The organism is Streptomyces sp. NPDC001852, from assembly GCF_042891825.1.
GTDB lineage: Bacteria > Actinomycetota > Actinomycetes > Streptomycetales > Streptomycetaceae > Streptomyces.
In genome coordinates, this window is sequence record NZ_JBIATN010000005.1 from 356309 (window position 1) to 412479 (window position 56171).

General features: G+C 72.8%; 49 protein-coding genes and 2 pseudogenes (2 of these 51 running past the window's edge). 29 read left to right on the top strand and 22 right to left on the bottom strand.

Features of this window, described 5'->3' with window-relative positions:
* Window positions 1-50, bottom strand: the 5' portion of a protein-coding gene (gene egtA, locus ACFYZB_RS11840) for an ergothioneine biosynthesis glutamate--cysteine ligase EgtA (protein ID WP_388757283.1). The gene continues 1285 nt to the left of window position 1, outside the view; 50 of the gene's 1335 nt are visible here — the first part of the coding sequence; it begins with the start codon at window positions 48-50; its stop codon lies off the left edge, out of view.
* Between the two features lie 277 nt (window positions 51-327).
* On the opposite strand from egtA, the gene ACFYZB_RS11845 reads away from it, so the two are divergent.
* The gene (locus ACFYZB_RS11845) at window positions 328-1188 is read left to right on the top strand and encodes a TIGR02452 family protein (protein WP_388757286.1); all 861 of its coding nucleotides are present in this window, start codon (window positions 328-330) and stop codon (window positions 1186-1188) included.
* Here ACFYZB_RS11845 and ACFYZB_RS11850 read toward each other — a convergent pair.
* Both ACFYZB_RS11850 and ACFYZB_RS11855 read right to left on the bottom strand, forming a co-directional pair.
* Window positions 1173-1619, bottom strand: coding sequence for a type II toxin-antitoxin system PemK/MazF family toxin (locus ACFYZB_RS11850; RefSeq protein WP_388757289.1), 447 nt, complete (start codon window positions 1617-1619; stop codon window positions 1173-1175). The genes ACFYZB_RS11845 and ACFYZB_RS11850 overlap by 16 nt on opposite strands.
* A gap of 287 nt (window positions 1620-1906) precedes the next feature.
* Window positions 1907-2320, bottom strand: coding sequence for a hypothetical protein (locus ACFYZB_RS11855; protein WP_388757292.1), 414 nt, complete (start codon window positions 2318-2320; stop codon window positions 1907-1909).
* A 126-nt stretch (window positions 2321-2446) separates the two neighbouring features.
* Between ACFYZB_RS11855 and ACFYZB_RS11860 the strand changes: the two genes are divergently transcribed.
* A complete protein-coding gene (locus ACFYZB_RS11860) occupies window positions 2447-3118 on the top strand; it encodes a helix-turn-helix transcriptional regulator (RefSeq protein WP_388757295.1) in 672 nt (223 codons plus the stop codon).
* A gap of 72 nt (window positions 3119-3190) precedes the next feature.
* A complete protein-coding gene (locus ACFYZB_RS11865) occupies window positions 3191-3619 on the top strand; it encodes a hypothetical protein (RefSeq protein ID WP_388757298.1) in 429 nt (142 codons plus the stop codon).
* A 340-nt stretch (window positions 3620-3959) separates the two neighbouring features.
* Here the strand turns inward: ACFYZB_RS11865 and ACFYZB_RS11870 are convergent, their stop codons facing one another.
* Together ACFYZB_RS11870 and ACFYZB_RS11875 are read right to left on the bottom strand one after the other, a co-directional pair.
* On the bottom strand, window positions 3960-5381 hold the full coding sequence (locus ACFYZB_RS11870) for an amidase (RefSeq protein WP_388757301.1): 1422 nt from the start codon (window positions 5379-5381) through the stop codon (window positions 3960-3962).
* Between the two features lie 50 nt (window positions 5382-5431).
* The gene (locus tag ACFYZB_RS11875; RefSeq protein WP_388757303.1) at window positions 5432-6496 is read right to left on the bottom strand and encodes a Glu/Leu/Phe/Val dehydrogenase dimerization domain-containing protein; all 1065 of its coding nucleotides are present in this window, start codon (window positions 6494-6496) and stop codon (window positions 5432-5434) included.
* A 112-nt stretch (window positions 6497-6608) separates the two neighbouring features.
* On the opposite strand from ACFYZB_RS11875, the gene ACFYZB_RS11880 reads away from it, so the two are divergent.
* Window positions 6609-7067 (top strand): Lrp/AsnC family transcriptional regulator, encoded by a 459-nt coding sequence (locus ACFYZB_RS11880; RefSeq protein ID WP_388757449.1) that lies wholly within the window; start codon window positions 6609-6611, stop codon window positions 7065-7067.
* A 195-nt stretch (window positions 7068-7262) separates the two neighbouring features.
* Here ACFYZB_RS11880 and ACFYZB_RS11885 read toward each other — a convergent pair.
* Window positions 7263-8273, bottom strand: a pseudogene (locus tag ACFYZB_RS11885) (MFS transporter); the annotation flags it as partial.
* 56 nt (window positions 8274-8329) lie between these two features.
* Between ACFYZB_RS11885 and ACFYZB_RS11890 the strand changes: the two are divergent.
* Window positions 8330-9325 carry a metalloregulator ArsR/SmtB family transcription factor gene (locus ACFYZB_RS11890; protein WP_388757306.1) on the top strand — a complete coding sequence of 332 codons (996 nt, stop codon included), beginning with the start codon at window positions 8330-8332 and terminating at the stop codon, window positions 9323-9325.
* A 270-nt stretch (window positions 9326-9595) separates the two neighbouring features.
* Here ACFYZB_RS11890 and ACFYZB_RS11895 read toward each other — a convergent pair whose 3' ends face one another.
* A complete protein-coding gene (locus tag ACFYZB_RS11895) occupies window positions 9596-10159 on the bottom strand; it encodes an NAD(P)H-dependent oxidoreductase (protein ID WP_351208519.1) in 564 nt (187 codons plus the stop codon).
* A 98-nt stretch (window positions 10160-10257) separates the two neighbouring features.
* Between ACFYZB_RS11895 and ACFYZB_RS11900 the strand changes: the two genes are divergently transcribed.
* From ACFYZB_RS11900 to ACFYZB_RS11910, 3 genes are all read left to right on the top strand, one after another.
* Window positions 10258-10938, top strand: coding sequence for a TetR/AcrR family transcriptional regulator (locus tag ACFYZB_RS11900; RefSeq protein WP_388757310.1), 681 nt, complete (start codon window positions 10258-10260; stop codon window positions 10936-10938).
* Window positions 10939-11401: 463 nt separating this feature from the next.
* Window positions 11402-12403, top strand: coding sequence for a LacI family DNA-binding transcriptional regulator (locus ACFYZB_RS11905; RefSeq protein WP_388757313.1), 1002 nt, complete (start codon window positions 11402-11404; stop codon window positions 12401-12403).
* Window positions 12404-12568: 165 nt separating this feature from the next.
* Window positions 12569-14005 carry a benzaldehyde dehydrogenase gene (locus ACFYZB_RS11910; protein ID WP_388757316.1) on the top strand — a complete coding sequence of 479 codons (1437 nt, stop codon included), beginning with the start codon at window positions 12569-12571 and terminating at the stop codon, window positions 14003-14005.
* Between the two features lie 3 nt (window positions 14006-14008).
* Here the strand turns inward: ACFYZB_RS11910 and trxA are convergent, their stop codons facing one another.
* Window positions 14009-14383, bottom strand: coding sequence for a thioredoxin (gene trxA, locus ACFYZB_RS11915; protein WP_388757319.1), 375 nt, complete (start codon window positions 14381-14383; stop codon window positions 14009-14011).
* Between the two features lie 141 nt (window positions 14384-14524).
* On the opposite strand from trxA, the gene ACFYZB_RS11920 reads away from it, so the two are divergent.
* Window positions 14525-15964: a dihydrolipoyl dehydrogenase family protein gene (locus ACFYZB_RS11920; protein ID WP_388757322.1), complete on the top strand. Its 1440-nt coding sequence runs from the start codon at window positions 14525-14527 to the stop codon at window positions 15962-15964.
* Window positions 15965-15969: 5 nt separating this feature from the next.
* Here the strand turns inward: ACFYZB_RS11920 and ACFYZB_RS11925 are convergent, their stop codons facing one another.
* Window positions 15970-16614, bottom strand: a complete 645-nt coding sequence (locus tag ACFYZB_RS11925) for a peptide deformylase (RefSeq protein ID WP_388757325.1) — start codon at window positions 16612-16614, stop codon at window positions 15970-15972.
* Between the two features lie 144 nt (window positions 16615-16758).
* Between ACFYZB_RS11925 and ACFYZB_RS11930 the strand changes: the two genes are divergently transcribed.
* Window positions 16759-17364, top strand: a complete 606-nt coding sequence (locus tag ACFYZB_RS11930) for a GNAT family N-acetyltransferase (protein WP_388757328.1) — start codon at window positions 16759-16761, stop codon at window positions 17362-17364.
* A 52-nt stretch (window positions 17365-17416) separates the two neighbouring features.
* Here ACFYZB_RS11930 and ACFYZB_RS11935 read toward each other — a convergent pair whose 3' ends face one another.
* Together ACFYZB_RS11935 and ACFYZB_RS11940 are read right to left on the bottom strand one after the other, a co-directional pair.
* Window positions 17417-17764 carry a tetratricopeptide repeat protein gene (locus tag ACFYZB_RS11935; protein WP_351208560.1) on the bottom strand — a complete coding sequence of 116 codons (348 nt, stop codon included), beginning with the start codon at window positions 17762-17764 and terminating at the stop codon, window positions 17417-17419.
* A gap of 62 nt (window positions 17765-17826) precedes the next feature.
* Window positions 17827-18657 (bottom strand): alpha/beta fold hydrolase, encoded by an 831-nt coding sequence (locus tag ACFYZB_RS11940; RefSeq protein ID WP_388757451.1) that lies wholly within the window; start codon window positions 18655-18657, stop codon window positions 17827-17829.
* A gap of 343 nt (window positions 18658-19000) precedes the next feature.
* Here ACFYZB_RS11940 and ACFYZB_RS11945 point away from each other — a divergent pair, with 343 nt between their 5' ends.
* The 3 genes from ACFYZB_RS11945 to ACFYZB_RS11955 all read left to right on the top strand — a co-directional run bounded on the left by ACFYZB_RS11945 (window position 19001) and on the right by ACFYZB_RS11955 (window position 22150).
* On the top strand, window positions 19001-20221 hold the full coding sequence (locus ACFYZB_RS11945; protein WP_388757331.1) for an MFS transporter: 1221 nt from the start codon (window positions 19001-19003) through the stop codon (window positions 20219-20221).
* Between the two features lie 479 nt (window positions 20222-20700).
* On the top strand, window positions 20701-21180 hold the full coding sequence (locus ACFYZB_RS11950) for an inorganic diphosphatase (RefSeq protein ID WP_388757334.1): 480 nt from the start codon (window positions 20701-20703) through the stop codon (window positions 21178-21180).
* A gap of 142 nt (window positions 21181-21322) precedes the next feature.
* Window positions 21323-22150 carry a ZIP family metal transporter gene (locus ACFYZB_RS11955; protein WP_388757337.1) on the top strand — a complete coding sequence of 276 codons (828 nt, stop codon included), beginning with the start codon at window positions 21323-21325 and terminating at the stop codon, window positions 22148-22150.
* A gap of 397 nt (window positions 22151-22547) precedes the next feature.
* Here ACFYZB_RS11955 and ACFYZB_RS11960 read toward each other — a convergent pair whose 3' ends face one another.
* Entirely contained in the window at window positions 22548-22958 is a 411-nt protein-coding gene (locus tag ACFYZB_RS11960; RefSeq protein ID WP_351208531.1) for a metalloregulator ArsR/SmtB family transcription factor, read from the bottom strand.
* 111 nt (window positions 22959-23069) lie between these two features.
* On the opposite strand from ACFYZB_RS11960, the gene ACFYZB_RS11965 reads away from it, so the two are divergent.
* Both ACFYZB_RS11965 and ACFYZB_RS11970 read left to right on the top strand, forming a co-directional pair.
* Window positions 23070-25049, top strand: coding sequence for a heavy metal translocating P-type ATPase (locus ACFYZB_RS11965; protein ID WP_388757341.1), 1980 nt, complete (start codon window positions 23070-23072; stop codon window positions 25047-25049).
* Window positions 25016-25483 carry a (2Fe-2S) ferredoxin domain-containing protein gene (locus ACFYZB_RS11970; protein WP_388757453.1) on the top strand — a complete coding sequence of 156 codons (468 nt, stop codon included), beginning with the start codon at window positions 25016-25018 and terminating at the stop codon, window positions 25481-25483. The genes ACFYZB_RS11965 and ACFYZB_RS11970 overlap by 34 nt, the downstream gene beginning before the upstream one ends.
* A gap of 26 nt (window positions 25484-25509) precedes the next feature.
* Here ACFYZB_RS11970 and ACFYZB_RS11975 read toward each other — a convergent pair whose 3' ends face one another.
* Window positions 25510-25866, bottom strand: coding sequence for a metalloregulator ArsR/SmtB family transcription factor (locus tag ACFYZB_RS11975; protein WP_351609681.1), 357 nt, complete (start codon window positions 25864-25866; stop codon window positions 25510-25512).
* Window positions 25867-25936: 70 nt separating this feature from the next.
* Here ACFYZB_RS11975 and ACFYZB_RS11980 point away from each other — a divergent pair, with 70 nt between their 5' ends.
* Window positions 25937-27055, top strand: coding sequence for a cation diffusion facilitator family transporter (locus tag ACFYZB_RS11980; protein WP_388757345.1), 1119 nt, complete (start codon window positions 25937-25939; stop codon window positions 27053-27055).
* A gap of 94 nt (window positions 27056-27149) precedes the next feature.
* Here ACFYZB_RS11980 and ACFYZB_RS11985 read toward each other — a convergent pair whose 3' ends face one another.
* Complete coding sequence (locus ACFYZB_RS11985) at window positions 27150-28604, bottom strand: MFS transporter (RefSeq protein WP_388757348.1); 1455 nt, start codon at window positions 28602-28604, stop codon at window positions 27150-27152.
* Between the two features lie 254 nt (window positions 28605-28858).
* Here ACFYZB_RS11985 and ACFYZB_RS11990 point away from each other — a divergent pair, with 254 nt between their 5' ends.
* From ACFYZB_RS11990 to ACFYZB_RS12015, 6 genes are all read left to right on the top strand, one after another.
* Window positions 28859-29827: a cyclase family protein gene (locus ACFYZB_RS11990; protein ID WP_388757351.1), complete on the top strand. Its 969-nt coding sequence runs from the start codon at window positions 28859-28861 to the stop codon at window positions 29825-29827.
* Window positions 29828-29957: 130 nt separating this feature from the next.
* Window positions 29958-32717 carry a SpoIIE family protein phosphatase gene (locus tag ACFYZB_RS11995; RefSeq protein ID WP_388757354.1) on the top strand — a complete coding sequence of 920 codons (2760 nt, stop codon included), beginning with the start codon at window positions 29958-29960 and terminating at the stop codon, window positions 32715-32717.
* A gap of 122 nt (window positions 32718-32839) precedes the next feature.
* Window positions 32840-34369 (top strand): sugar ABC transporter ATP-binding protein, encoded by a 1530-nt coding sequence (locus ACFYZB_RS12000; RefSeq protein ID WP_388757357.1) that lies wholly within the window; start codon window positions 32840-32842, stop codon window positions 34367-34369.
* A complete protein-coding gene (locus tag ACFYZB_RS12005) occupies window positions 34366-35445 on the top strand; it encodes an ABC transporter permease (protein ID WP_388757359.1) in 1080 nt (359 codons plus the stop codon). The genes ACFYZB_RS12000 and ACFYZB_RS12005 overlap by 4 nt, the downstream gene beginning before the upstream one ends.
* A 68-nt stretch (window positions 35446-35513) precedes the next feature.
* A complete protein-coding gene (locus ACFYZB_RS12010; RefSeq protein WP_388757362.1) occupies window positions 35514-36677 on the top strand; it encodes a substrate-binding domain-containing protein in 1164 nt (387 codons plus the stop codon).
* Window positions 36674-37471, top strand: coding sequence for a DUF429 domain-containing protein (locus ACFYZB_RS12015; RefSeq protein WP_388757365.1), 798 nt, complete (start codon window positions 36674-36676; stop codon window positions 37469-37471). Before ACFYZB_RS12010 ends, ACFYZB_RS12015 begins: the two co-directional genes overlap by 4 nt.
* 189 nt (window positions 37472-37660) lie before the next feature.
* Here ACFYZB_RS12015 and ACFYZB_RS12020 read toward each other — a convergent pair whose 3' ends face one another.
* A complete protein-coding gene (locus ACFYZB_RS12020; protein WP_388757367.1) occupies window positions 37661-37954 on the bottom strand; it encodes a hypothetical protein in 294 nt (97 codons plus the stop codon).
* 38 nt (window positions 37955-37992) lie between these two features.
* Window positions 37993-38454: a L,D-transpeptidase gene (locus ACFYZB_RS12025; protein WP_388757455.1), complete on the bottom strand. Its 462-nt coding sequence runs from the start codon at window positions 38452-38454 to the stop codon at window positions 37993-37995.
* On the opposite strand from ACFYZB_RS12025, the gene ACFYZB_RS12030 reads away from it, so the two are divergent.
* Window positions 38410-38541 (top strand): hypothetical protein, encoded by a 132-nt coding sequence (locus tag ACFYZB_RS12030; protein ID WP_388757467.1) that lies wholly within the window; start codon window positions 38410-38412, stop codon window positions 38539-38541. The genes ACFYZB_RS12025 and ACFYZB_RS12030 overlap by 45 nt on opposite strands.
* Window positions 38542-38687: 146 nt before the next feature.
* Here ACFYZB_RS12030 and ACFYZB_RS12035 read toward each other — a convergent pair.
* Window positions 38688-38837: pseudogene (locus ACFYZB_RS12035) on the bottom strand (pirin family protein); the annotation flags it as partial.
* Between the two features lie 376 nt (window positions 38838-39213).
* Here ACFYZB_RS12035 and sbnA point away from each other — a divergent pair.
* Genes sbnA through ACFYZB_RS12060 form a run of 5 tightly spaced genes read left to right on the top strand, consistent with a single transcriptional unit; the run spans window position 39214 to window position 47175 of the window.
* On the top strand, window positions 39214-40167 hold the full coding sequence (sbnA, locus tag ACFYZB_RS12040) for a 2,3-diaminopropionate biosynthesis protein SbnA (RefSeq protein ID WP_388757369.1): 954 nt from the start codon (window positions 39214-39216) through the stop codon (window positions 40165-40167).
* 38 nt (window positions 40168-40205) lie between these two features.
* Window positions 40206-41201 (top strand): 2,3-diaminopropionate biosynthesis protein SbnB, encoded by a 996-nt coding sequence (gene sbnB, locus ACFYZB_RS12045; RefSeq protein WP_388757458.1) that lies wholly within the window; start codon window positions 40206-40208, stop codon window positions 41199-41201.
* 3 nt (window positions 41202-41204) lie between these two features.
* The gene (locus ACFYZB_RS12050; protein ID WP_351208546.1) at window positions 41205-41414 is read left to right on the top strand and encodes an MbtH family protein; all 210 of its coding nucleotides are present in this window, start codon (window positions 41205-41207) and stop codon (window positions 41412-41414) included.
* The gene (locus tag ACFYZB_RS12055; protein ID WP_388757371.1) at window positions 41411-42148 is read left to right on the top strand and encodes a thioesterase II family protein; all 738 of its coding nucleotides are present in this window, start codon (window positions 41411-41413) and stop codon (window positions 42146-42148) included. The genes ACFYZB_RS12050 and ACFYZB_RS12055 overlap by 4 nt, the downstream gene beginning before the upstream one ends.
* A gap of 14 nt (window positions 42149-42162) precedes the next feature.
* Complete coding sequence (locus tag ACFYZB_RS12060) at window positions 42163-47175, top strand: amino acid adenylation domain-containing protein (RefSeq protein ID WP_388757374.1); 5013 nt, start codon at window positions 42163-42165, stop codon at window positions 47173-47175.
* 315 nt (window positions 47176-47490) lie between these two features.
* Here the strand turns inward: ACFYZB_RS12060 and ACFYZB_RS12065 are convergent, their stop codons facing one another.
* A complete protein-coding gene (locus ACFYZB_RS12065) occupies window positions 47491-48855 on the bottom strand; it encodes an MFS transporter (RefSeq protein ID WP_388757377.1) in 1365 nt (454 codons plus the stop codon).
* Between the two features lie 12 nt (window positions 48856-48867).
* Window positions 48868-50235, bottom strand: a complete 1368-nt coding sequence (locus tag ACFYZB_RS12070; RefSeq protein WP_388757379.1) for a hypothetical protein — start codon at window positions 50233-50235, stop codon at window positions 48868-48870.
* 307 nt (window positions 50236-50542) lie between these two features.
* Here ACFYZB_RS12070 and ACFYZB_RS12075 point away from each other — a divergent pair, with 307 nt between their 5' ends.
* Window positions 50543-51691 carry a GNAT family N-acetyltransferase gene (locus ACFYZB_RS12075; RefSeq protein ID WP_388757382.1) on the top strand — a complete coding sequence of 383 codons (1149 nt, stop codon included), beginning with the start codon at window positions 50543-50545 and terminating at the stop codon, window positions 51689-51691.
* Between the two features lie 281 nt (window positions 51692-51972).
* Here ACFYZB_RS12075 and ACFYZB_RS12080 read toward each other — a convergent pair whose 3' ends face one another.
* From ACFYZB_RS12080 to ACFYZB_RS12090, 3 genes are all read right to left on the bottom strand, one after another.
* Window positions 51973-52719 carry a 2OG-Fe dioxygenase family protein gene (locus tag ACFYZB_RS12080; protein ID WP_388757384.1) on the bottom strand — a complete coding sequence of 249 codons (747 nt, stop codon included), beginning with the start codon at window positions 52717-52719 and terminating at the stop codon, window positions 51973-51975.
* A 270-nt stretch (window positions 52720-52989) separates the two neighbouring features.
* The gene (locus tag ACFYZB_RS12085; protein ID WP_351208552.1) at window positions 52990-54258 is read right to left on the bottom strand and encodes an ATP-grasp domain-containing protein; all 1269 of its coding nucleotides are present in this window, start codon (window positions 54256-54258) and stop codon (window positions 52990-52992) included.
* A 204-nt stretch (window positions 54259-54462) separates the two neighbouring features.
* Window positions 54463-56171, bottom strand: the 3' portion of a protein-coding gene (locus ACFYZB_RS12090; protein WP_388757387.1) for a BTAD domain-containing putative transcriptional regulator. It continues 124 nt past the right edge of the window; 1709 of the gene's 1833 nt are visible here — the last part of the coding sequence; the start codon falls outside the window, past its right edge; the stop codon is at window positions 54463-54465.

Here is a 56171-nt window from a genome sequence, read left to right on the forward strand (position 1 = left end):
GCGGTGCGGTGGTCCGTACAGTCGCCACCGTCGCTCTGTGAATCGGACATGTCGGGATCCTCCTGAGATTCCACCATGCCGCCGGCCCGGTTCGGACGTGGGGCCGGGCAGGCGTGCGTTCCACCCAAGACCCTCGAGCCGATTCGCACAAGGGTGCCCCCCGGTACGTTCCGGTTCGGTCACCTCCGTTTCCGTATGCGTTTGCGGACCGTTCCGGGGACGGGAAATTCCGTTGCACGGCATCACCAGCATCACCCAGGATGCGTGCATGAGCACGACGGGGGAGACCGCGCAGGCCGCGGGCACGGCGCCCACGGGGGTGGCGCCATGAGTGCGCGCCTGCGCGGGATCGCCGCGGAGACGGAGCAGATCGTCGCGGCGGGCCGGTACCGCTTGCCGGACGGCCGCAAGGTGTCCCTCGCGGCGGAGATCGAGGCCGCGCGGGCCGCCACGCGGATGTTCGGTCCGCAGCCGGTTCCCCTGCGGGAACCGGTGCCGGTGCGGCAGACGTCCACCGTTTTCGAGGTCACCGGGGAGAGCAGTCTGGTGGCCGCCCGCCGGCTGGCCGGTGCTCCGGTCGCGGTCCTGAACTTCGCCTCCGCGCGCAACCCCGGCGGCGGCTATCTCAACGGCGCGCAGGCCCAGGAGGAGGCCCTGTGCCGCGCCTCCGCGCTGTACACCTGCCTGCTGGAGGTCCGGGAGTTCTACGACCACCACCACACCCACCGCGACCCGTTCTACACGGACCGGGTGATCCACTCCCCGGCCGTCCCGGTCTTCCGCGACGACCGGGGCCGGCTGCTGGCCGAGCCGTACCCCGCGGGCTTCCTGACCGCGGCCGCCCCCAACGCGGGCGTCGTACGGCGCACGGAGCCGGAGCGCGCCGCCGAGTTGCCGGGCGCGCTCGCGGCACGGGCCGAGCGCGTACTGGAGACGGCCGCCGCCTGCGGCTACGGCCGGCTGGTGCTCGGTGCCTGGGGATGCGGAGTGTTCCAGAACGACCCCGCGCAGGTCGCGGGCGCGTTCCAGGCACTGCTCGGCCCCGGCGGCCGGTTCGCCGGGACGTTTCAGCGCGTGGTGTTCGGGGTGCTGGACCGGACACCGGGAACGGCGGTGCGGGAGGCGTTCGCCCAGGCCTTCCCGGAATCCCCGGCCGGGGCGCCGTACGCCGGTCAGGTCCAGCCGTAGCGCTCCTGCAGGCGCTGCCGGACGAGGTTGAACCGCATCCGGTCGATCGCGCACGCCTCGCGGCGCATGCCCTCCTCGTGCAGCCGCAGGACGCGGTCCACGTCCACCCACGAGTCCCGGCCGGACCGGTCCCACGGCCCGCTGCCGATCGCCACCCACTCCCGGTCGCCGTCGTGCCGCTTGCTGGAGAGCTGTACGGCGAGCAGGGTGCCGGCCGCCTCCCGGGCGACGACCAGCACCGGGCGGTCCTTGCCCCGGCCGTCGTTCTCCTCGAACGGAACCCAGGTCCACACGATCTCGCCGGGGTCCGGGTCGCCGTCGTGGGCCGGGGAGTACTCGGTGCGCACCCGGCCGACCTCGCGCGGGTCGGCCTCGGTGGTCGCCTGGGGGCCGAAGCGGCCGGGGACGTTCTCATCGGTAAACGTGGTCACGGGGGCACCCTAGTGGCAAGCTCCCGCAGGTCAAGGGGCGGCTGTCGGCGGGGGGTTGTGCCGGTGGGGGGGCCGGGGGTGCGACGGGTGGCGCGCCTTCGGTTCCGACAGTGGCGTGCCGCCGGCTCCGACGGTCACGTCCCATTGGTCCCGGCAGTGGCGCGGCGCCGGCCCCGACCGCGGCACGCGGGGGCCGCCGTGTGTCGGCGGCCGGGCCGCAGCCGGCGGGGCGGGTGCTGTGCGGGTGGTCCGGGCCGTGGCGCGCGAGGTCGTCGAGGCGTGGCCGGTCAGGCCTCGGGGCGCGTGCCGATCTGCATTCCCGGGCGGCGCTGATGCACGGTCACATAGGTCAGGCCCGCCTCACCGGCGCTGATGCTGCGCGACGCCCCGTGCGGCAGCCAGGCCAGGGCGCCCTCGGTGAGCGGCTGCGGTTCCTCGGCGGGGCCCGCGCCGAGCACGCCGCCCCCGGCCACGACCAGGACCATCACATCCAGCCGCGTCTCGGTGTGCGCCGTGATCCGGTCGCCCGGCGCGAGCCGGACCACGTTGGCGTCGAGCTGCCGTCCGCTCTCGGCCAGTTTCCACAGCACTCCGCCCGGCAGGGGTGGAGACTCCACCAGGGCCCGGGTGTCGCACAGCACGCGTGCCTCGTCCGCGGTGCGGCCGGCCGGCCCGGTGCGGGTCGCTGAGCGCGACGTCATCTGGTGTTCCCCTCGCCTCTTCCGTTTCCCCGCGAACACGTATCCAGTGCTGCCCCGTGCTCACTCTACAATTAATACACGTAGAGTTCGTGAAAAATGAGCGCAGGTGGGAGAGGGGTTCCGGAGGTGACCACGCGAGAGAGGCCACGCCGCCGAGAAGTGCTGGACGTGCTGCGCGCGGCGCCCTCGCCGCTAGGCGTCGCGGAGACGGCCGAGCGGATGGGCGTCCACCCGAACACGGTGCGGTTCCATCTGGACACCCTGGTTGCCGAGGGCCTGGTCGAGTGCCGGGCCGAGCCGTCCTCGGGGCCGGGCCGGCCCCGCACCGTCTACACCGCGCGTCCCGGCATGGACCGCGGCGGCATGCGTGACTACCGACTTCTCGCCCGCGTCCTGCTGAGCCGGTGGGCGTCCGGCGACCCGGCGACGGCGCGCGAGGAGGCCGTGCAGACGGGCAGGGCGTGGGGTGGTCACCTGGTGCAGCCGCCGCCCCCGTTCGAGGAGCCGACGGCGGACCGCTCGGTGGCCGCACTCCTGGCTCTGCTGGGCGAGCTGGGCTTCGCACCGCAGGCGGAGGGGGCGGACGAGTCCGGCGCGCCACCCCGGCTGATCCGGCTGCGGCACTGCCCCTTCCTGGAACTCGCCGAGGAACACGGGAGGCTGGTGTGCCCACTCCATCTGGGCCTGATGCAGGGCGCGTTGGCCCGGCTGGACGCCCCGCTGACGGCCACCGGCCTGGAACCCTTCGCCGAACCCGACTCCTGCGTGGCCCACTTGGCCGCGACCAAGGCCGCCTAGCCGACGTACTCCCCCCAGTCCGGGCACTCCCGCACTGCACCGCCGGCCCCCGGCGGAGAAAGGCCCCCGCACATGAACGGCACGTCCGCCGCCACCGCGAGCGCTGTCACCTTCGTCTGGCTCGGCATGGTGCTGGCGATCTCCTTCCTGGAGGCGCCGCTGAAGTTCCGAGCACCGGGCGTGACCATCCCGGTCGGCCTGGGCATAGGCCGGCTGGTCTTCCGCGCGCTGAACGCCGTGGAGGCGGTGCTGGCCGTCGTCGTCATCGCCGCGATCGCCGTGGGCGGTGCCCCGGCCGGGATCACGGCGCTCACCGCGGTCCTCGCGGTGCTGCTCCTCGCCCAGCTGGCCGCCGTCCGGCCCTACCTCAACCGCCGGTCCGACCGGATCCTCGCCGGAGAGGAACTGCCCCGCTCCCGCAGCCACTTCTGGTACGTGGGACTGGAGATGCTGAAGGTCATCGCCCTGATCGCCCTGGGAGTCGGCCTGCTCACGGTGTGACGGCGCAAGGTCGTCGCCCCGCGGCGCGCAAGGGCGCTTCGGCAACACGGGGGGCGAGACGGAAGTGTGCGCCCGCCCGGCCGGATCCGGGAGGACGCCGCCCCTGAGGCCCGTACCCCGGCCGCACAGGCCCCGCGGACCCCGCCCGCCACCGTGAACGCCTCACCTCGGACCCGACCCCGACCCGCAGCTGCGGTCGGCGTCCGACCGGCGCCCGAACCTGCCCCGCACGTCCTCCTCGTAGACCCGCCCGCGCCCGGCCCCTTCCCGTCACCAGCCCCGGCGCTCGGCGATCGACGTGTCGTCGGTCAATTGCCACAAGGCACGGGCGAAAGCGCCGTCAAGCGGCCCGCGGGGCCGAGGCGGACTTCGGCGGCCACCGGTCCTGCCAGCGCAGCTCCGTCTCCAACTGGGCGGCGACGGACACCAGCAGCGGTTCGCTGTGCGCGGGTCCGAGCAGTTGCGCGCCCACCGGCAGGCCGTCACCGACGAGCCCGGCGGGCACGTTCACACCCGGCCAGCCCAGCACGTTCCACGGCCAGGCGTACGGGCAGGCGGCGATCATGGCCCGGTCCGTGGCCAGCCCGCGCAGCCGGTACAGGGAGCCGATGCGGGGCGGGGGAGCGGCCGTCGTGGGCGCGAGGACGACGTCGTACCGCCCGAAGAACCCGCCGATCCGCCGGTGCAGCGCCGCCTCCGCGCGCCGGGCCGCGCGCAGTGGGGCACCGCCGAGCAGCCGGCCGAGGCGGGCCGCGTCCCGGGTGCGCGGATCGAGCAGCGCCGGGTCGGGTGCCTCGCGGACGTGTTCGGCGATTCCGGCCGTGGCGCGCGGCACGAAGGTCAGCCCGATCTGCCCGTACGGCGGGTCGGCCTCCTCGACGTCGTGCCCCAACGCGGCGAGTTTCCCGGCGAGTTCGACGACCCGGGCGCGGATCTCCGGGTGCAGTCGGGCCGGTACGGCGGTGAACGGCGGCTTCAGGGACAGGGCGATGCGCAGCCGGCCCGGGTCGCGGCCGACCGCGTCCGCCACGGTCAGCGCGGGCGGCCGGTGCGGGTCCCGGTCGTGGTTGCCGCTCGCCGCGTCCAGCAGCAGGGCCGCGTCGGCGACCGTCCGGGCGAGGGTGCCGTTGACCGTGATGCCCTGGAAGGACTCACCGCGCGGCCAGGTGGAGATACGGCCCCGCTGCGGCTTGATGCCGACCAGACCGGTCCACGCCGCCGGGATGCGCACGGAGCCGGCGCCGTCGGAGCCGAGCGCTGCGGGGACGAGCCCGGCCGCGACGGCGGCGGCCGAGCCCCCGGACGAACCCCCGGGCGTGTGCCCGGGGTGCCAGGGATTGCGGGTGTCCCCGAACGCGGCTCCCTCGGTGAACGGCCACTGCCCCAGCTCGCAGGTGTTGGTCTTGCCGACGATCACGGCTCCGGCCGCGCGCAGCCGCCGTACCGCCTCCCCGTCCTCGGCGGCCACGGGGAACGCGCCCGCGCAGCCGAACGCGGTCGGCTCCCCGGCCACGTCCATGTCGTCCTTCACCGCCACCGGCACCCCGAGCAGCGGACGCCGCGCCCCGCCGGCCAACTCCCGGTCGGCGGCGTCCGCTTCGGCGAGCGCCGCCTCGGCCCGCACGATGCGGAAGGCGTTCAACGTCCCCTGCGTGGCCTCGATCCGGGCCAGCGCCCGTTCCACCAGTGCACGGGAGGTCACCTTCCCGTCGGCGAGTGCACGCCGGGTCTCGGCGAGGCCGGCGGAACGGTCGTGCGTCATGGGCGGGCCCTCCGGGAGACTCCGGGACTGATGTCTACCGAACGGTAACGTCACAGTCGGGCAGTCGTACGGGTTTCGTCCGGATGTCCCGGGCCGGACAGGCGTCGGCGGGCCGTCTCGGCGGCCGCCCGCGCGGGAGTCACGCCCTCGCGTTCCGCGGTGCCGAGCAGTTCCGCGACGGTCTGTTCGATGGCGAGGACCCGCGCACGGGCCTCGTCGGACCCGACATGGTGGAGCTCGGCGCTGACGGCGTTGACGACCCCACCCGCTCCGGCGACGAAGTCGGGCACCCACACGATGCCGTGACGGTGCATCAGGTCGGCGACGTCCGGGGTGGCGAGCTGGTTGTTGGCCGGTCCGGCCACGGCCCTGCAGCGCAGGTGCGGCACCGACTCCCTGGTGAGCAGCGATCCGAGAGCCGCCGGGACGACGACGTCGGCCTCCTCGGCGAGGATCTCGTCCGGCCTGCGCCAAGCCGCGCCGAGCGCCTCGGCCGCCGCACGCCGGCCGGGGTCGATGTCGGTGACCGTCAGCTCGGCCCCCTCGGCCGCCAGCAGCCGGGCCAGGTGCTCGCCGACCCGGCCCAGACCGATCACGGCGAGGCGGAGGCCGTCCAGGGCGGGCGTGCCGCCCAGGCGCCGGCTCACGGCGCGCAGCGCGGCGAGCGTGCCCAGCGCGGTGTGCGGGGAGGAGTCGCCGCTTCCGCCCAGCTCCGCCGGCCGGCAGAACACATGCGGGGTCGTCTCGCCGATGACCGCCATGTCGGCGGGCCCGGTGCCGACGTCCGGACCGGCCGCGTACGTCCCGTCCAACGAGGCGATGACGTCGGCGACATCCTGGAGCACGGCATGCCGTCGCTCCGGGCCGAGAACCGTCCCTTCCGGCAGCGCGACCACCGTCTTCCCACCGCCGCTGGGCAGCCCGGCGACGGCCATCTTCAGGGTCATGGCCGCCGACAGGCGCAGCGCGTCGGTGAGGCCGTCGCGCCAGTCCGGGTAGTGCCACAGCCGCAGTCCGCCGGCCGCCGGGCCGAGCACGGTGGAGTGAACGGCCAGGATCACCGGCAGCCCGGACCGGCGACCGACTCGGACGACAACCTGTTCATGATCGAGCACCGGGCCCGACCCCCTTTCGTTCGTACGGGATACGACCGACACCCTTGCGCAAGTGATCCGCGGGCGGGGGCTGGGCCGAACGAACGGTTGAAAGAGGGTAGCCTCTGCGGCCATGGACGAACTTGATTCGGAGATCGTGCGGCTTCTGCAGTCAGATGCGCGGCAGTCCAACCGTGAACTCGCCCGGAAACTCGGTGTCGCCCCCTCGACCTGTCTCGAACGGGTCCGGGCGCTCACCCGCCGGGGAGTGATCCGCGGCTACCACGCCGACATCGATCCCGCGGCCCTCAACCGTGGCGTGCAGGCGCTCGTGTCGGTCCAGGTGCGCCCGCTCAACCGCACGGTGATCGACACCTTCAAGGGCTTCGCCAGTTCGCTGCCGGAGGTCCTCCATGTCTTCGTGCTCTCCGGCGGCGACGACTTCCTGCTGCATGTCGCCGTACAGGATCTCGACCGGCTGCACTCCTTCCTCGTCGACCGCCTCAGCAAGCGCGCCGAGATCACCGGCTTCCGCACCTCGATGATCTTCCAGCAGGTCAGCAACACCACCCCCGCGCACCTCCCGTCCTGAGCCGGCGGCAACCGCCGTCCGCCCGGCGGCCCGTGCGGCCAGGTGCCGGACCAGGCCCAGTCCGGTCAGCAGCGCGGCCAGGGCGCACACCCCGGACCAGCCGTACCCCGCGTACGCCCGGGAGCCCCACCAGGAACCGAGGCCACCGCCCAGGTAGGCGCAGGTCATGTAGGCGGTGTTGAGGCGGCTGCGGACATCCGGGGCGAGGGCGTAGACGCGCACCTGGTTGGCGACCATGCCGGACTGCATGCCGATGTCCAGCAGCAGCGTGCCCGCCACCAGGGACAGCACACCGGGGGTGCCGCCGAGGCCGCCGAGGGCGAGGAGCGCCGCGGACGCGAGGACCAGCAGGAAGCAGGCCAGGTTCATCGCGTCGGCTCCGCGGCGGTCCACGAGCCGGCCCGCGACCGGCGTGACGAGCATGGTCACCGCGTTGACCAGCGCGAGCAGTCCGGCCGCGTCCGCACCGAACCCGTACCTCGGGCCCGTGAGCAGCAGAGCCACGCCGGTCCACACGGCGGAGAAGCCGGCGAACACCGTCGCCTGGTAGAAGGAGGAGCGGCGCAGGGCCGGTTCGGCGAACAGGAGGCGGACGGGCTCGGTCAGCAGCCGCGGGTAGCGCTGCTGGGAGGGCACGGCCGTGGCTGGTAGCGCCCGTGCCAGCAGCAGCGCCACCGCGACGGTGAGCAGGGCCGCCAGGACGTACGGCGCCCGCCAGCCCAGCCGGTCGCCCAGGGCGCCGCCGGCCGTGCGGGACAGCAGCATGCCCGCCAGGGCGCCGCTGAGCAGCGTGCCGCCGGCCACGCCCCGCCGCTCCGCCGGTACCAGTCCGGCCGCCAGCGGGCCGGCCAGCGGGGCGATCACCGTGCTCGCGCCGACCAGCACGCTCGCCGCGAGCAGCGGCGGAAGCGCGGGCGCGGCGGCAGCGGCGCACAGGCCGAGGCCGGTCAGGGAGAGCAGGCCGACCAGCAACGGGCGGGCCGGCACCCGGTCGCCGAGCGGGACGAACAGGAAGATGCCGGCGGCGTACCCGAACTGGGTCGCCGTCACGACCCCGGCCGCCGTGCCGGGGGAGACGCCGAGGCCCGCCGCCACGAGCGGGGCGAGGGCCTGCGGGAAGTACACGTTGCCGACCGCGACCCCGCAGGCCAGTGCCAGCAGGAGCACGAGCCGCGGGGTACGCTGCCGGGTGTGGTGATCCGTCATGGGTCGAAGTCCACGCCCCGCTCGGGCGGTTGGCGAACGATGTAGACGGGGACTGAATGATCAGCTTCCGGCTCGGGGTCGACGACCTCGCCGACACCCGGTTCGCGATCTCCCCGCTGGGCGAGCTGATGGAGAGCCTGCGCGTCCTGCGCGCGCCCGCCCTGCACCCCCTGCACCGCGGCTGGCGCCGTTCCGCGCTCGCCGCCCTCGACCCCGCCGACCTGCCCCTGCTGGCGGCCCTGGTCGGCCCGGCCCTGGCCCTGCCCGACTTCCTGACACCCCGGCCCATCGGCCACGCCTCCACGCTGGCCGAGGAGTTGACCGTCGTACGGGCCACGCCCCCGGAGGTCGTACGGCGCGACCTGCGCGCGGCGCACGCCCCGTGTCCGCTTCCGGGCGCGCTCCGGCGGGCCGACGCACCCGGTGACGGCCCCGTCCTCGAACTCCTCGACGCCGTCTGCTCGTTGCTGCACCGCTACTGGCAGACGGCCCTGCTGCCCCACTGGCCCCGGATCCGGCTCGTGCTGGAGGCCGACATCACGCACCGCGCGGGCCTGCTGGCCACCGGTGGGGCGCGGTCGCTGTTCTCCGGTCTGCATCCGAACCTCGGCTGGCACAACGGCGTCCTGACCATCGACAAGATGATCGGCCGGCACGCGGTCGACGGCGCCGGGCGGGGGCTGCGCCTCGTCCCCTCGGTGTTCGCGCACAAGCCCGCGCCCCCGATCAGCGCCGCCGCGCCGCCGATGCTCGCCTACCCGGGCCGGGGCACCGCCACCCTGTGGGAACCGGAGCCCGCGCCCGACGCCTCCGCGCTCACCGCCCTGTTCGGCGCACCCCGCACCACCCTGCTGCGGCTGCTCGCGGAACCCCTGCCCACGGTGGAACTCGCCCGCCGGCTGGGCGTGACCCCGAGCGCCGTCTCCCAGCACCTGCGGATACTGCACGCCACGGGCCTGGTGACCCGCGCCCGGGACGGCCGCCGGGTGCTGTACCGGCGCAGTGGACTGGCCGAGCGGTTGGTCGCCGGCGGGGGTGACGCGGGCGGCTGACGGCCGGCGACTCGTACGCGGTGGGGGTGACCGCCGGTGCCGGCCTCGGGCGGCCGGCGCACCGCTCGTGCTCGCCCGGCTGGGCGGACTCTGCCAGGGCCGGCGGAACCGCCTGGCCTGCCCGCATCGGGTTGCCTTCGGGCGCGCTCCAGCACACGTACCGCCGTCCCGGAGTGCTCGCCGAGATCGCTGCCGCGCTCGACCGGGCCCCGCGTGCGCGGAAAGGGGCCGGACGGGATCCGGCCCCCTCGCGTGGTGCGTGCGTACGGCTCAGGCGGCCGCAGCCTCGCCCACGTTGCCGTGCAGACGGGCGACGACCTCGGTCAGCTGGGCGGCGACCTCGGCGTCGTCGACCGGGTGCGTCTCGGCGAAGCGGGTCAGGGAGCCCGGGATGGACAGCTTGATGTCCTCGATCACCTTGCCGCCGGCGATGCCCACGGCCTTGCGGGCCTCGTCCTGCGCCCACACGCCGCCGTACTGGCCGAAGGCGGTGCCGATCACGGCGACGGGCTTGCCGCCGAAGGCGCCGGCGCCGTACGGGCGGGACAGCCAGTCGATGGCGTTCTTCAGGACGGCCGGGATGGTGCCGTTGTACTCGGGGGAGAAGAGCAGGAAGGCGTTGGCGGCCTGCGCGGCCTCGCGCAGTTTGGCGGCGGCGGCCGGGACGCTGCCCTCGACGTCGATGTCCTCGTTGTAGAAGGGGACGTCGGCCAGGCCCTCGAACACCACGACCTCGGCGCCCTCCGGTGCGAGCTTGACAGCGGCCTCGGCGAGCTGGCGGTTGGTCGAACCGGCACGAAGGCTGCCGACGAGCGCGAGGATGCGAACAGACATGGGAACTCCAAGAGGCTGAAACATCGCCGTTACGATCCGGACCGAGGTCCGGTTATTTTGTAGCAGGCGAAACGGACCGCGGTCCAGTTTTCTTCCCGATGCTTTACGCTGGCTTCATGTCCAGCGCGCTGCCACCGTTCCCGCCACCTCAAGAACCCCTCGACGTGCCTCAGTTGCTGGAGGTCGGCCGGGGGCCCGAGGAGCCGTGCCTGCGTGCCGACGCGGCGCGCAACCGGGCCCGGCTGCTGGAGGCTGCCGCCCGGCTGATCGCGGAACACGGAGTGGCCGGGGTCACCATGGAGGCGGTCGCGGCGGCGGCCCAGGTGGGCAAGGGGACGGTCTTCCGCCGCTTCGGTGACCGTACGGGACTGCTGATGGCCCTGCTCGACCACTCGGACCGGAAGCTGCAGGCGGACTTCCTGGGCGGGCCGCCGCCGCTGGGGCCCGGAGCACTGCCCCTGGAGCGCCTGCGGGCGTTCGGCGTCGCGGTGCTGTACCGCAGGGTCGAGCAGCTCGACCTGTACCTGGCCGCCCAGACGGAACCCACCCGCCGGTTCTCCCACCCGGCGGTCGCCGCGCTGCGCACGCACATCACGATGCTGCTGCGGCAGATCCTGCCGGACGCCGACTGCGAGCTGCTGTCCCAGACCCTGCTGAACTCGCTCGACCCGGCCCTGATCCACTATCAGACCAGGCAGTGCGAGATGCCCATGGAGCGGCTGGAGGCCGGCTGGATCGACCTGGTGGCCCGCGTCACCGGCACGCGGCCGCGCCGCTGAGCTCAGGCCGGCGGTCTGGCCCGGTCGGCAAGACCTCCGCGCCGTGCCCCCGGCCCGGCGATCCGCACGGAGCGCTGCCGCCGGGCCGGGGTTCGGTCGCCAGGGCCCAGGACACGCGGGCCTCGGGGGCGCCGGAGAGCAGTGCTTCGGCACTCGCGGCAGCAGGTCGACGCCCCACGCGGCCTGTGCGCGCGGCACCCCGCCGGACTGGAGCAGGCCCATCAGGGTCTCGATGAGCCGCAGGTGGTAGGTGTCGAGTCCCTGCGCCGGCCGACGCATGCCCTCCCGGGTCAGGGCGGGCTTGGCGGGACGCTCGCGGCGGGAGCGGGGAGAAGCGGTCATGTCATCACGGTGGCGCTCGCAGCCGTCGCCGAGCGGCCCCGGCGGCGGATTTCGTCGAACGGTGAACCACCTCGCCCCGCCTCTTCCCGGTCCCCGCCCCTCTGCCAAGATGCGGACTGTCATGGTGCAGATACCGAACACGCCCACGAGTGCCGATGTGGCCCGCCTGGCGGGCGTCTCGCGCGCGACCGTGTCCTACGTCCTCAACAACACCAGTGCCGTACGGATCAGCGAACCGACGCGCCGCCGGGTGCGCGAGGCCGCGCGGGAACTGGGGTACGTCCCCCATGCCGCCGCCCGCAGCCTGCGTGCCGGACACAGCCGTATGGTCCTCATGCCCGCCCCGGCGATCCCGGTGGGCCCGCTCTACAGCAGGTTCCTCAGCGAACTGCAGTGGGAGCTCGGCCGGCTCGACTACACCGTCGTGCAGTACGGCAGCGTCGGCCTCCAGGGTGACGAAGCGGCCCGCGCCTGGGCGGAGTTGCGGCCGGTCGCCGTCCTGGTGCCCGGCGCGGACCTCGGGCCGCAGGGCGTCGGGGTCCTCAAGCGCTCCGGTGCCCGGGCCGTGCTCACCCTCGGCCCCGAACGCGTCGAGGGCGCGCACGCCCTGCTCATGGACCACGACGCGGTCGGCGAGTGCGCGGGCGCCCATCTGCACGCCCGGGGCCGGAACCGGATCGGTGTCGTGGTGCCCGAGGGGTCCGGCCTGGAGGCGTACTCCCGGCCCCGGCTCGCCGGTGTGCGCCGGGCGCTGCGCGGCACGGACGCCGCCGTCACGGAGCTGCCGCTCGCGTACACGGAGGAAGCGGCGGCTCAACTGGCTGCGGGCTGGCGGGAGTCGGGGCTGGACGCGGTGTTCGCCTACAACGACGAGTACGCGATGCTCCTGATGCGTGCCCTGCAGGACGCCGGGATGCGCATCCCCGAGGACGTGGCCGTGATCGGCGCCGACGACCTGATGCTCGGCCGGCTGCTGCGGCCCCGCCTCAGTACGGTGCACATCGAACTGCCCTCGGGCCGCGACCTCGCCGAACTCGTCGACCGAGCGGTCCGCGACCCCGGCGGCGAGCCCGAGGTGCACAAGGTCCTGGGCGCCTCGGTGGTCCCGCGCGAGTCCACCTGAGGGGGCATCGGGGCGAGCCGGAGTGCGAGTGAAGGCCGACGGGGTACACCTGCCGGTGGTGACGGGGTTCCGGAGCGGCGCCATCCCGATGTAGTTTCACGCTCAACCAAAAAGCGTCGAGGTGAGAGTTCCCCCACCGCCCGGCGATCGATCGGAGAGCCGTATATGCCGCTGCTCGACCCGAAGACCTGGCAGGACCGCAGCCTTGCCGGCCCCGCCCACACCGTCACCGAGCCCGCCACCGGCGACGCACTCGGCACCGTCACCCTGGCCGCCCCCGAGGACGTCGGTGACGCCGCGCAGGCCGCACGCGCCGCCCAGAGCGCCTGGGCCCGCGCACCGCACTTCCAGCGGGCCCAGGTGCTGCGCCGGGCGGGGGACCTGTTCACCGAGCACGCCGGGGAACTGCGCGAATGGCTGGTGCGCGAGTCCGGGTCCATCCCGGGCAAGGCGGACTTCGAGCTCCATGTGGCCGCCCAGGAGTGCTACGAGGCCGCCGCCCTCGCCTCCCGTCCGACCGGGCAGGTGCTGCCCAGCGAGGCGCCCCGGCTGTCGTACACCCGCCGGGTCCCGGCCGGAGTGGTGGGCGTGATCTCCCCGTTCAACGCGCCGCTGATCCTGTCCATCCGCTCGGTCGCGCCGGCCCTGGCGCTCGGCAACGCGGTGGTCCTCAAGCCGGATCCGCGCACCGCCGTCTGCGGCGGCCTCGCCCTCGCCGCCGTCTTCGCGGAAGCCGGCCTGCCCCAGGACCTGCTGCACGTGCTGCCCGGCGGCGCGGAGACGGGCCGGGCGCTGGTGGAGAACCCGCTCGTCCCCGTCCTCTCCTTCACCGGATCCACCGCGGCGGGCCGCGCGGTCGGCGAGGCGGCCGGCCGCCATCTGAAGCGGGCCCACCTCGAACTCGGCGGCAACTCGGCCCTGATCGTCCTGGAGGACGCCGACCTCGACGCCGTCGTCTCCACGGCGGCCTGGGGCTCGTTCTTCCATCAGGGCCAGATCTGCATGACGACCGGCCGGCATCTCGTGCACGCCTCGCTCCACGACGAGTACGTCGAACGGCTCGCCGCCAAGGCCGACTCGCTGGCCGTCGGCGACCCGTACCGCCAGCAGGTCCACCTCGGGCCGGTCATCGACGCGGGACAACTCGCCAAGATCGACGGCCTGGTGCGCACGAGCACCGCCCGCGGCGCGAAACTCGCCGCGGGCGGCACCCACGAACAGCTCTTCTACCGGCCGACCGTGCTGGCCGGCGCGGGCGACGACACCCCGGCCTACACCGAGGAGGTCTTCGGCCCGGTCGCACCGGTCCGTTCCTTCACCACCGCCGACGAGGCGGCGGCGCTCGCCGCGGACAGCCCGTACGGCCTCTCCCTCGGCATCGTCACCCGGGACACCGCCCGGGCCCTCGACCTCGCCGAGCGGATCCCCACCGGGATCGTCCACGTCAACGACCAGACCGTGAACGACGAGGCGGTCGCCCCCTTCGGCGGCGTCGCCGCGTCCGGCACCGGCGCGCGCTTCGGCGGCGAGGCCAATCTGGAGGCCTTCACCGAGCTGCGCTGGACGACCGTACGCGGCGACGTGGCGCCGTACCCCTTCTAGCCCCTACTTGGCCTGGCCCTCCTGGGCCGCGATGCTCTTGCGGACCTCGTCCATGTCCAGGTTCCGGGCCTGCCCGATGAGGTCCGCCAGCGCGGGCTCGGGCAGCGCCCCCGGCTGGGCGTACACGGCGACCTTGTCCCGCACGATCATCAGGGTCGGGATCGACTGGATGCCGAAGGCCTGTGCCAGCTCCGGCTGGGCCTCGGTGTCCACCTTGGCGAAGACCAGGTCCGGGTTGTCCACGGCGGCCTTCTCGTACACGGGTGCGAACTGGCGGCACGGCCCGCACCAGGCAGCCCAGAAGTCGATCAGAACGAAGTCGTTGTCGGTGACCGTCTGGTCGAAGTTGTCCTTGGTCAGCTCCACGGTGCTGCTCATGGCGTGAGTCCCTCTTCCTGGTGTGGGGTGTGCCGACGGCGGAAACACGGCCGCCGGACCGCCTATTCCACACGCGCACGTCTGTCGTCCGGCGCTCGTACCCATGTGGCCGTCGCGCACACCACCCACCAGACTGACCCCATGAGGGAATCGACGGAATCGGAATCCATCGCGTACGACGTCGTGGTGCTCGGGGCCGGGCCCGTGGGGGAGAACGTCGCCGACCGGACCCGCGCGGCCGGTCTCACCACCGCGATCGTGGAGAGCGAGCTGGTCGGCGGCGAGTGCTCCTACTGGGCGTGCATGCCCAGCAAGGCCCTGCTCCGGCCGGTCATCGCCCAGGCGGACGCCCGCCGGCTGCCCGGCCTCGACCAGGCGGTCGGGGGCCCGCTCGACACCCCGGCCGTACTCGCCCGCCGGGACGAGTACACGTCCCACTGGAAGGACGACGGCCAGGTCGGCTGGCTCGACGGCATCGGCGCCGACCTGTACCGCGGCCACGGGCGGCTCGCCGGCCCCCGTACGGTCACCGTGGCGGCCCCCGACGGCACGGTCACGACCCTCACCGCCCGGCACGCCGTCGCCGTCGCCACCGGAACCCGCGCCCAGCTGCCCGACCTGCCCGGCCTCGCCGAGGTGAAACCGTGGACCAGCCGCGAGGCCACCAGCGCCAAGGCCGCACCGGCCCGGCTGATCGTCGTCGGCGGGGGAGTGGTGGCCACCGAGATGGCCACCGCCTGGCAGGCCCTCGGCTCCCGGGTCACCGTCCTGGTGCGCGGCAAGGGCCTGCTGAACCGCATGGAACCGTTCGCCGGGGAACTCGTCGCCGAGGCGCTCCTGCAGGCGGGCGCCGACGTCCGCACCGGCACCTCCGTGGAGTCCGTCACCCGCGAGAACGGCACCGTCGTGGCCGTCACGGCCGCCGGCGACCGGATCGAGGCCGACGAGATCCTCTTCGCCACCGGCCGTGTCCCGCACACCGACGACATCGGCCTGGACACCGTCGGCCTGGCGCCCGGCTCCTGGCTGGACGTCGACGACACGCTCCGGGTCACCGGCACCGACTGGCTGTACGCCGTCGGCGACGTGAACCACCGCGCCCTCCTGACCCACCAGGGCAAGTACCAGGCCCGCATCGCGGGCGCCGCCATCGCCGCCCGCGCGGCCGGCGACCCCGTGGCGGACGAGTCCTGGGGCGCGCACGTGGCCACCGCCGACCACCACGCCGTACCGCAGGTGGTGTTCACCGACCCCGAGGCCGCCGCGGTCGGCCTCTCCCTCGCCGAGGCCGAACGGGCCGGCCACCGCGTCCGCGCCGTCGACGTGGAGTTCTCCGCCGTCGCGGGCGCGGGCCTGTACGGCGACGGCTACAAGGGCCGCGCCCGCATGGTGGTCGACCTCGAGGACGAGGTGCTGCGCGGTGTCACCTTCGTCGGCCCCGGCGTCGGCGAGCTCATCCACTCGGCGACCATCGCCGTCGCCGGCCGCGTTCCCGTCAGCCGCCTGTGGCACGCCGTCCCGTCGTACCCGACGCTGAGCGAGGTGTGGCTCAGGCTGTTGGAGGCCTACCGCGACAAGTGACCCGCTTACGGAAGTTGGAAGCCGAGCGCGTCGGCGGCCGCCTGTGGTGTCGGCCCGTTCCACAGCGCGGCGACCGCCTCGTTCGTGGACAGCGAGCGCAGTTCGGCGCGGTCCAGGTAGAGGGTCCCGTCCAGGTGGTCCGTCTCGTGCTGGACGATCCGGGCGGGCCACCCGGTGAACAGCTCGTCCAGCGCGCGCCCGTGCTCGTCCTCGGCGCGCAGCCGCACCTCGGCGTGCCGGGCCACCACCGCCTGCCAGCCCGGCACGCTCAGGCAGCCCTCGAAGAAGGCGGCACGGGCGGCGCCCACGGGCTCGTAGACCGGGTTGACCAGGACACGGAACGGCTGTGGCACCCGGCCCCGGGCCTCCGCGACCTCCTCGGGCACCGGCGCCGGATCCTCGAGGACAGCGATCCGCAGCGGCACGCCGACCTGCGGCGCGGCGAGGCCCACGCCGGGGGCGGCGTGCATGGTGACGCGAAGGGCCTCGACGAAACGGGCGAGCAGGGCGGGGCTCAACTGGCCCTCGTACGGCTCGGTGCCGCGCCGCAGTACCGGCTGCCCGGCGGCGACGATGGGCAAGGGGCCGCCGGCGGCGAGGAGTTCCTCGACCCGCTCGGCGAGCGGTGCGTGATCACGAAGAGGGGCCATCGCGTCAGCATGCCATGCCGCCCGGCCGCCGACGGGCACACCCTGGTCACGGCGCCGTGAAGCAGCGTGATCCGGCACGTCGGCGCCGTCTCCGGCGGCTCCCGGACTCCACCGACACCGGAGCGGGCCGTACGGTGACCGCCCATGGGAGTGTCGCTGACTCCGAGGAGAGAGATGGTGTTCTCGGTACGGCCCTTGACCACGGACACCTGGCCCGACTTCGCCCGGCTGGTGGCGGAGCACGACGGGGTCTGGGGCGGCTGCTGGTGCATGGCGTTCCACGAGGAGGGCGTCGGCCGCACCAGGACGCCCGAGCGGAACCGGACGGAGAAGGAGGCACGGGTCCGCGAGGGCCGGGCACACGCGGCGCTGGTGTACGACGGCACCGACTGCGTCGGCCGGTGCCAGTTCGGCTCCCCCGCCGAGCTGCCCCGGATCAAACACCGCCGCGCCTACGCGGCCGGCCCTCCCGCCCCGGCCGACTGGCGGATCACCTGCTTCTTCGTGCACCGCGCCCGACGCCGCGCGGGTGTGGCCTCGGCCGCGCTCGACGGCGCCCTGCGCGAGATCGCCCGGCTCGGCGGCGGCACCGTGGAGAGCTTCCCGCAGGACACCGAGGGCACCCGGGTGTCCGCGTCCTTCCTGCACAACGGCACGGTCGCCCTGTTCGAGAGCCGGGGCTTCACCCGTACCCGGCAGTTGGGCAAGAACCACTGGGTGGTGACACGCACGGTACGGCCCTTCGTCTGAGACACGCCGAGGGCCCGGCCCCCTGCCGGGAACCGGGCCCTTGCCCCGCGGCTCACTCCTGCGGGAAGTCGCCCGCCAGCGCCGAGGCGATCCGCAGATGCCGCTCCGCCTCCTCGTGCCGGGCCTGCCGCTGGAGCGTCCGGCCCAGCAACAGCCGGGCGTAGTGCTCCACCGGGTCGCGCTCGACGATGCGCCGCAACTCGGCTTCCGCGCGGCGCAGTTGGGCCGAGTGGTAGTAGGAGCGGGCCAGCAGCAGCCGGGGTCCGGTCTGCTCCGGCACCTCCTCGACCAGCCCGGTCAGCACCCGCGCCGCGCCCGCGTAGTCCTTGGCGTCGAAGAACTGCTGCGCGCGCTCCCAGCGCTCGGCCGGTGTGCCGTGGTCGTAGTACGTGGTCTCCACCTGCGTCTCCACTCGTGACCTCCTTCGACGGCCACAACGGAACGCGTTTGTTCAATATTCCACTAATGGTCCGTGCCCGAGGGGCCTGGGGCCACCTGTGTGGTGAGGAAGTCCAGCAGGGCGGTGTTGAAGGGCTCGGGCTGCTCGGCGCCGGGCAGATGGCCCGCCTTCTCGACGACGGTCATGGTCGCGTGCGGCACGAGACGGTGGATCGCCTCGGCTTCCGCGACAGGCGTGTAGAAGTCGTCGGCGCCGACGACGATCAGGACCGGTTGCCGTACGGCCGCCAACGTGTCCCGGTAGTCGGGGCGTTCGGCCCGTCCACGCAACGCCGCCGCCGCCCCACGGGGGTCGGTGGCGCGCATCATGCCGAGGACCCGCTCCGCCACCTCGGGCATCGCCGTGACGTTGTACGGGGCGAGCATCTTGTCGATCACCTCAGCCGCGTAGCCGTCCATCCCCTCCGCGAGGAGCCTGTCGGCCAGCCGGTTGCGGAACTCCTTGCCCTCGTCGGTTTCGGCCGGCGCGGAGGTGTCGGACAGGACGAGGGCGTGCACCCGCTGCGGGTGCCGGCGCTGGAACTCCATGGTGATCTGCCCGCCCATGGACACACCGCCGACCACCGCTCGCCCGATGTCCAGGTGGTCGAGGAGCGCGGCGAGGTCGTCGGCGAAGTCGGAGAGGAGGACCTTGCCGGGGTGGACGCTGCTGCGGCCGTACCCGCGCAGATCGGGGGTGATGACCCGGTATCCGGCTTCCGTCAGCGCCCTGGCCTGGGGTTCCCACAGGGTGCGGTCGAAGGGGTGCCCGTGGACCAGCAGGACCGGCAGACCGTCCGAGGGCCCGAGGTCGTCGTAGTGAATGGTGGCGCCGCGCAGGGCCACCGCGTTGATGTCAGGCACACGGACTCCATGATCGGCCGGTCGGACAGGTGCGTCACTGATGCTCGGGACCTCTCCCGCGTACGGAGGAGAGCTGCTCCGAGGCAGCCCGTGGCAGCGTAAACCCTGCCCCTGGGGGCAAGGTCAACTCGCTGTTCCGTCCTGTTGTGGGCGACGGAGCCTGGTGGTGGACGAGAGCCATGACGACCACCGGGGCTTTCTCGCAGCCGACCGCTGTATGGTGAACCGCGGTGGCCGGTGCCGCCTCGTCCCACGTGCAGTTGCTCTTGCGTACAGGGTTCCGCGGTGCGTTGCCCACGTACTCGAGGCTGTCGTTCGCGGAGGTGCTGTGGCCATGAACCAGCCGGTGTCCGACGAGCGGGAGGCGGACCGGGCGTCGGTGCGCATGGGGCCCTGGCGGTTCGTGGTCTGGTTCGGCACGGTCAGTCTGCTCGCCGACTTCGTGTACGAGGGCGCCCGTTCGATCACCGGCCCGCTGCTCGCCTCGCTGGGCGCGTCCGCCCTCGTCGTCGGCGTGGTCACCGGCGCCGGTGAGGCCGCGGCGCTGGCGTTGCGGCTGGTCTCCGGCCCGCTGGCCGACCGCACGCGCCGCTTCTGGGGCCTGGCGATCGCCGGGTACGCCCTGACGGTCGTCTCCGTCCCGCTGCTGGGCGTGGCCGGGGTGCTGTGGGCCGCGTGCGCACTGGTGATCGCCGAGCGGGTCGGCAAGGCGGTGCGCTCCCCGGCGAAGGACACGCTGCTCTCGCATGCCACCGCCGCCACCGGGCGGGGCCGCGGCTTCGCCGTCCACGAGGCGATGGACCAGATCGGCGCCCTGGTCGGCCCGTTGCTGGTGGCCGGTGTGCTCGCGCTCACCGGGAACGACTACGGTCCCGCGCTCGGTGTGCTCGCCGTCCCCGGCATCGCCGTACTGCTGCTTCTGTTCTGGTTGCGGGCCCGGGTGCCGGACCCGGAAGCCTACGAACGCGAGGTGACGGCCGCGGCGGCCACGACACCGGACGGGCGGGACGGGCGGCTGCCGAGGGAGTTCTGGACCTACGCCGCGTTCACCGCGGCCACCACGACCGGGTTCGCCACCTTCGGCGTGCTCTCCTACCACCTGGTCCAGCGCCATCTGCTGTCCGCGGCGTGGGTACCGGTGCTGTACGCGGCGGCGATGGCCGTGGACGCGGTCGCCGCGCTGGCCACCGGGTGGCTCTATGACCGCGTCGGCCCGCGCGTGCTGATCGCCCTGCCCGTCCTCACGGCGGGCGTGGTGGCGCTGGCGTTCACCGACACGGTCGCCGTCGCGGCGGCCGGGTCGCTGGTGTGGGGCGCGGCGATGGGAATCCAGGAGTCGACCCTGCGCGCGACGGTCGCAGACCTGGTGCCCACCGGGCGGCGGGCGACCGCGTACGGCCTGTTCGCGGGCGTGGTCGGCGCGGCGAGCCTGGCCGGCGGCGCGCTGACCGGCGGTCTGTACGGCTACTCGATCCCCGTGCTGATCACGGTGGTGGTCGCCATCCAGGCGCTGGCCGTGGTGCTGCTGCTGGTCATCAGGACCGATCGCCGCTGACGCGGAGTCGGTCGCTGGTCAGGGGTCTCGCCGCGGCTCACGCGGCTCGCCGGTGGCCGCGCGTCGCCGGGAGGATGTGGCACGGGTCGTGGGCGGGGACGCACAACACCTTCTCGTCGGGGCCGTGTTCTTCCTTCATGCGGCCACTCGTCGCAGGCCGGCAGCCGGCGGAAGGGCCGTGCCCGCACGCGCGGCGAGAGCGGTGGGTGCGTGTACGGCTCCTCCTGGCCGGTGCGGCCGGCCCAGGGACCGTCAGCGGATGTGTCCGCGGTCGCGGTGAGCCCCCTCACCGGCACGCCCTCAGGGATGTGCCCTTCCCGTGTGCTCCTGGGGCCCGTCGGCGCCCCGGCTGGTTGCCGCCCCGGCCGTCCGGCAGGAGACTGCTGGTATCCGGCGACGGGGTTCGCCGCCCACCGCTCCGACGCGGTGCCGACGGCCGACACCCGCTGACCCTGCTCACGTCCGAGGAGGTCAGGTCCATGCCCCGGATCACCGTCGACATCGACACCACCGCCTCCTCCACCATCCGCACGTCCGACGACGGCGCCTCCGGCCGCCTCACCGCGACGGGCTGGCCGGTCGGACACGGCCGCATCCCCGACACCCTCGACGCCGACGGGTTGCCCCTGGACGCCCTGGTGCTGATGCCCGAACCCGCCCTGGCCGGCGCCACGGTGCCTGCCTGGCCGCTGGGCGTCCTGCACCGCGCGGGTGCCCAGTCCGCGTCCGCCGCCCCCGTGCTGCTGTGCGTGGCCGAGGACCCTTCCTTCATCGACCTGGTCGACACCGACGACCTGCCCCGCTGGCATGCCGAAGGCGACGCCTGGGCCGCCGTTCTGGCCCGCCTGCAGCGCCGGACCGCCGGCGAGGTCATCGACTGCGGCACCCGCGCCGAGGCCGAACACCTGATCAGCGACGCCCGTCACGCCTACGAGCGGCTCACGGGCTGCCTCGAATGAAGAGGCAACGAGTCCGTCAAGATTCACCCAAGCGCTGCACAGGAAATCCTTAGGTAAGGCTCGCCTAACTTATGCTGAGCGTCGTCCCCAGGCAGCCCGCCCCCACCCGGCCGCCACCTGAGCACGACCCGGAGTTCTCCCCATGTCCAGCGCCAACATCGCCCTGCTCGGCGCCATCGCGGGCCTCACCATCTACCTCGGCCTCCCGCTCGGCCGGCTGCGCACACCGACGCCCCGCCTGAAGGCCGGGCTCAACGCGGTCGCCATCGGCATCCTCGTCTTCCTCGTCTGGGACGTCCTCACCCACGCCTGGGAACCGGTCGACGCAGCGCTGGGCGACCACCACTGGGCGACGGTGGCCTCCGGCGGACTCGTGCTCGCCGCCGGGCTCGCGGCCGGACTCGCCGGGCTGGTGTACTACGACGCCTGGACCGCCCGCCGCCGGGCCGCCGCCGGGCGCCCCGCCGGCCCCGGTGCCGCCGCGGCGACGGAGCTGGCGCCGAAGACCCGCAGCCAGGCGGCCTCCCTCGCCCTGATGATCGCGACCGGCATCGGCCTGCACAACTTCGCCGAGGGCCTGGCCATCGGCAACTCCGCCGCCAAGGGCGAACTCTCCCTCGCCGTGCTGCTCATCATCGGCTTCGGCCTGCACAACGCCACCGAGGGCTTCGGCATCGTCGCCCCGCTCGCCGCCGAGGGTGAACGCCCCAGCTGGGCCAACCTCTTCCGGCTCGGTCTGATCGGCGGCGGGCCCACCTTCCTCGGCACCCTCGTCGGACAGCACCTCGTCAACGACACGCTCTCCATCGCGTTCCTGGGCCTGGCCGCCGGCTCCATCCTCTACGTCGTCATCGAACTGCTCGCCGTGGCCCGCAAGGCCGGTCTCAAGACGCTCACCACCTGGTGCATCCTCCTCGGTATGCTCCTCGGCTTCGCCACGGACGCCGTGGTGACCGCCGCCGGAGCCTGAGCCCTGCCACCCCCTCCGGCGCGTGAACCCCCGCCGGAGGGCAGAACCGCCCTCCGCTCCCGGACTGCCCATGGCGAACCGTCCGCTGTCCGCGAGCGAGAGGGCGTGCGTGTTGTGCGGGTGGGGCGGGGATGATCCGCACGCAGGGCAGAATCCGCCGCGGCGGCCGGCCGTGACGGCCGGAACGGAAGCGCGGGTGCCGCGCCGATCGGTGTGGACGGCCGGGTGTGCGGGCCTCGGCGGCGGCATGTGCGGCCGCAGCCACGGACCTCGGAGCGCCGCTGCGGGACCTGCCCGCGGGGTGAGCTGCTGCGCTGCCGCCCCGGCGACCGGGCTCGGATCCTGGTGCACAACCGGAAAATCCCCCGAAGGCTCCCGCCGCCCCCGGAGGGGCGTTTCAGGTCCCCGGCACGCCGGCGGCCTCGAGGTCCGGCTCCGGCTCTGCGCCGGGCGCCGACGCGTCGCTCAGGCCGAGGCGGAGGTGTTCGACGTGGTACAGGGCCTGGTCGAGGAGTGCGGCGACATGGTTGTCGTAGAGGGCGTAGATCACCGAGCGGCCCTTGCGGGTGCCGGTGACCAGGCCGAGGTTGCGCAGCAGCCGCAGCTGGTGCGAGCAGGCTGACTGCTCCATGCCCACCTCGGCGGCCAGCTCGGTCGCCGGCAGGGGCCCTTCGCGCAGGCGGGCCAGGATGAGCAGGCGGGAGGGGGTGGCCAGGGCCTGGAGGGTGGTGGCGACCTTGGCGGCGCCGGCCGCGTCCAGACGCGTACGCGGAACGTTGCTGGCAGACGGTGCGGCTCCGTGACCCATGCGCCCATGGTACGCCGCGCCATGAACGCATGAATCGATGTTCATTCGTTCCTGTTACGGTGGTGGCGTCGGACGCTGACCGCCCACCGTGTGCGTAAGGACCCGTTTCTGATGTCTTCCACCCTCATTCGCCCCGTCCCCGCCGGCGACGCCGTGCGGGACGAGGTGGCGCCCGGGCGTCGTACGAGGATCTCCACGCTGCCGGAGGCCCGCTGGGCGGCTGCGGCCCTGGCGCTGTTCCTGATCGCCCTTCCGCTGTACCTGCTGGGAGCGCCGGCATGGGCATGGGGAACGCTGTTCGCCCTCACCTACGCCAGCGGGGGCTGGGAGCCCGGCTGGGCGGGCCTGAAGGAACTCAGGGGCGGGACGCTCGACGTGGACCTGCTCATGGTTGTCGCGGCGCTGGGCGCGGCCGCGATCGGGCAGGTGCTGGACGGCGCCCTGCTGATCGTCATCTTCGCCACCTCCGGTGCGCTGGAGGCGATCGCCACCGCCCGCACCGCGGACTCGGTGCGCGGCCTGCTGGACCTGGCCCCCGCGACCGCGACCCGCCTCGGCGACGACGGCGGCGAGGAGACGGTGCCGACCGGGCAACTGAGCGTGGGCGACGTCGTATTGGTGCGGCCCGGGGAGCGGATCGGCGCGGACGGCCGGGTGCTGGACGGGACGAGCGAGGTCGACCAGGCCACCATCACCGGCGAGCCGCTGCCGGTGGCGAAGGAGACCGGGGACGAGGTGTTCGCCGGCACCCTGAACGGCACCGGTGCGCTGCGCGTCGAGGTCGAGCGCGACGCCTCCGACTCGGTGATCGCCCGGATCGTGGCCATGGTGGAGGAGGCGTCCGGGACCAAGGCGCCGACGCAGTTGTTCATCGAGAAGGTCGAGCAGCGCTACAGCCTGGGCATGGTCGCCGCGACCGTGGCGCTGTTCGTGCTGCCGCTGGTCTTCGGGGCGGCTCTGCGGCCGACGCTGCTGCGCGCGATGACCTTCATGATCGTCGCCTCGCCGTGCGCGGTGGTGCTGGCCACCATGCCGCCGCTGCTGTCGGCGATCGCCAACGCCGGACGCCACGGAGTGCTTGTCAAGTCCGCGGTGGCCATGGAGCGGCTCGGACAGGTCGACGCGGTGGCGCTGGACAAGACCGGCACCCTGACCGAGGGCACTCCGCGGGTGACGGAGATCCGTCCGCTGGCCGGCTCCGGTCTGGACGAGGACGGGCTGTTGCGGCTCGCGGCGGCGGCCGAGCATCCCAGCGAGCACCCGTTGGCCCGCGCCGTGGTGGCCGCCGCCCGCGGCCGCGACCTGGACATCCCGCCCGTGGCGGACTTCGGCTCCGCACCGGGCAGTGGGGTGCGGGCCACCGTCGAGGGCAGGCCGGTCGCGGTCGGCAGCCCCGCCCGGCTGCTGAACGCGCCTGCCGGGCACCCCGCCGGCGTGGTGGCCGGCCGGCTGGAGGACGAGGGCCGTACCGCTGTCGTGGTCGAGGTCGACGGGATCCCGGTCGGGGTGCTGGGGATCGCCGACCGGCTGCGCGAGGATGCCGCCGCCACCGTCACCGCCCTGGCCGTGCTCACCGGCAGTGCGCCGGTGCTGGTCACCGGCGACAACCCGCGCGCCGCCGCCCGCCTCGCGCAGGAGGCCGGCATCACCGACGTGCGCGCCGGGCTCCTGCCGCAGGACAAGGTCGCCGCGGTCAGGGACCTGGAGCGGGCCGGGCGCAGGGTGCTCGTGGTGGGCGACGGGGTCAACGACGCCCCGGCACTGGCCGCCGCCCACACCGGGATCGCCATGGGCCGGGCCGGCTCCGACCTCGCCCTGGAGACCGCCGACGCCGTCGTGGTCCGCGATGAGCTGGCCACCATTCCCACCGCCTTGAACCTGTCCCGCAGGGCCCGGCGGCTGGTGGTGCAGAACCTGGTCGTCGCCGGGGCGTTCATCACCGGCCTGGTCGTCTGGGACCTCGCCGGAACCCTGCCGCTGCCGCTCGGTGTGGCCGGGCACGAGGGCTCCACCGTGATCGTCGGCCTCAACGGTCTGCGCCTGCTGGCGGACGCCGCCTGGCGCCGCGCCCGCGTCGGGACCGCCCGGTGAGCCGCCGCCGACCCGACCCCGCGAGCCCTGCGGCTGCCCGCGGCGAAGCCGCCCCCGCGAGCCGTACGGCGGCCGGCTGCACCGTCACCGTCTGCCGCGGCTGCTGCTGCGGTACGGCGAAGATCCCCGGACTGGACCACGCCGCCCAGCTCGACCGGCTCCGCCGGGCGCTCGCACGGATCGCGCAGGTGCGCGTGACCGGCTGCCTGGACGCCTGCGAGCACGCCAACGTCATCGTCGTCCAGCCCTCGGCCGCCGGTCGTGCGGCCGGTGGCCGGCCGGTGTGGCTGGGCCTGGTCAACGACACCGACGCCGTGGACGACATCGCGGCCTGGGCGGAAGCCGGCGGCCCGGGTCTGGCCGACCCGCCCGGTGTCCTCGACCTGTACGCCTTCACCCCCTCACGGCGCGTCCGCCGAGCCGTCGAGCCATGACCCGCCCGGTCCGCGGCCGCGTGGCGTCAGTCGTGCGGCGGCAGGTGGCCGATCTGGTGGTCGGCGATGTTGAGCGCCTCGTCGACCAGGCGGCGCAGATGCCCGTGCCGCAGGGCGTACACGACCCGGCGCCCCTCCTTCCGGGTGGTCACGAGCCCGGCCAGGCGCAGCCGGGCCAGATGCTGGCTGACCGAGGTCCGGGTGGCATCGGTCGCCCCGGTCAGCGTGGTGACGTCGGCCTCCCCCTCGCCGAGCCGCCGCAGCAGAGCCAGTCGGGTGCGGTCGGCGAGCAGGCCGAGGACCTCGACGGCGACCGCGAGGCGTTCACCCTCGTCCGCTTGTTGCGAGGGGTGCGCACCTGATAGATGCATGCGTGCGTTCATGTGCACATAATGAGGGAGCAGCAGTCCGGCGTCCACCTCCGGCCAGCCCGCCGTCCGCGAAAGGTGCACCGTGAACGAGCAGACCCACACCCACGAGCCGTACGGGCACCACCACGACGACCACCATCACGGCGACCGCGGGCACGTGCATGACCATGAGCACCCCCACCCCCACCCTCACCCTCACGCAGGCGGGCGGTGGTCGAAGGTGCGCCACCAGCTCGCGCACCTGGTCACTCCGCACAGCCACGAGGCGCTGGACAAGATCGACTCCGCGATGGAGACCTCCCGCGAGGGCATGCGCACGCTCTGGCTGTCGCTCGCCGTCCTCGGGGCGACCACCGTGGTCCAGGCGGCGATCGTGGCCGTGTCCGGGTCGGTCGCACTGCTGGGCGACACCATCCACAACGCGGCCGACGCGCTCACCACCGTACCTCTCGGCATCGCGTTCGTCCTCGGACGTCGGGCGGCCGATCGCCGCTACACCTACGGATACGGTCGTGCCGAGGACCTGGCCGGCATCGCCGTCGTGCTGACCATCGCCGCCTCCTCCGCGCTGGCCGCCTACGAGGCCGTCGACCGCCTGCTGCACCCTCGCGACGTCGGCCATGTGTGGGCCGTCGCCCTCGCCGCGCTGGCCGGCTTCCTCGGCAACGAGTGGGTGGCCCGCCACCGCATCCGCACCGGCCGCAGGATCGGCTCCGCCGCGCTGGTCGCCGACGGACTGCACGCCCGCACCGACGGCTTCACCTCCCTCGCCGTCCTGCTCGGCGCCGGGGGCGCCGCCCTCGGCCTGCGCTGGGCCGACCCGGTCGTCGGGCTGCTGATCACCGCCGCGATCCTCATGGTGCTGGGGGACGCCGCCCGCGAGGTCTACCGGCGCCTGATGGACTCGGTCGACCCCGCCCTGATCGACCTCGCCGAGCGGGCCCTGCACACCGTCGAGGGCGTCGAGCGGGTCGGCTCGGTGCGGATGCGCTGGATCGGCCACTGCCTGCGCGCCGAGACCGACATCGTCGTCGACCCGCGGCTGAGCGTCGCCCGGGCCCACGCCATCGCTGTCGAGGCCGAACACGCCCTGATCCACGGGGTGCCCCGGCTGACCGCCGCCACCGTGCACACGGACCCGCACCCCAGCCCCGGCATCGGCGACCCCCACGAGCCCCTCAGGCACCACGCCACCCGCTGAGCCCCCGGGGCAGGCCCGGTCGTACGGGCGGGCGCAGACGTTGGTGATCCACCGGACGCAACGCGGCTCGGACGCGGCCGATTGCGGTGTTCCTTCACTTGTCCGTTCTGCTGCCCGCTCGTCGTCGGCGTGTCCGCCGCGTCAGTGTCTCCCGGGGGAGCAGGTCACCGGGCAGCAGGCGGAGCGCGAGTGCGGCGGCGACGGCGTAGAGCAGTGCCGAGCCCAGGGCGACGGTGTGGAAGCCGTGCACGAAGTGCGCGCCGCTACCGGGCCGGCCGGCGATGGCACCGGCCACCGCGATGCCGATCGCGCCGCCGGCCTGGCGTGCGGTGTTGTTGATGGCCGAGGCGAGACCGGAGCGTTCGCCGGGCACGGCGGCGATCGCCGCCGCGACGACGGCGGGCGTCAGCAGACCCAGCCCGACGCCCCACAGCAGGAACGCGGGCAGCAGGGCGCCGTAGCCCGACGCCGGTGTCACCCGGGTCAGCAGCGCCAGCCCGGCCGCGGCGAGGAGCAGCCCGGCCCCGGCCGGCAGGCGGGCCCCGATCCGGCTGGTCAGCCGCCCGCCGAACGGCGCCAGCACGGCCAGCGGCGCGAACAGCGGAACGATCGCCAGGCCCGCCTCCAGCGGTGGGCGATGCTGGAGCGACTGCAGGAACAGCATCAGGACGAACAGCGTGCCCAGGGTGCCCAGGTTCATCGTCCCCGCCGCCGTGTTCGCCACGGCGAAGCCCGGGCGCCGGAACAGCCCCAGCGGCAGCATGGCCCGGTCCCCGCGGTGCCGTTCGACGAGGACCAGCGCGACGAGTGCTGCCAGGGCCACCACCGCGGTCGCGACGACCGCCGCCGATCCGGCGCCGGAGCGCCCGGCCTGGATGAACGCGAACGTCGTCGCCAGCAACAGCAGGCTGCCCGCCAGCAGTCCGGGCAGATCGAGACTCCTGGCCCGCGGCTCCCTGCTCTCCCGGACGACCGCCCCGGCCCAGACCAGGGCCGGCAGCACGATCGGCACGTTGAGGAGGAAGATCGAACGCCAGCCGAAGCCGTCGACCAGCGCCCCGCCCAGCAGGGGTCCCGCGGGCAGGGCCAGGCTGCCGATGCCCGCCCACACGCCGATCGCCTTCGCCTGCCCGGCACCCTCGGGGAAGGCGTCACTGATGATCGCCAGCGTTCCGGGCAGCAGCAGCGCCGCTCCGACTCCTTGTACGACGCGGGCGGCGACCAGCACCGCCACGCCGGGGGCCAGGCCGCAGGCGAGCGAGCCCGCCCCGAAGACCGCCAGTCCGACCAGCACGATGCGTTTGTGGCCGTGCAGATCACCCAGTGTGCCGGCGGTCAGCATCAGCGACGCCAGCGCCAGCGCATAGCCGTCGACCACCCACTGCAGTCCGCTCACGTCGGCGCCGAGCCCGGAGCCGATCCGCGGCAGCGCGACGTTCACGATCGTCACGTCGAGCAGCACCAGGAAGTAGCCGGCACACATCACGACCAGTACGGTGCGCGAGCCGGCTTTCCCGGCCCGGGGCACCGTACGCCGCAACAGACTCACAGCCGCACCGGCCACCGGGGCCGCGTACCCCCGGGAGACGCATCGATTCCCGGGAGTCCGGTCTCTCCGGGGCGAGCGGCGTGCAGGGAATCGGGGCTCCTGGGTCCGGTCAGCCCGACAGGGCCCGGTCGTCCGGTTGGGCCCCGTGCCGGGCGCGAGTTCTCGGAATGAGGGAGCCCCGTCACTGTGCCAAGCTGGAGTTGATCACGAGGACCACACGCCCTGGCGCCATGTCCGAAGGCGGGTGAGTGCAGATGACCTCGAGCTCCGCCGACGCCCCCGCCCCCCGGCCGGCCGGTACCGGCAACGGGCCTGCCGTCTCCCGCGAGGAGTTCGACGCGCTCTTCGAGGCGGTCCGGACCTGGGGTCGCTGGGCCCCGGCCGACCGCGGCGCCTGGAACCGGGTGACCGCGGACCGGGTGCGGCGGGCCACGGCCGCGGTGCGGTCCGGGACGGTCGTCCCGCTGGCGCTGCCCTGGAACACCCGGCCCGGCCCCGACAACCGCACGCCCGCGCTGCATCACATGACCGACCTCGGTGACGTGGAGGGCCCCGAACCCTCCGCCCGCAAGGACTTCATCGCCGCCGACTACCACGGCAAGGGCATCACGCATCTCGACGCCCTGTGCCACATCGCCTACCGGGGGCGGCTCTACGACGGCCGGAGGGCCGGTGACGTCGTCGACAGTGCGGGCGCCCGCTTCGGAGCGGTGTCGGCTCTCGGGCCCCTGGTCACGAGGGGGGTGCTCCTCGACCTCCCCGCCGTGCTCGGGATCCGCTGGCTGGAGCCGGGACGAGCGGTCCGGGCGGAGGACATCGCCGTCGCGGAGAGGGCGCTCGATGTGACCATCGGCGAGGGCGACGCGGTGCTGCTGCGCTCGGGACATGTCCGGCGTCGCGCTGAGCTCGGCGCCTGGGACCCCGACACGGCGAGCGCGGGCTTCCACGTGGACGCCGTACCGCTGCTGGCCGAGCGCGGCATCGTGTTGCTCGGCGGTGACGGCGACAGCGATGTGCGGCCCTCGCCGGTGAAGGGCGTGCACTCGCCGGTCCATGCCCTGGCTCTGGCCGCGATGGGGGTGCCGCTGCTGGACAACCTCGACCTGGAGGGCCTGTCCGCCGCGAGCGCGGAGGCCCGGCGGTATGAGTTCCTGCTGGTCGTGGCTCCGCTGAACATCCCCGGCGGGACGGGCTCACCCGTCAACCCGGTGGCGGTCCTGTGAGCCGGGCGTCGGCCGGTCGTCGGCGGTGAAGAAGCTTCCGATCCATGACTTATGTGGCTGAATTTCCGTATCCTCATCTATGCCAGATTGTTTCGAAAAGCGGACTATCGTGAGCGCGGGTGAGCGAAGCGTGGTTCGGTCCGGCGGGGCACTGATACCGACGGGGCGTGCGACAGACGGCACGGGGCCCGTCCGTTCGCGTGAGCGGTTCCTGGAGGGCGAGCCGGTCGAAGCGGGCGTACGTGCGTCCATCTCGAACTCCTGGCAGCGCTGCCGGTTGCTGGGGCTCTCGCCGGACCAGGCCGACCTCCCCTTCCGGGAGGACTTCGATCCGGACGCACGGATCGTCCGGGCGGCCGTGCCGGTGCTCGACCGGCTGCAGTACAGGTTCAGCGGCAGCCGGATGAACCTCTCCGTCGCCGATGCCGGCGGCACCGTCCTCGTGCGCCGTTTCGGAGAGGCGTCCCTGGCCAGAAGCCTCCCGGCGATCCAGCGCGAGCCGGGATTCGTGTTCGCCGAGCAGGTCGCCGGCACCAACGGCATCGGTCTCGCAGTGGCGGAGCGGCAACTCGTCCGGGTCTACGGTGCCGAGCACTTCGCCGAGCGCTCCCAGGCAAGCGCCTGCCGGGCACTGCCGGTCCGCGACCCGCTCAGCGGCCGCATCGAAGGCATCCTGTGCTTCGGCTATCCCCGCACCTGCGATGACCCCGCACTGGACACCGTGATCCGCAAGGCGGCCCGGGCCATCGAACGGCGGCTGCTGTGGCAGAGTTCCGCGCGCGAGCGCGCTCTGCTGCGGGCGTACCTGGACACCGAGGTCGAAGCCGCCGTCGCCCCTCACCACACCGTCGGGTTGGACGAACTGGCCCTCGGGCAGCATCCGCGCGACCGCGCGATCCTCATGGAGAAGGCCACCGAACTGCTCTCCTGCGCGCAGCGGGCCGCTGTCCACGTCGCCCTCTCCGGCGGCCGGCGGGTCACGCTGCTGAGCCGTCCGATGAGGGGTGCCGCCGGGGTGGAGGGCCTGGCCGTCGAGGCCGTCCTGGCAGGCCCCGCACCACGAGAACCCCTCGCCGCCCCAGGGCAGGTGTCCGAGCTGCCGGGCCTCCTGGCCGGGCCTGCCGCCTCCCGTGGCGTCCTGCCGTCCGGGGCCGGCGTCGGAGCCGCACCCGGTCGGACTCCGGTGAGAGGGCTCGTGCTGGTGGGGGAGCCGCAGGTGGGGCGGTACGCCCTCGCCGCACGCCGCCGCCTGGAGCTGCTGTGCGAGACCAGTACGCGCATCGGCACCACCCTGGACGTGCGCCGCACCGCCCAGGAACTGGCGGAGACCGCGGTGCCGCAACTCGCCGACTACGTCACGATCGACCTGCCGGAGGCCGTACTGCGCGGAGAGGAGTCCGCCCATCCGTACGGAGACCTGCGCCGTACCGTCGTCCACGGCGTCCGCGACGACTGTCCCTTCCACCCGGTCGGCAAACAGGCCGACTACGGCCCGACCACGCCGCAGCTGCGCTGCCTGACCAGTGGGCGGGCGGTGCTGGAACCGGACCTGAAGACCGCAGCGGGCTGGCTCGCGCACGACCCCGAGCACACCGCGGAACTGCTGGCCCACGTCCACTCCCTCATCGCGGTCCCTCTGGTGGCCCGCGGTGTCGTGCTGGGCGTCGCCGCCTTCTACCGAGGCCGGGACCCCGCCCCCTTCGGCGACGACGACCGTTCGCTGGCCCAGGAACTCGCCACCCGTGCGGCCCTGTCCATCGACAACGCCCGGCGCTACACCCGCGAACGCACCATGGTCCTGGCGCTGCAGCGCAGCCTGCTCCCGCAGGGACTGCCCGACCAGGACGCCGTCGAGGTCGCCCACCGCTATCTGCCCGCCGAGTCCGACGTCGGCGGGGACTGGTACGACGTCATCCCCCTCTCCGGCACCCGTATCGGCCTCATGGTCGGGGACGTCGTCGGCCACGGCATGCTCTCCGCCGCCACCATGGGCCGGCTGCGCACCGCCGCACGTAGCTTCGCCGAGCTGGACTTCCCCCCGGACGAGGTCCTCACCCACCTCGACAACCTGGTGGGACGCCTGGACCGGGAGGAGCCCGCCGCCGGGGAATCGGGCATCATCGGCGCGACCTGCCTGTACGCCATCTACGACCCGACCGCCCAGCAGTGCACCATGGCCCGCGCCGGGCACCCTCCCCCCGCGCTGGTCCTCCCCGACGGCACGGTGTCCTTCCCCGAACTGCCCGACGGGCCTCCGCTCGGCCTCGGCGGTCTGCCCTTCGAGGCCGCCGAGATGGACGTGCCCGGGGGCAGCCGGCTGGTCCTCTACACCGACGGGCTCATCGAGGACCGCCACCGCGACGTCGACGTGGTCCTCGACCGGCTGCGCGGGGCCCTGGCCCACCCGGAGCGCACACCCGAGGAGACCTGTCAGGTGGTCCTGAACACCGTGGCCCCCGCCCATCCCTGCGACGACATCGCGCTGCTCGTCGCCCGTACCCGTCCCCTGAACCCCGACCGGATCGCCGCCTGGGACCTGCCCGCCGACCCGGCCCGCGTCAGCGAAGTGCGCGCCTCGGCCATGCGGAAGCTGGCCGACTGGGGACTCGACGAGGCCGCGTTCGCCGCCGAGCTGTTGCTCAGCGAACTGGTCACCAACGCCATCCGCCACGGCTGCGGACCCATCCGCGTGCGGCTGATCCGCGACCGGAAACTCATCTGCGAGGTCTCCGACACCAGCAACACCGCCCCGCACCTGCGCCGGGCCGCCACCACCGACGAGGGCGGCCGGGGCCTGTTCCTCGTCGCGCAGCTGGCCCAGAGCTGGGGCACCCGCTACCTCCCGCAGGGCAAGGTCATCTGGGCCGAATGCGGCCTCGACGGCGCATGAGAGCGGCGGCGCCGCTGACCCGTTGGTGTCACAGCGGGCGGCAAATGTCTGAAATGCCATAACTCTGCCCACTAGGATCACTGGCGAAAGCCGGGAAGAAATCGCCAGGCCGACCCCCGGAGATGTCCGTGCACGACCCTCCCGACACCTCTGCGGAACCCCTGGTCCGCATCCGCGGGCTCGCCAAGCGCTTCGGCGGCACCCGCGCGCTGGACGGGGTCGACCTCGACGTCCACGCGGGCAGCGTCCTCGCCCTCCTCGGCCCCAACGGAGCCGGGAAGTCCACGCTGATCAAGGTGCTGGCCGGCGTCCACCGGGCCGACGCGGGACGGATCACGGTGGACGGGCACCCGCTCGGGAGTCCCGCCGCCTCCAGGCGCATGTCCTTCATCCACCAGGACCTCGGTCTCGTGGAGTGGATGACGGTCGCCGAGAACATCGCCCTGAGCACCGGCTACCCCCGCCGCGCCGGACTGATCTCCTGGCGGCGCACCCGGGAGCGCTGCACCGGCGCCCTGCGGCTCGTCGCCGGACACCTCGACCCCGACGCGCCGATCGCGCAGCTCGCCCCGGCCGAGCGCTCGCTGGTCGCCATCGCCCGGGCCCTGGCCGCGCGGTCGCACCTCATCGTCCTGGACGAGCCGACGGCCCGCCTCCCCGCCTCGGACTGTGCCCGCCTCTTCCGCGTACTGCACACCCTGCGCGACCGGGGGCACGGCGTTCTCTACGTCAGCCACCGCCTGGACGAGGTGTACGAGGTCGCCGATGCCTTCGCCGTCCTGCGCGACGGCCGCCTCGTCAGCCACGGCCCGCTCGCGGGTCACGGCGCCGACCGTCTGGTGCGTGACATCGTCGGCGAGGAACCGATCCGCCACCGCCCCGCCGCCGTCCCCGCCGGCGGCCCCGCCGTCCTGTCCCTCGACGGCGCACGGACCGCCGGGACGGGACCGGTCGACCTGGCACTCGGGGCCGGGGAGGTGCTGGGCCTGGTCGGCCTCTCCGGCGCCGGGCACACGGACCTGGGCAGGGCCCTCGCCGGTACCCGGCCCTTCCTCGCCGGCCGGGTGCTCCTCGACGGGCGGCCGTACCGCCCTCGCACCGTCGCCGACGCCGTGCGCCTCGGTGTCGGCCTCGTGCCCGGCGACAGACTGGGGGAGGGCTGCGCCGCCGCGCTGACGGTACGGGAGAACCTCCTGGCCAACCCGCGCGCGGAAGGCGTCGGTGCGTTGCACTGGATCGCGCCCCGCCGCGAACGCGCCGAGGCGGCCCGCCTGATCGAGAGGTTCTCGGTGCGTCCCCGCGACAGCGAGGCCCCCCTCGCCACGCTGTCCGGCGGAAACCAGCAGAAGGTGATGATCGGCCGGTGGCTCCGGGTGGGCCTGCGGCTGCTGATCCTGGAGGAGCCGACCGCGAGCGTGGACATCGGAGCCAAGGCCGCCCTCTACCGCCTGCTCGACGAGGCGTTGGCCGGCGGCCTTGCGGTGCTGCTCGTCTCCACGGACTTCGAGGAGGTCGCGGGCGTGTGCCGGCGCGCCCTGGTGTTCGTCCGCGGATCCGTGACGGCCGAGCTGAGCGGTCCGGGCCTCACGGCCGCCGGCCTCACCCGGGCGGCCTCGGCCATGCCGGCCTCCGGAACCGCGACGGACTCATGACCGCCCCGCCCTCCTCCTCGTCCCCGCCCCGGCCGCACCGGCGGACCCCCACCGGACACCTCGTCAGCGCCTACGGCCTCCTGGCCCTCACCGCCCTGCTCTTCCTGGTCTTCTCACTCCTCCTGCCGCGTACGTTCCCCACGCGGGACACCGTCGACTCGATCCTGTCCAGCCAGTCGATCCCGGCCGTCCTCGCGCTCGCCGCCACGGTCCCCGTCGTGACCGGCGCGTTCGACCTCTCCATCGGCTACGGCCTCGGCCTCGCCCACGTCATGGCGATGCAGCTCATCGTCATCGAGGGGTGGTCCTGGCCCTGGGCCTGCCTCGTGGTGATCATCGGAGGGGTGGTCGTGGGCGCCCTCAACGGTGTCGTCGTCGAGTTCGGCCGGATCGACTCCTTCATCGCCACCCTCGGGACCGGCAGCATGCTGTACGCCGTGACCGGCTGGGTCACCGGCGGCGGCCGGATCGTCCCCGGTCCGCAAGGGCTCCCCGCCGCCTTCACCGATCTCTACGACGCAAGGTTCCTCGGCCTCCCGGTTCCCGCCTTCTACGTGCTCGCCCTCGCCGTCGCTCTCTGGCTCGTGCTGGAACGGCTGCCGCTCGGCCGGTACCTCTACGTCGTCGGCTCCAACCCGCGCGCCGCCGACCTCGTCGGCATCCCGACCCGCAAGTACACCGTCTACGCGTTCGCCGCATCGGGCCTGATCGTCGGCTGCGCCGGCGTCCTGCTCGCGTCCCAGCAGCAGATCGGCAATCCGAGCGTCGGCCTGGACTATCTGCTGCCCGCCTTCGTGGGCGCCCTCCTCGGCTCCACCGCGATCAAACCCGGCCAGCCCAACGCCCTGGGCACGCTCGTCGCCGTCGCCGTGCTCGCCGTCGGACTCACCGGTATCGGCCAGATGGGCGCCGACTTCTGGACGATCCCCCTGTTCTACGGCGGCACCCTCCTGCTCGCCGTCGGCCTGGCCGGCTACTCCGCCCGCCGCCTGCGGACCGGGGCCGACGCGCCCCCCGTACCCCCGCAGCCGCCGCCCCCGGCGCGGGACGGCGGGACGGCGGCCACCCCTCCATGACCACGCCACGCGCCCCGCCTCCGCACCCCGGCCGCGTCCTCCCGCTCAACCCTCCGCGAGGAGCTCCCGTGCACCGCAACCGCAAGGCCGTCCCCGGCGTCGCCAGAGCGCGAACCGCCACCATCGCCCTGCTCGCAGCGGCAACCGCCCTCGCCGGCTGCGAAGGCGGCTCGTCCCACGGACCCGGGGTCTCGGCCACGGGCCCGGGCGGCTGCCCCGCGGTCCAGGCCGGGGCCCGGACGGCCGTCACCCGGGCGGAGAGGACCGACGTCCCCTGGAACGGGCCGACCAGTGGCCCCGCGGCGGTGTCGGGCAGGACGATCGTCTACGTCGCCCAGACCATGACCAACCCCGGAGTAGCAGGCGCCGCGCAGGGCGTACGGGAGGCCGCGAGGGTCATCGGCTGGAAGGTCCGGGTGATCGACGGCGAGGGCACCCCGGCCGGCATCCAGGCGGCACTGGGCGAGGCCGTGGACCTCAGGCCCTCGGGCATCGTCATCGGCGGCTTCGACCCCGGCTCGACCGCGCAGCAGGTCGCGCGGGCCGACGCGGCGCGCATCCCGGTCATCGGCTGGCACGCGGTCGCCTCCCCCGGCCCCAGCGCGCGGCCCAGGCTCTTCACCAACGTCACCACCAGCGTCGAGGACGTGGCCGCGATCAGCGCGCAGTGGGTCGTCTCGCGGTCCCGGGGCCACGCCGGGGTCGTCCTCTTCACCGACGCCTCGATCCCCTTCGCCAGACACAAGTCCGACCTGATCAGGAAGGGTCTGGCCGCCTGTCCGGGCGTGCGGCTGCTGGCCTACGAGAACATCCCGATCCCCGACGCGGGCAGCCGCACCCCCAGGGAGGTCTCCTCCCTCCTCTCCCGCTTCGGGACCAGCTGGACCTACTCCGTCGCCATCAACGACCTGTACTTCGCCGACGCCGCCCCCGCCTTCCGCGCGGCCGGAAAGCAGGGCTCCGGCCCGCCCTTCAACATCGGCGCCGGTGACGGCGACCCGTCCGCCTTCCAGCGCATCGACGGCAGGCAGTACCAGGCGGCCACCGTGCCCGAACCGCTGTCGCTGCAGGGATGGCAGATCGTCGACGAGTTCAATCGCGCCTTCTCCGGCCGCACGGCCAGCGGCTACGTCGCCCCTGTCCACATCTCCACGGCCGCCAACAGCGAAGGGGCCACGACCTGGGACCCGTCGGGCTACCGAGAGGCGTACCGGAGGATCTGGGGCAAGTGAGCGACGTACGACGACAGACGGTGACGGTGGGCGTCGACCTGGCCGCCCGTGCCCGCCGCACGGCCGTGTGCCGGGTGGTCTGGGGATCCGGAGACGGTCCGACGGCGGAGTTCGTCGTGCCCGAGGGGGACGAGCAGTTGCTCGCCGTGGTCCGGGCAGCCGACAAGACCGGGCTCGACTGCCCGCTCGGCTGGCCGTCGAGCTTCGTGGCCACGGTTCTGGCCCACCACCAGGGCGTACGGCTGCCGCGCCCCGCCCGGTTCGGGGAGCGCGCCGACGGCAGGCCCGGCCTGGACGCGTTGCGGTTCCGGCTGACCGACGACCTCACCTGGAAGGCGACCTCGACGCGCCCGCCCCTGTCGGTGTCCACCGACCTGCTGGGTGTCGTGGCGCTGCGAGCGGCCCATCTCCTGGACGCGCTCGAGGCGTCGGGCGTCCCGGTGCCGAGGGACGGCTCCGGGCCGGTCGCCGAGGTGTATCCCGCCGCCGCGCTCAGCCGGTGGGGCATCCGCCTGACCCGCAGCTACAAGACCGCCGCACCGGAGGCGCACGCCCTCAGGGAGCAGATCCTCCGTTCCATCGAGGCGGGTCTGGGGTCGGCTCTGCCAGAGGCGGTGCGTGCGCGGTGCGCCGTCAGCCACGACCATCTCGACGCCCTGGTCTGTGCCCTGGTCGCCCGCGCCGTCCTGGTCGGGGACACGCTGTGGCCGCGCTCTGCGGACGAACGGTCGGCCGCCCTGCAGGAGGGCTGGATCCACCTGCCCGGCCCGGACCTCGCCACCCTCCGCGGCTGACCGTCTCAGGCGCCCCGGCAGCGCATGCCGCCACCGACTTCGGCCCGGTCGCACTCGCCCAGCTCCCACCGGGATCCACGCACTGGCCGGTGAGGTCGGGCGGGTGCTGCTGTCGGGTGGCCTGTTCGTTCACACCGTGCGCCACATCGGCGACGCCCACTTCGGGACCGGCACGCACCTCGGTGTGTCTCACTCTCCGTCGATGTGGGGCCGGAGCTCCACCGTGAGGGCCGCGTCCTCGGGGCCGGTGCCCTCCTCGTCCTCCCAGACGAGCACGCGCACGTGCGACTGGCCGGTGCCGCTCATCCTCCAGTCGCTCACCAGGTCGGTGACGACCAGGGCGGCCACGTACTCGGCGTTCTCGGCCGGGTCGTCGGTGGCGACGGTCCCGCGCCACCGGTCGGGGTCGTCCCCGTAGGGGCGCCAGCCGGCCGAGCCGTGCGGCTCGTCGACCCGGTACACCCAGTTCATGTCGGTGCCCATGGCACCGATCCTTTCACCGTGGCGAGAAGGGCGCGGTGTCACGGACCGCTCGGACTGCCGGCGAGGGCGCCGGTGTTCTTGACGATCACGGTGTCGCCGGCCCGGCTGAAATCGTAGAAGCGGCGGGCGTCCCGGGTGCTCAGGTGGATGCAGCCGTGGGAAATGTCGGCCCGGCCGATGGCCTGGTCCCAGGGTGCCGCGTGGACGAACACGCCGGAGCTGGTCAGGCGCACAGCCCAGTGGACCGTGAGGACGTAGTAATCGGGATGACGCGGATCGCATGTGATGTGCGCGCTGCACGAGGTCATCTTGATGACCGCATCCTTGCCCAGCACATGGAACGTTCCGGACGGCGTGTCGAAGCCGGGCCGTCCGAAGCCCGCGGTGAAGGTCATCACCGTCCGACCGTGATCGGTGACGGTCATCCGATGGGTCGCCGCGTCGATCGTCGAGACGTGACCCGCCGAGGCCGCCCGGGCGGGGCCGGCGCCCAGCGTCAGGACGGCCGCGACGGCACCGGTCAGGACGAGCCGGACGGCGTCGCGAAGGCGCGGGCGTGGGACTCCGTGCCGGTGGGCCACTTCTGATCACCGCCGCTCCGTGCAGACCAGCATGTTCTGAGGACCTCCGCCGCATCGAGGCGGCGCGACCCGTCTCTGCGGGTTTCCACGCACCGAAGCGCTCAACCGGCCGACCCGAGAACCGGCCGACCACGAGCAGGTCGCCCGGCGGCTCAGCGCACCCGACCCCGCGGTCTCAGTGACACGGCCGGAAGCTCGGGCGCCGTCAACCGGTCCCCGTCGTAGCCCTTCACCTCGCCGAAACGGGGCCCCTTCATCCAGTCTTCGCGGGCCTGCTCGATCTCGGTCTGGGTGCGGGCCAGGAAGTTCCGCCACATATCGAAGTCCGTCGCTGTTTCCCCAGGTCAGTGGCCTGCGCGACTGCTCTTGGTCAGCAAAAGGCCAGCACCGGTCGCGAGGACCGAATGATGCGGTTCCCCGTGGCACCCCGGATCAGCAGGGTGCCGACCGCCGGCCCCAGCACAGGGCTCAGCGCCACCCGTCCAAGCATCGATCCGTTCGGCTTCCGCACAGTTTGCTCCCGCCAGAACTCCACAGCACTCAAGTGGTTGCGGAGCCGACGGCACTTGAGTCGCGGTTGAGCCGCCTCGTCCGGCCCCATGCCACACTCGGCCCATGCTCCACAGGCGTGCTGATCAATTTCTGATCGAACGGACAAAACAAATTCGCAGGGGCCTCATGGGGACCCCGTTGGTTCCCCTGGCGGACGAGCAGTGCGACATCGTCGCCAAGCTGGAATTCTGCAATCCCGCCGGAAGTACCAAGGACCGTTCGGCACTGTGGATTCTGGAACGAGCGGTCGGCCGAGGGGAGATAACGCACGACACCACGGTGGTCGAATCGTCGTCCGGCAATTTTGCGCTGGCTCTTGCTTTCTACTGCCGTATGCTCGGCCTGTCGTTCGTTCCGGTCATCGATCCGAACTGCAACGAGGCCACAGAGGCCCAACTCCGTTTACTGTGCGAGCGGGTGGAGAAGGTCACCGTCCGTGACACGGCGGGCAGCTACCTGAAGTCCCGGCTGTCCCGGGTGCAGGAACTGCTGGGCGACCTCGAGTCGGCGTACTGGCCCAACCAGTACGCCAATCCGGATGCCCGTGACGCGCACTACCGCTTCACCGCGGCTGAACTGATCGCGCAGGCGGGCCCGCTCGACTACCTCTTCGTCGGTGTGGGCACGGGCGGCACGATCGCCGGGCTCTCCCACCGGATCAAGGAGACGTACCCGCGCTGCGTGATCGTCGCCGTCGACACCGAAGGCTCGGTGATCTTCGGAGGGCCGCCGAAGAAACGGCGTATCCCCGGCATCGGCTCCAGCATCGTGCCTCCGCTGTGCGGCGAGGCGCTGATCGACCAGGTCGAGATCGTCTCCGAGGTGCGCGCCGTCGAGGCATGCGGTGTCCTGGTCGCCAAGTACGGTCTCCACGCGGGCGGTTCGACCGGCAGCAGTTATGCCGCCGTCCAGGACCACTTCGCTCGCCACCGTCCCGGCGCACGCCGTCCCCGGGTCGCCTTCATCGCCGCCGACCGCGGCCAGGCCTACGCCCAGACCGTCTACAACCCCGCGTGGGTCCGGCAGCTGCGCTCGGAAGCGGTCAAGGCCTCCGGCGTCGAAGCCCTGGCCGTCAACTGAAGGAGAAGCACTCCGTGTCCACCCTGGCTCCACCGCCCATGACCGTCATCGGCGCGGGCGACATCGCCGCCGAGACGGACGCCCACCGTCCGGAGCTCCTCGAGGTCGTCCGTGCCGCCTACCTCGCGCACGACGCCGGACAGAGCTCGAACCCGCACAGCTCGTTCCTGCGCTTCCCGCACCAGAGCCGATCGCGCATCATCTCCCTGCCCGCTTATCTGGGTGGCGAGTTCGAGGTCGCCGGCAACAAGTGGATCGCCAGCTTTCCGGACAACACGAAGCAGGGAATCCCGCGCGCCTCGGCCACGCTGATCCTCAACGACTGCGCTACCGGCTACCCGTTCGCCTGCATGGAGTCCTCGATCGTCTCGGCGACGCGGACGGCGGCCTCGGCGGTGCTCGGTGCGCAGACGCTGCTGGGTGCGCGTCGTGCCCGCCGGGTCGGCATCGTGGGCACGGGTCTGATCGCCCAGCACGTATGGCGGTTCCTGCGTGATCTCGACTGGGAGATCGACGCCTTCCGGCTCTTCGACCTCGACCCGGCGGCCGCGAACCGCTTCGGTGCCGTCCTGGCCGAGCACACCAAGGCCGAGATCGTGGTCGCCGACACGGTGGAGGACGCGTTCACCGACTGCGACCTGGTGTTGCTGGCCACCGTGGCCGGCGAGCCGCACCTGCACGACCCCGGGCTGCTGGCCCACAACCCGGTCGTCCTGCACCTGTCCCTGCGCGACCTGGCCCCCGAGATGATCCTCGCTGCCCAGAACGTCACCGACGACGTCGACCACGCCGTACGCGAGCGCACCTCGCTGCACCTGACCGAACAGCGCACCGGAAAACGGGACTTCGTCGACGGCACCCTCGGCGACCTGCTGCGCGGGCGGTTGCGCCGGGACCAGGGGCGCCCGGCGATCTTCTCGCCGTTCGGACTCGGCGTACTGGACCTCGCCGTCGGCAAGTGGGTGCACGACCGGGTCGTCGCCGCGGGCAGGGGCCACCGCGAGAGCGACTTCTTCACCGGTGTGGGGGTCTGACACATGAGCGCCTCACCCGCACCGGGTCCCGCCGGCGACCGGTACGTCGTCGTGGTGAACCACGAGGACCAGTACTCGGTCTGGTTCGCCGACCGTGCCCTGCCCGCCGGCTGGACCGCCACCGGTGCGCAGGGCACCCGCCAGGAGTGCTTGGACCACATAGAGCAGGTGTGGACCGATCTGGCCCCGCGCTCCGTACGGGCGTCCCGATGACGGACCCTGGCCTCGCAGCGTCCTGGCTGCGCGGGCTCGGCAGCCGTGAACTCACCGCGCGACGACGCCTGTTCGTCTTCCCGCACGCCGGAGCCGGCGCTTCCTCCTACCGGCTGGCGGCGTACCTGCCGGACACCGTGGAAGTCTGTACGGTCCAGTTGCCCGGCCGGGAGAACCGTTTCACCGATCCGGCCCTGACGTCCATGGACGAAGCCGTGGCCGCGCTGGCGCCGCTCATCGCGGAACACACGGATCAGCCGTACGCCTTCTTCGGCCACAGCATGGGCTCCCTGATCGCCTTCGAAACGGCCCGGCAGCTGCGCCGGCTCGGCACGCGCCTGCCCGACCGCCTGTTCCTGTCGGGCATGCGCGCCCCCGGCCTGCCGGACCGCGACCCGCGGCACACGCTGCCGGACGACGAGCTGCTCGCCACAGCCGAGTTCGACGACCTGGACGCCGAGTTGCGGGAGCTGCTGCTGCCCATGCTGCGCGCGGACCTGACGCTGTGCGAGACGTACACACACCGGACCGAGGCACCCCTGCCCTGCCCCCTGACCGTTCTCGCCGGCTCGGACGACGACAGCGTCGACGAGGCGGAGCTCGACGGCTGGCGCGAGCACACCTCGGCCGACTTCGAACTGCACCTGTTCCCGGGTGCCCCCCACCTGTATGTGCGCGGCGCGGAACGACAGCTGGCGGAGACGATCACACGCGCCTTCCCCGCACGGGGCTGAGAAAGGATCCGTTCATGGCGCCGACCACCCTGGTCGCACTGTGGGAGCGGCAGGCAGCCGCGACCCCCGACGCGATCGCCGTCGTCGCGGGAGCACATCGCGCGACCTACGCCGACGTGGACCGCCGGGCCACGGCACTCGCCGCCGAGCTGCAGGCACGTGGCATCGGACCGGAAATGCTGGTCGGCGTCTGCCTCGACCGCTCGGTGGAGATGGTCGTGGCCCTGCTCGGCGTCCTGAAGTCGGGTGCCGCGTACCTGCCCCTCGACCCCGGCTACCCAGCCGACCGGCTGCGGCACATGACCACCGACGCGGGGGCCGCGCTGTGGCTGTGCGACGCGGACGGCCGCGCGCAGGCCCTGGCGTCCGGCGTGAGGGACGTCCTGCTGGTCGAGGAGTTCCCCTCGGAACCCGGCGTACCCGTGACCCGGGTGGCGCATCCGCACCACCTGGCCTACGTCATCTACACCTCCGGATCGACCGGCCTGCCCAAGGGCGTGGCCGTCGACCACGCGGCGATCACCTCGTTCCTGCGCAGTGTGGGCGAACGCCCCGGCCTCGGGGCGCACGACCGGGTCCTCGCACTGACCCCGCTGTCGTTCGACATCTCCGTACTGGAGCTGTTCCTGCCGCTGACCCGGGGGGCGACGGTGGTGATGGCCCCGCGCGCCGCCAACACCGACCCCGAGCTGCTGGCCGCCACCATCGCCGAGGCGGGTGTGAGCGTCGTCCAGGCGACCCCGACCACCTGGCGGATGTTGCTGGCGTCCGGCTGGACCGACGGGCACGGCCGGATACTGCTGTCGGGCGGGGAACCGCTCGATCCGCCGCTGGCCCGCGACCTGCTCGCCACCGGCGGCACCCTGTGGAACCTGTACGGGCCGACCGAGGCGACGGTGTGGGCCACCGCGGCCCGTGTCGACGCCGTGACCGACCGGGTCACGGTCGGCACGGCCCTTTCCCACATCCGGCTGCACGTCGTGGACGAGGGTGGACGGGAGGCCGGCCCGGGAGTCACCGGCGAGCTGTGGATCGGTGGCGCGGGTGTGGCGCGCGGCTACCTCAACCGGCCCGCGCTGACCGCCGACCGGTTCGTGCCCGACCCGTTCGGGGACGCTTCCGGGCGCCTGTACCGGACCGGCGACCTCGCCCGGTGGTCCGACGACGGCACCCTCGAGGTGCTGGGCCGTAACGACCACCAGGTCAAGCTGCGCGGTTTCCGCATCGAGCTCGGCGAGATCGAGGCCTGTGTGCGCAGTCATCCCCTCGTCACGGACGCGGTGGTGGTCGTCGACCCTGATGCAGCGGGCGGCGACCAGTTGGTGGCGTACCTCGTGCCCGCGCACGACGCGCGGAACTCGTCCGACGGCCTGCCCCGCCAGGTCCGTGACCATCTCGCACGGCGGCTTCCCGCCCACATGGTGGCCCAAGGCTACGCGGTGCTCGCCGCCCTCCCTCGGACGCCCGCGGGCAAGGCCGACCGCGGCGCCGTGCGTCGGATCCCCTACAGCCCGGTGAGGGGAGGCGGCCCGGTACTCGACGATGCCCTGCTGCCGCCGCACACCACGGCGGTGCGCCGGGTGTGGGCCGAAGTGCTCGGGCTCGACGACGTGTCCCCGTACGACGACTTCTTCGGCCTGGGCGGCCAGTCGCTCACCGCGTTACGGGCCGTGGCCCGGCTGCGTGCCGAGCTCGGCGTACCGGTCGACGCCCAGTCCGTCTTCGCCCATCCGACACCCGCCGCGCTCGCCGCCGCCCTGGACGACCTGGCCCCGTCGGACGACGAGCCGATCCCCCCGGCCGCGACCGCCGAACTCTCCTTCGGCCAGGAGCGGATCTGGTTCTTCGAGCAACTGAACGACTCGGTGCCCGCGTACCATCTGCCGGTCGTCCTCGGCATGCCCGGCGGCACACGCTTCGACCTGACGTTGCTGCAGAACTGCCTGACCGCGCTGGTGCGAAGGCACCCGGCGCTGCGCACGGCCGTCGTAGCCGTCGCAGGCCGGGGCCTGCCCGAACCGCATGAGCCGGGACCGGTGCCGCTGCGCCGCATCGAGGTCGCCGAAGAGGACCTGGACGCGCTGCTGACCGAGCGGATCCGCGCCCCCTTCGCCCTCGGGCGGCCACCGCTGCTGCGCGCGGACGTGCTGGGCACCCGTAGTCGTGACCTCCTGTTGCTGACGTTTCATCACATAGCCTGTGACGGAACCTCGATCGACCTGATGGTGCGGGAACTGGGTGAGCTTTACACGGAGCTCGCCGCCGGCCGTCGCCCCGACCCGGCACGGCTGCCTGCGACGTACGCCGACTACGCGGCCTGGCAGCGCGAGCGACTCACCGGTGCCGAGCTGGAGCGGCTGCTCACCCACTGGCGCACCCGGCTGTCCGGAGTGCCCGTCCTGGAGCTGCCCACGAGCCGCCCCCGGCCGGCCGTCGCGAGCCACCGCGGTCGCCGCGAACTGCTCTGCGTCCCGGCCGACTTGGCTCAGCGACTGCGCACCCTGTGCCGGGCCGAGGGCGTCACGCTGTTCATGGGTCTGCTGGCCCCGTTGCAGGTGCTGCTCGGTCGGTACGCCGACGAGAGCGATGTCGCCGTGGGCACCCTGACAGGCGGCCGGCCACGCGCCGAACTGGACGATGTGGTCGGCTATTTCGTGAACACCGTCGTTCTGCGCACCGACCTGTCCGGCGACCCGACCTGGCGCGAGCTGCTCGGCCGGGTCCGCGAGGTCGCACGGCAGGCGTACGCGCACCAGGAGCTGCCCTTCGAGAAGCTGGTGGCGGAGCTGAGCCCTGAGCGCGACCTGAGCCGCAATCCGCTCTTCCAGGTGCTCTTCGCCCTGCACGAGGAGCCGAAGGCAGGTCACCTGCCCGAACTGTACGACCGCAAGGAACTGGAGGGACGGCTCGGCACCGCCCGCTTCGACCTCGCCCTCGACGTGACGGACCACGCCACCGGGGCCGGTGACCTCAGCATCTCCGTCGAGTACGCCACCGACCTGTTCGACGCGGACTTCGCGCGGGGCCTCGGCCGGCACTTCCTGCGGGTGATCGAGCAGATGGTCTCCGACGCCACCTCCCGACTGTCCGAACTGGAGATCGTCTCGGCCGACGAGCTGCGTGCCGTCTCCCTCGGCAACCGTGCCGAGCCGCTGCCCGAGCCGACCACCCTGGTCCGCCTGTGGGACCGCCAGGTGCGGACGACCCCGGACGCGGTCTGCGTCGTGGGCGACGGCCGGTCGCTGACGTTCGCCGAGATCGACGCGCGGGCCGGCGCGCTGGCCCGGGAGCTGCGTGCCAGGGGAGTGCGTCCCGAAACCCTGGTCGCGGTCTGTCTGGAACGCTCGGTGGAGCTGGTGGTCGCCCTGCTCGGCGTGCTGAAGGCGGGCGGCGCCTATGTGCCGCTCGACCCCGGTTACCCGACGGACCGGCTGCGGTACCTGCTCGCCGACTCGGGCGTACACCTGGTCGTCGCCGACCCGGAGCACCCCACCTCGGTCCTGTTCAGCGACGGCGTCCGGCTCGTGGCGGTGGACGAGGAGCCCGGAGCGGACCCCGGGCCGGCCGAGGAGGCACAGCCGCACCACCTCGCCTACGTGATCTACACGTCCGGCTCGACCGGCAACCCCAAGGGTGTGGCGATCACCCACGCCAACATCACCGGGTTCCTGGAGTGGAACCAGCGGCTGTGCCGACTCAGCGGGCGGGACCGGGCCCTGCTCAACCACTCGGTGGCGTTCGACAACTCGGTTTGGGAGATCTTCCAGTGCCTGCTGTCCGGCGCCGAACTGCACCTGGCGAGCCCCACCGCCGCCTACGATCCCGAGGAGTTCCTGCGGGAAGTCGCCGAGCGCGGCATCACCACGCTCAACGCGACGCCCTCGCAGATGCGGATCCTGCTGGAGTCCGGTACGGATCCCGCTTCGCGACTCGCCTCCGTACGCCTGGTGTTCACCGGGGCCGAGGCCGTGCCGCACGACGTCGCCCGCCGCATCCTGTCTTCCACGGCGCCGGGATGTCAGGTCTTCAACGAGTACGGGCCCACGGAAGCGACCGTCACCTCGGCGTACTGCCCGATCACCGAGGAGTCGCTCGATCGGCACAGCCATCTCCCGAGCGTCCCGTTCGGCCGGGCGACGGACAACGCGCACCTCTACGTGCTGGACCAGCGCCTGCGCCCGGTCGTCCCGGGCTGTCGCGGGGAGCTGTACGTCGGCGGCAGTGCCGTCGGTCGCGGCTATCTCGGCAAGCCGGCCCGCACGGCCGCGGCGTACCTGCCCGACCCGTATGCCGCGGAGCCCGGCGCCCGCATGTACGCCACGGGTGATGTGGTCCGGCTGCTGCCCGACGGGAATCTGGTCTTTCTCGGCCGCAACGACCACCAGGTCAAGGTGCGCGGCTTTCGCATCGAGCTCGGGGAGATCGAGGCCGCGCTCCAGAGCCACCCCGCCCTGGCCGACTGCGTGGTGGCCGTGCGCCGAGCCGGCACCGGTGCGGACCAGCTGGCGGCCTATCTGATCCCCGACCTCCCCGACCGACCCGCCCCTGACCCGGCGGAACTGCGCGCCCACCTGGCGGAGCGGCTTCCGCCGTACATGCTGCCGCAGAGCTATACCGTGATCGGCGAGATCCCCCTCACCCCGAACGGCAAGGTCGACCGGAACGCACTGCCCGACCCACGCCCGGTGCCCGACCAGGCGCAGGCCACCCGCCGGAACCTCACCAAACAGCAGCTCCTCGTCGCCGACGTGTGGCGGGAGTGCCTGGGCGTCGAGGACGACTTCGGCCCACAGGACGGCTTCTTCGACGTCGGTGGCTCCTCGTTGACCATCACCATGGTCGCGAGCCGCCTCGGCGAGCGGCTCGGACGCCGGGTCCCGCCGGTCCTCCTGTTCAGCAACCCCACCGTTGCGGGTCTCGCAGAGGCCTTGGAGGCGGAGGCGCGGCAATGGGCAGCGCCAGACGGCACCGGCGTCGTTCCGGTCGACTCCCGTACTCAGGGGCACGCACCGAAGCGGGGCTCCTGAACCGCGGCCGCAACGGCAACCGCAACCGCGGCCGTGGCCGCGAGAGCGCGCGGCGGCTGATCGTCCGGCGCCGACCTCTCCGCCCCAGGCCGGCATGGCGCCCGACACTGAAGGTGCCGTCGGCCGTCAGGGTGGCATCGCACTCGGCGGAGAGCGGCTCGGCGAGCCGATGGCGGCCGGACCGCGACATGAGACTGCGGCGCGGGCCGGCGGACAGCGAACGGCGAACACGGGGAACGCCGTCCGCCGCCCGGTGTGCTGCCGGACGGCGGACGGCGTTGGGGGTTCGGTGCGGCTCGGCAATCGTGGCCAGGTTCAGTCGACGGGGTCGCCTCCGAACCGCTCCGCGGAGGACGTGTCCCTGGCTGGTGCGGCCTGGCCCGTGTCGGTGGGCGGCCGGTCGAGACCGATCACGAGCGGTACGGCCAGCACGCTGATCGCGGCGAGGAACATCCAGGGCAGCGCCGCACCACCCTCCAGCAGCGCTGTGAGCAGCGCCGGGGCGACGGCGGCACCGATCGACCAGGACATCTGGTAGACGCCGAGATAGCGGCCCCGCAGATGCTCCGGTGCCATCACCACGCTCAGTTCGCTGGTCGGCGGCGAGCCGAGCATCTCGCCCACGGTGTAGAGCACCATCGCGATCAACAGCCCGACGACCACCGCCCAGCCGGGCAGCACAAGCAGTGTGCCGAAGACGACGAACGCCGCCGCGTTGAACAGCAGGGCCAGCACCAGCACCGTCACCGGGCTGCGGGACTCGATCCACCGGCTGGCGAGCGTCTGGAGCAGTGCCACCATGGCCGCATTCAGCACGACGATCACACCGACGATCCAGGCGCCGACAGCGAGGTCGTCCACGGCGTAGACGGCGAGCAGCACGGAGATCACCGTGGAGGCGAAGACGAAGGAGATGTTCGTCGCGACCAGCCGCAGATACCGGGTGTCCTTCATTACGGTGAGATAGCCGGCCGAGGGCTGCCGGGTGGTTTCGTCCGCTGCCTGCTCCGGCCGGACGGGCTTCGGCTCGTCGGGCTCGGCGCCGGCCGCCTCGCTGGTGTCCGTTCCCCGCAAGGTGAGAACGAGCCAGCCCGCGACGGCGAAGGTGACCGCGTTGATCACCATGACCGTCCGCAGCCCGGCGACGGTTCCGATACTCAGGGCCACCGCGGACACGACGCCGCCGAAACCGACGCCGACGTTCCGCATGGCACGCACGAAGCCGAACCAGCGGGCCCGCTCGACGCCCTGGGCGACCAGCACGGTGAGTGGACTGTTGCCCATCCAGAAGGCGGTGGAACCCAGTTGCACCACGAATTGCCACCACACGATCTGCCAGGCCGCGTGCGAGAACTGGAATCCGATGAATCCAGCCACCGATACCCAGTTGCCCGCGCCGACCACGAGGCGCGGACCGTACTTGTCCAGCTGGTGCCCGATGATCAGCGGAAAGGGCAGGGCGAGCAATTGGCCGGCGGTGAGCGCGGCGCCGACGGCGACCAGTGACAGCGTCGTCGTCTTCACGAAGAAGACGACGGTGAACGCCACCACCAACCCGTTCCCGAGGCTGTCGATCAGATTGGCCGTGACGAAGCGGCCCTTCCCGTTGAGGTTCGGCAGACCCCAGGCCGTCTGGAACCGCTGCCACGCCGAAGGTGCGGGGGACTGCTGAGGCATCATGGCGTCTTCTCTTTACTTCACCGCGCCGGCGGGCAGCTCACTCTGGTAGAAGACAGCCGCGCTGCACGCCTTGGCATGCGCTGCGATGGAGATGATGCCGCCCGAACCGGCCGGCACCACCTTGGCGTAGGATCCGGCACAACCGTCCGGGGTGTAGAACAGGCCGTAGGCCGCGTGCCATTCCTCGGTTTCCCCGGATACCGGGTCCACCACGAGTTCAGAACGCGGCATCACCCTCTGCTGCACGATGCATCCTTCTTCGGCGTAGTTCTCCAGAGCCTGCCGCCAGGTGGCGTCGTCCGTTTCCCAGCCCACGACGACGCCGACTCCGCCGCCACGCCCGTTGACCTTCAGGATCAACTGATCGCGCCGCGCCAGACATTCGTCGACGAGGTCGGTGTCGGCCTTGAGTACATCGGTGTTGATCAGGCGGGTCCAGGGCAGCACCCGGTCGACGAGTCGGCACTCGTCCTCGCTGAAGGTGCGCCGCCACGACGGGTCCGAAAGCAGCGCCATACAGGCCTTGTTGGCGAACACGTTGCTGGAGAGCGGGGTCCACAGCAGTGTCCCGCCCGCCTGGTGCGCGCGGAGCAGGGGTGCGATCAGGTCCCAGCCGCCGGGCTCCTCGGCGATCTGGTCCGGGACGAAGGCCCGGTAGACCACGTCGATCTTCTTGTCCCCGAGGTAGAGCGCCCCGTCGCGTTCGTGCACATCGGAGACCTCGGCCAGCAGGATGTCGAAACCCGCTGAGCGCAGTGCGGACTGGAAGTTGAGCCAGAGCTCGCCGTAGTCCCTCATTCCGCCACGCCATTCAAGCATGGCCACCACCGGCTCGCGGCCGGGTGCCACCCGAGCGCCGAAACTGCGGAGCGCCTCGACCACGGCCCGAATGGGATGCACATGGCCGAGCCGGTGCCGGCGCGCGAAGTCGGCGAAGGCATCGACCTCCAGCGTCGCCTGGGACATCTCACTCGCAAGAGCCCAGCCGCCGGACTCGCTCCCCAGATTCGTCTCAAGGAGCTTGAACGAGGTGCCGTCGTGGTACATGTCGGCCCGGCCGAAGGAGGGGGGCACCAGGTCACCGAACCGCCGAATCGCTTCCCATCGGCCGTCGGTGATGCCGAGCACCTTTCGGAAAGCGTCCAGATCTCCGCCGAACATGCGGTCCGGAAGGGAAAAGAGAATGTCGATGAGGTGCTGCAGATCTTCGGAGAATTCGCGAAGCTCCCGCTCGGCGACGAAGAGGGGCCTGGCCAGGTACTCGCCGTGCCACGGTACGAGCGTCGGGAAGTTCTTGACGTGCTGAGCGACCCGGGGCAGGACGCTGCCCGGCGCGCGGAACTCCTCGTTGTACTGGGCCGTTACCCGCTCCGCCGACATGTGATCTCCGCTCCTGCTCGCCGATGACCGAGCCCCTCGGTCCGCGATGGCCACTGTTCCACTCCGTTCCCCGTCGCGACTCAATCGGGGCTCAATTGGGGCTCATTTGCTGACCATTGGCCCCTGCGGGCGCTGAGCAACTGTGTTAGTAATGGATTTCTTGAACCACCGGAAAGGCCGCCGCTGATTGGTCGAACAAGCAGGACGAAGCCGCCGGGGCTGTTGCCGCCTGCGTGAGGCGGCACATTCAGCGTCCGATCGCGCAGCGAGTTCGCGGGCACGGTCTGGCAGAGACTTTGGAGGCGCGATGACCGCCACGACGGACACGTTCGCCGACGCCGTCGGAGGGCTCGGGGACACCGAGTGGGACCGGCTCGCCGACGGGCGGTTCTACTCGTCGGCGCTGTGGTTGCGGGTGTGCGCCCTCGACCCCGGGGCGGTCTCCGGCGGACTGCACGTACAGACCCCGGGCGGTGGCCGGGCCGCGATCCCGGTGGCAGCGGTGACCGACGAGCCCAACCCGGCTCTGCGGTGGCACGACCTGCTTACCGCGCGCGGTCTGCCGGCGCCCGAGCCGGGCGGCCTGCTGATCGGCCAGCGCCGAGGCTACCTGGCGCACCTGCTGACCGGTGAGGGTACCGATCGGGTCGAGGCGGCCGCCGCAGTGCTCGGCGCGGTCCGTGCGCTGCGCTCGCCCGTGCACGGGGACGAGAAGATCGCCCGCGTGGCGATGTACCTGACCACCGGGGACGTGAAGGCGATGCGAGCGGCGGGGGCGCGGACCGCCCCGGTCGCCTTGAAGACCGACGCCTGGATCGAGATTCCGCCCGGCGGCTTCCCTGCCTGGCTGGAATCGCTGTCGGCGCACCGGGCCCGTCGTATCCGCAGCGAGATAAGGAAGTTCGAGAAGGCCGGATACGAGTTGGAGCACCGGACGCTCGCCGAGTCCTGGCAGGACGTCGCCCGGCTGCTGGCCCGTTCGCTGCTGCGCTACGGCAGAACCGTCGACGTGGCCCCGATGGCCGAGTCATTCCGCATGCAGGGTGAACTCGCCGGTCCACGCGCCCAGGTCGTGCAGTGCTCGCGCCCCGGCGAACCGCCCGTCGGCTTCTGCATGTACTACCGCCGGGGCGAAACCGTGTACCTGCGGGCGCTGGGCCTGGACCACGACCGACTCGCCTCGGCCGCCGAGTACTTCAACCTCACCTACTACATGGCGGCGCGTCTGCCCGGAGTGCGCTGGGTGCACGCGGGCACCGAGACCGCGCAAGGAAAGGCGCTGCGTGGCGCGAGGCTCCGGCCGCTGTGGCTGCTGGACCTGTCCGAGGACAGCCCGCTGGCCGGGTACGACGAGGAGATCCGCGCGCACAACCACGCCCTGCTCGCCCGTCTGCGCGACTCCTCGCCCGCGATCTCCGGCGCCCTGGAGTACGAGCTCTGGGAGCCGTACTGCTGAGGCCGACCGCCGCCGGGGCGAGCGGGTTCTGCGACGCCCCGGCCCGGGTCCGGGGCATGGGCACCGCTTCCACGTCGCGGTCCTCATGGCCGCGTCCGTGCACGGGGTCGCCATCGGGTGCAGACCGCCGGGAAGATCGCCGCCGGCACCGGTGTTGCCGGGAAGGCTCCGGCGTACTGGTGCCGGCGGCGAGTATGTGGTGCACACGGTCGCCTGGGGCCTGCCGAGCGGTACCGCACCCTGTCGGGTCTCGGCGTCGGTGTGGCGCCCGGTCCGTGGGCTCAGGCCATCGGGTTCATGTCGATGATGAGCATGTCGCGCACTCCCAAGGCGCCCTCGGGGACGATCGGCGAGACCTCGTGCGTGATCATGTTGTCGTCGATGAACATGGTGTCGAGCGGCTGGACCAGGGTGGTCTGCACGATGTCGCCGCCGTCGTTGGGGTGGACGGTGGACAGACCGCCGGTGACGCCCTCGCGGCGCATCAGGTGCATCCCGACGTAGGAGTGCCCGTCGCGGTGGCGGCCCTCGGGAGTGGGGAGTCCGTCGGCGTCGGCGCGGGCGACGACGCGGACCAGGTGGACCCCGGTCCGCCACGAGTTGTTTCCGCCCGCTGCGGTCGCCATCCGGGCGTTGAAACCGACCAGGGCGCGCATGGTGGGGCTGAGCAGGAGGTCCTGGTCGACCGGTTCGAAGAGCCGGTCCCTGCCCTCCCACAGCGGGATGGAATCCTGACGGAAGGCGGCGTGGGGCAGGACCTCGTAGGTGACGGTGTCGCCGTCGACGACGACGCGCAACCGGCTGTAGCGGCGTTCGCGGTACACGCCGACGCCGTCGACCTCGGTGTCGACCGGCAGGTCCTCCCAGGCGTCGCGGAGTTCCTCGAGGTCGGCGTCGCTGATCAGCCCGGCGAGTTCCTCCTTGGGTATGACGGCGAAGCCCGTACGGCGGACCTGCTCCGCGAAGGCGGGTACGCCGTCATGGAGCTGCCGTCCGGTGGTCGGCGTGTCGCTGGTGCTGGCGGTCATGGTGTTTCCCCTTTGTACGGGTGTCCCGGTGGCGTCGGCGCGTACGGCCGGGACGGGTGCGGTTGGTGTCGGGTGGGACCGATGGTCCGGTCACGCCCGGTGACGGCGGTCGCCGGATCGGCCGTCTCGGGTCCGGCCGACCGGGAGTTCGCCGGTCGGCCGCACATCTCGGTGCGTGCGGCGGCCGGCCGCCTGTACCGGATGTTCCACAAGATCGGAGCGAGGTCCTGCGCCCGGCTGCCGTGGCCGGCCGCCCGGACACGCTTCAGGTCAGTCCCGTTCCTCGTACTCGACGTGCAGCGTCTGTGCGAGGTGGGCGAGGTAGGCCGCGGCCTCCGCGTCCGACTCGTGGTGCGAGAGCACGACCGCCGGGTTTCCGGTCCAGTCCGGGTAGGGGCGCAACAGCGCTCCGGGCCCCGCGGTCTCCACCACGTAGTCCACCCGCGGGTCGGCACGCACCGCCTCCAGGCCCCGTATCCGCTTGACCCGTCCGCCGCCGCCGATCGGCACCAGATAGGCCGCCGCGTGGCCGGCCGGGGCCGGCTCCTCGCGCCAGCAGAGCGGCTCTTGGCCGAGGTGGATGCGCAGCGCCTCGGCGGCCAGGTCGATCCCGCTGCTGACGTGGGTCAGGTGGTGCATGTTGCCTCCGCCTCCGAGGCGCGCGGTCATCTCCAGCAGCACCGGCCGTACTCCGCCCACCAGCCGTAGTTCGGTGTGCGTGGTGCCTTCCGTGACGCCGAAGGCGTGGTGGGCGCCGATCACCTCCGCCTCGATCGCGGCGAGTATCTCGGCCGGTAGCTGGGCGGGGGCCCGGAGCGTGGTCTCCTCGAAGTAGGGCCCCGTCAGTTCGCCCTTCCAGCTGATGGCGCAGACCCGTACCTGTCCGTGGAACACCAGGGATTCCGCGGAGATCTCCGGCCCGTCCAGGTATTCCTCGACCAGCACACCGGTGTCCGAGTGCGATCCGTCGGCGGCGGCCATGTGGGTCTCGACGAGACTCCAGGTGCGGGCCACGGCCTGCTCCAGGCTGTCCCTGTCATCCGCACGGATGACTGCGAAACTGGAGTGGCCGTTCGCCGGTTTGACCACGACGGGAAAGCGCAGGGTCAGCGCGTCGGTCCAGTGGTCCGGATCCTTGACGACCACGAAACCGGGCACGCCCAGCCCCGCTTCCAGGAGGAGCTGACGCATGCTCCGCTTGTCGCGCACCACGGCCGCCGCCTCCTCGGTCAGCCCGGGGAAGCCCAGCTCCCGAGCGGCGCGCGCCACGAAGGGAATGACCCTTTCGTTGCCCGACATGATGCCGTCGAAGGGCTCTTGGCGGTGGCGTTCGGCGAGCGCCGACAACGCACCGTCCGGGTCGTCGTCGATGTCCAGTGGCAGGAGTTCGACGACCGCGTCGGGCCGCCCGGCGGACTCCAGCGTGTCGTCCCCCCTGGGGACGAGGATCAGATCGATGCCGGCACGTTCGGCGGCTTCGAACGCCCAGGGAAACACGGACAACTGACCGACGAGGACGAGTTTCGGGCGCTTCGGCATGACGGTTCTCCAAGGATCGGCTGTGTGGAAGGGTCTGAAAGGGCCGCGCCGGCCGGAGCGGTTCTGTGTGAGGTCATCCCGGCGATCACAGGCCGGGGAGGCTGATCAGCCCGTGGTAGGAGTCGCACTCGGCTGAAGCGCCTGCCGCGCACCGCGCACCGAAGACGCGCGATACGAGGGGCAGGATGGCACCGGGACCGGGCGTCAGGCGGAGCGCATGACCGACGCGCTGCCCGGCCGTGCCGCGAACGGGCTTGTCCCAGGTTCCCATTCGTAGGAGAACCGGCCGTTCACACTCGGACGGTGCGGGCGCAGCAGGTAGTTCTCCGCCAGTTCCTCCAGCAGGTCCTCGGCGCGCTGGTCACTGATCCCGAGGGCCGCGGCGGCGAGCGCCGGCGTGAGCCGGTCGGGGGCGACGGAAGACACCAGCCCGTGGGCCAGGGACCGCGACTCGGCGGACAGTGTCGCGAGCGTCCGGTCGAATCCTGCCCACACGCCCAGCGGATCGCTGTCGGCGCCCCCGGACGCGAGGACCCACGCGGTGGCCTGCCTGGCCGTCCAGTGCGGACGGCGGCGCAACTGCGCCGCGATCGCGAAGAGCGCGCCCGGCAGCCCCCGGCACAACCGGGCGAGCTGTCGCAGTCCTTCGGGGTCCAGGGCGATGGGGTGCCCCGGCACGGAGGATGCGAGCAGTCGCAGACAGTCGTCGAAGGGCAGTCCGGGGAGATCGACGTGGACCGCCGTCGAGGACACGAACAGCCGTCTACGACTGCCGATCACCACGCCGCAGCCGGCACCTGACGGCAGCAGCGGCGTCAGCTCCTCCACATCGCACACGTCGTCGAGCACCACCAGAACGCGCAGGTCGGCGGTCCAGGTACGGAACAGCAGGCTCAGGTCGGTCGTACTCTGCCGCAACTGCTCCTCTGTCGCACCGAGTCCGCGCAGGAACGAACGGAGGATCTCGGCGGGCCGCACCCGCCGACCGGCGCCGTCACGCAGACGTGCGTGGAGTCGCCCGTCCGGGTAGTGACCGCTCACCTGATGCGCGGCGTGCAGACACAGTTCGCTCTTCCCCGTGCCGGGGGCACCGCCCACGACCACGAGCGGCCGGTCCTCCCGCGCCCGGCCGGCCAGTACCTCCGTGAGGCGCGCCAGCTGGCCGGCGCGTCCGGTCAGACGCTCGCGCGGGGCCGGCAGATGGCAGGGCGGCCGGGTGGCCGCGGACACGACCGTGAGCCGCCCGCCGGGACGCAGCAGCGCCTCGTCCGACGTGAGCACGGCCGTGTGCAGGGCTCGGAGTTGGGGTGAAGGATCGAGTCCCAGCTCGGTGGCGATCCGTTCGCGTGCCCGGCGGTAGACCTGAAGCGCTTCCGCCCGCCGGTCCATGCGGTAGAGCGCCGTCATCAGATTGCCCTGGGCCCACTCGTCCGTCGGTTCCTGCACGGCCATCGAGGTGAGTTCGCCGAGGACTTCGTGGTGCCGGCCGAGGTGCAGGTCGGATTCGATGCGCAAGTGGTGTGCGCTGGTGCGCAGTTCCTTCAGCCGGATGGCCTCGGCCTTCAGCATGGGCCCCTTGCGCACGTCCACCAGGGCGTCGTCCCGCCACAGCCGCAACGCCGCGGCGGCTGTGTCACGGGCCCCCGCGAAGTCTCCGTCGTGGAACTCCGTTCGGGCACGGGCGAGCAACGGCTCGCAACGGAAGACGTCCACGTGGTCGGCGGGCAGCGACAGCTGGTAGCCGCCGTCGACCGTGCCCAGCAGCGGCCCGGCCGCACGTACCGCGCCGCCGCTCCTCGGATTGCCGAGGGAGAACCGCTTCCTGAGCTGGTACACGTACGTCTGCAACGCGGTGGGCGCGCTGGCCGGCGGATTGTCGTTCCACAGTTCGTCCATGAGGTGCTCGAAGGGCA

Excerpts from the sequence above, each read along its gene's own strand:
- ACFYZB_RS11845 (WP_388757286.1), top strand. The coding sequence starts at position 328 with ATGAGTGCGCGCCTGCGCGGGATCGCCGCGGAGACGGAGCAGATCGTC.
- ACFYZB_RS11855 (WP_388757292.1), bottom strand. The coding sequence starts at position 2,320 with ATGACGTCGCGCTCAGCGACCCGCACCGGGCCGGCCGGCCGCACCGCG.
- ACFYZB_RS11865 (WP_388757298.1), top strand. The coding sequence starts at position 3,191 with ATGAACGGCACGTCCGCCGCCACCGCGAGCGCTGTCACCTTCGTCTGG.
- ACFYZB_RS11870 (WP_388757301.1), bottom strand. The coding sequence starts at position 5,381 with ATGACGCACGACCGTTCCGCCGGCCTCGCCGAGACCCGGCGTGCACTC.
- ACFYZB_RS11880 (WP_388757449.1), top strand. The coding sequence starts at position 6,609 with ATGGACGAACTTGATTCGGAGATCGTGCGGCTTCTGCAGTCAGATGCG.
- ACFYZB_RS11890 (WP_388757306.1), top strand. The coding sequence starts at position 8,330 with ATGATCAGCTTCCGGCTCGGGGTCGACGACCTCGCCGACACCCGGTTC.
- ACFYZB_RS11895 (WP_351208519.1), bottom strand. The coding sequence starts at position 10,159 with ATGTCTGTTCGCATCCTCGCGCTCGTCGGCAGCCTTCGTGCCGGTTCG.
- ACFYZB_RS11900 (WP_388757310.1), top strand. The coding sequence starts at position 10,258 with ATGCTTTACGCTGGCTTCATGTCCAGCGCGCTGCCACCGTTCCCGCCA.
- ACFYZB_RS11905 (WP_388757313.1), top strand. The coding sequence starts at position 11,402 with ATGGTGCAGATACCGAACACGCCCACGAGTGCCGATGTGGCCCGCCTG.
- ACFYZB_RS11910 (WP_388757316.1), top strand. The coding sequence starts at position 12,569 with ATGCCGCTGCTCGACCCGAAGACCTGGCAGGACCGCAGCCTTGCCGGC.
- trxA (WP_388757319.1), bottom strand. The coding sequence starts at position 14,383 with ATGAGCAGCACCGTGGAGCTGACCAAGGACAACTTCGACCAGACGGTC.
- ACFYZB_RS11920 (WP_388757322.1), top strand. The coding sequence starts at position 14,525 with ATGAGGGAATCGACGGAATCGGAATCCATCGCGTACGACGTCGTGGTG.
- ACFYZB_RS11925 (WP_388757325.1), bottom strand. The coding sequence starts at position 16,614 with ATGGCCCCTCTTCGTGATCACGCACCGCTCGCCGAGCGGGTCGAGGAA.
- ACFYZB_RS11930 (WP_388757328.1), top strand. The coding sequence starts at position 16,759 with ATGGGAGTGTCGCTGACTCCGAGGAGAGAGATGGTGTTCTCGGTACGG.
- ACFYZB_RS11945 (WP_388757331.1), top strand. The coding sequence starts at position 19,001 with ATGAACCAGCCGGTGTCCGACGAGCGGGAGGCGGACCGGGCGTCGGTG.
- ACFYZB_RS11950 (WP_388757334.1), top strand. The coding sequence starts at position 20,701 with ATGCCCCGGATCACCGTCGACATCGACACCACCGCCTCCTCCACCATC.
- ACFYZB_RS11955 (WP_388757337.1), top strand. The coding sequence starts at position 21,323 with ATGTCCAGCGCCAACATCGCCCTGCTCGGCGCCATCGCGGGCCTCACC.
- ACFYZB_RS11960 (WP_351208531.1), bottom strand. The coding sequence starts at position 22,958 with ATGGGTCACGGAGCCGCACCGTCTGCCAGCAACGTTCCGCGTACGCGT.
- ACFYZB_RS11965 (WP_388757341.1), top strand. The coding sequence starts at position 23,070 with ATGTCTTCCACCCTCATTCGCCCCGTCCCCGCCGGCGACGCCGTGCGG.
- ACFYZB_RS11975 (WP_351609681.1), bottom strand. The coding sequence starts at position 25,866 with ATGAACGCACGCATGCATCTATCAGGTGCGCACCCCTCGCAACAAGCG.
- ACFYZB_RS11990 (WP_388757351.1), top strand. The coding sequence starts at position 28,859 with ATGACCTCGAGCTCCGCCGACGCCCCCGCCCCCCGGCCGGCCGGTACC.
- ACFYZB_RS12000 (WP_388757357.1), top strand. The coding sequence starts at position 32,840 with ATGTCCGTGCACGACCCTCCCGACACCTCTGCGGAACCCCTGGTCCGC.
- ACFYZB_RS12005 (WP_388757359.1), top strand. The coding sequence starts at position 34,366 with ATGACCGCCCCGCCCTCCTCCTCGTCCCCGCCCCGGCCGCACCGGCGG.
- ACFYZB_RS12020 (WP_388757367.1), bottom strand. The coding sequence starts at position 37,954 with ATGGGCACCGACATGAACTGGGTGTACCGGGTCGACGAGCCGCACGGC.
- sbnA (WP_388757369.1), top strand. The coding sequence starts at position 39,214 with ATGGGGACCCCGTTGGTTCCCCTGGCGGACGAGCAGTGCGACATCGTC.
- sbnB (WP_388757458.1), top strand. The coding sequence starts at position 40,206 with ATGACCGTCATCGGCGCGGGCGACATCGCCGCCGAGACGGACGCCCAC.
- ACFYZB_RS12050 (WP_351208546.1), top strand. The coding sequence starts at position 41,205 with ATGAGCGCCTCACCCGCACCGGGTCCCGCCGGCGACCGGTACGTCGTC.
- ACFYZB_RS12055 (WP_388757371.1), top strand. The coding sequence starts at position 41,411 with ATGACGGACCCTGGCCTCGCAGCGTCCTGGCTGCGCGGGCTCGGCAGC.
- ACFYZB_RS12060 (WP_388757374.1), top strand. The coding sequence starts at position 42,163 with ATGGCGCCGACCACCCTGGTCGCACTGTGGGAGCGGCAGGCAGCCGCG.
- ACFYZB_RS12065 (WP_388757377.1), bottom strand. The coding sequence starts at position 48,855 with ATGATGCCTCAGCAGTCCCCCGCACCTTCGGCGTGGCAGCGGTTCCAG.
- ACFYZB_RS12070 (WP_388757379.1), bottom strand. The coding sequence starts at position 50,235 with ATGTCGGCGGAGCGGGTAACGGCCCAGTACAACGAGGAGTTCCGCGCG.
- ACFYZB_RS12075 (WP_388757382.1), top strand. The coding sequence starts at position 50,543 with ATGACCGCCACGACGGACACGTTCGCCGACGCCGTCGGAGGGCTCGGG.
- ACFYZB_RS12080 (WP_388757384.1), bottom strand. The coding sequence starts at position 52,719 with ATGACCGCCAGCACCAGCGACACGCCGACCACCGGACGGCAGCTCCAT.
- ACFYZB_RS12085 (WP_351208552.1), bottom strand. The coding sequence starts at position 54,258 with ATGCCGAAGCGCCCGAAACTCGTCCTCGTCGGTCAGTTGTCCGTGTTT.